Here is a 41,697-nt window from a genome sequence, read left to right on the forward strand (position 1 = left end):
AGTGAGATCGAGCATCTACTGCCGCATCAGTGGATGCCTGGCTGATCTACGCAAGGCGTATTCCCCGTACGCTTACGCTAAATCACCGCATTGGTCGATAGCACACGAAATTCAGTTCGCCACACAGGCGGATGTATTTAAAGGCGACGTTGATAAAAAAATTGAAGCCGCGAAAGGGGTCATTAAGAGTCTTTGATGAAGATGGGCTGACTCATCGCGAACGACTACCAGCCTATCTTACTTTTTGCGTTAGAGCTTTTTCTCAGCCGCAGCCACGAACAGCTTCATGGTTCCATCGTAAAGGGGGTGGTTTTTTAAACTCGTCTCGCGATTTTCACCTTTTTCCTTGATTGCTGCTAAAGCGGTTTTGAAAAGGTGGGGATGAAGATTCCCGCTGTTCGCTAGGCATGCAATCACGGCGCTAATGGCGTCAGTATTCGCCATTATCACAGCGCTTGAATCAAACTCCTGTTTCTCGCTCACATTGACCTCCAGGTCATAAACGCGCCGATATTGGCGCAACCCCAGTCCTTGGGCTTGCAGGTGAAGAACTGGGATCACTTCGAAGAGCGTTACTCTTCTTCGCCCTCCGGGAGCTCCCAGCTAATAGTCAGTTTGGTGGTGTCTTCGTCGTATTCGACGCTCAATTCGGATTCCGAAAAGCGCTCCAAAACAGCATCAGCAAATTCGGCATTGTTTTTGCCCAAAACGAATACGGTGCTCGATTGGCCTGATCTTGTCTGGTCATTGATGTCGTAGTTAATGGAGTCCATCAAATCCCGAAATTCAATGTTCTTTTTACCTTCTTCGGTGCGTCGGCGAAGCTCTTCTGCATCTGGCGGCATCATTTTTATCTCTAATATGACAGGAAAAGCCATGCACAAAGCATGGCGTCATAACGCTACTATGACTGGATCCAAAAGCGCCACTGGCATTCCATCCACGCTGGATGCCTGGCCAGGTAACGTGTGCCATTGGGCTAAAGCCAGTGCTACCATTCTGGTTCGCCGCCCAAGGACACCATGATGAAACTTGATAAAGAGATAGTGCGCGAGATCCTGCTTGCCGTCGAAGCTAACGACGATGCTCAGAGCTGGATGACTTTGAAAATTGAAGGCAGGTCAGATAAGGAACTCTCCTATCACGTGATGCTTCTTGATGAGGCTGGATTGCTTTCGGGCATCAGCCTGGGCGGCATAGGTCATTTTGAATGGCAGCCCAAGCGCCTGACGTATCGTGGCCATGAGTTTCTGGATGCGGTACGTGATGGCGAAGTGTGGAGGCGAACTAAGGAAGGTGCCGAGAAGGTTGGCGGTGCAGGCCTGGGAATGCTTGTCGAGTTGGGGAAAGCCTATGGCAAGCAAATTTTTAAAGAGCGCTTGGGCATTGAACTGCCGTAATCACCCAGACCAAAGAGGGAACGACATGAGAATTTTGATAGCTGCGGTAGCGGTGGCGGTGCTGGCGGGGTGCGCCTCCACGGCAATTTCAGTGCGCGACGCAAAGCCGGTGCCGGCGGATGAGGTTTATGCCTTCCAGTCCAAGCCATCTGGCGAAAGTGGGAAAATTACGGTTGTGCGTGACTCCGGCGCCGTCGGCTCTGGCTGCGATATCGTCGTCTATGTAGATGGGCGCAAGGCTGCGAAAATAGGTACTGGTCAGCGGGCGACCTTTTATCTTCCGCCAGGCTCGCCAAATATAGGCGCCGGCCTCGCCGGATCAGGTCTGTGCGCAGGTGCTGCAATCCGCACCATCGCAGCAACGGTGCAGCCAGGTAAGGAAAGCCTTTATCGAATCAGCGGAGATATGGCCGGCTTCTACATCGGACCCTATGTCGACTACAACTGAAAAACGAAAATCATAAAGCCGCCTCCGGGCGGTTTTTTATTGCCCGGAGAAAAAGATGCAGGCATCAGCGATCAACTACCAACCAATGACAACCATTCGACTGCACGGGCAGCTACGTCAGTTCGGGAAGTCCTTCAGGCTTGCAGTGAACTCGCCCGCCGAGGCCATTAAGGCGCTATGTGTACAAATCCCTGGCTTTGAGCGGTTTCTATCAAACGCCAAGTCACGGGGCTTAGAGTTCGCCGTATTTCGCGATAAGCGCAATATCGGCGAGAAAGAGCTGAGCTTCAGCGGAGCCGGCGACATTCGAATTGCGCCCGTGGTGGTTGGTAGCAAGCGTGGCGGCGTTCTTCAAACAATCGTAGGCGCGATCCTAATCGTGGTTGGGGTCATTTTCTCAGCCACTCCTTTCGGTACGCCGCTTATAGGTGCTGGTATAGGCCTTGTCGCCGGCGGCGTTATCCAGATGCTCAGCCCCCAGGCCGGCGGCCTAAAAACCAGTGCCGCCCCAGAGAACACCCCCGGCTATGCCTTCGGCAGCGCCAAGAACACCACTGCATCTGGTAACCCGGTACCGCTTTGCGCAGGCGAAAGGGACTGGGGAGGCGCGATCGCTAGCGCTGGGATTTACGCCGAAGACCAGATGTAAGAACCACCCGCAACACAGCAGCCGGCTATGAGCCGGTTTTTTATTGCTTGGAGAAAAGCATGGGCGCAGCACATAAGCTCGACATCTACGGCGCCAAGGGCGGCTCCGATAAGCCAAAAACGCCGACGGAAGTTCCTGACAGTCTGCGCTCGATCGCGCTCGCGAAGATGCTTATAGCTGTTGGTGAGGGTGACTTTGAGGGCATGCCTACCGCCAGTGATATTCGCGTTGACGGCACGCCCTTGCAAGATCCTCAAGGCAATATGAACTTCCCCAACGTGAAGTGGGAATGGCGGACAGGCTCAGTCGATCAGCCCTATATCCAGGGCATCCCGTCTATCGAGAATGAAATCACCATTGGCGTCGAGCTTCGTAGCACCACGCCGTGGGTTCGAGCGATCACCAATACCCAGTTATCGGCTGTGCGTGTGCGCCTTGCGTGGCCTGCACTCCAGTCAGTAGATGCCAGCGGCAACATCAACGGGTACCGGATTGAGTACAAGGTCGAGTTGGCAACGGACGGCGGCGCATATCAGCAGGTTCTGAGTGAGGCTGTCGACGGCAAGACTACGACCATATATGAGCGCACGCGTCGTATTGACCTGCCAAAGGCAAACAGCGGTTGGTTGATTCGCGTCACGCGGCTGACTATCAACCAGAACAACAATAAAATTTCCGACACCATGCAGGTCGCCGGCTTTACCGAGGTGATCGACGCGAAGATTCGATACCCGAATACCGCGCTGCTCTATATTGAGTTTTCGGCAGAGCAGTTCCGCAACATCCCGGCCGTAACGATCCGCTGTAAGGGCCGCAAATGGCAGGTGCCGAGCAACTACGACTCGGCCTCCCGCAGCTATAGCGGAATTTGGGACGGCACCTTCAAGGAAGCGTGGACCGATAACCCTGTCTGGCACACCTACGGCATCACCACGAACGATCGCTTCGGCCTTGGCCGCCGCATCAAGCCGTGGATGGTGGACAAGTGGGAGCTTTACCGGATTTCGCAGTATTGCGATCAGTTGGTTCCGGACGGTAAAGGTGGTCAGGAGCCGCGCTTCATCTGCAACCTGAACTTGCAAAGCAAGGCCGATGCCTGGTCGCTGCTTCGCGACATCTCGGCGATCTACCGGGGCATGACCTATTGGGCCCAAGGCCAAGTATTCACCCTGTCGGACATGCCGCGCGCTACCGACTTCGACTTCGCCTATACCCGGGCGAACGTGATCGACGGCAAGTTCACCTATTCGAGCGCATCGGAACGAACCCGTTACAGCCGCGCGCTGATCAGCTACGACAACCCGGTGAACAACTACGACACCGACGTCACGGCGGTGACCGACCAGAAGCTGCAGCGGCGTTATGGCGACAACCCGCTCGAGATCAGCGCAATCGGCTGCACTCGCGAATCCGAGGCCCAGCGCCGCGGGAAGTGGGCGCTGCTGACCAACTCCAAGGATCGGGCCGTGACCTTCAAGGTAGGCTTAGACGGTCGCATCCCGCTGCCTGGGTACGTGATCCCGATCGCGGACGAACTGCTGGCCGGTAGGCCGGTGGGCGGGCGTATCTCGGCGGTAAACGGTAAGGTCATCACTCTCGACCGAGACACACAGGCCAAGCCCGGTGACCGGCTGATCCTCAATCTGCCCGACGGCAAGTGTGAGGGGCGTACCGTTCAACTGGTCAGTGGACGTCAGGTCACAGTGACCGTCGCTTACTCTGTGGCACCCGAACCTGAACTGGTGTGGGCACTGGATGCCGATGACTTGGCCATCCCGCTGTATCGGGTTGTGAGCGTGGCCCGGCCTGAGCCTGGCGTGTTCGAGATCTCGGCCGTGCAGTACGACCCGAGCAAGTTTGCACACATCGACACCGGCGCGCGCCTGGAAGAAAGGCCGATCAGTGTTATCCCTATCACCGTAGTTCCGGCGCCGGCCAGTGTCACGCTGACGTCGAGCTACGCCGTGAACCAGGGCATCGCGATCAGCACCATGAACATTTCGTGGCCTGCCGTGAATGGTGCGACCGCCTATGACGTGGAGTGGCGCAAGGATAGCGGCAACTGGATCAAGGTGCAGCGCACCGGTTCGACGAGCGTGGACGTAACCGGCATCTATTCGGGCGCCTACTTGGCCCGCGTGCGTTCGGTGAGCGCCTTCGAAATCTCGTCGATCTGGAAAAGCTCTAACCTGACCAACTTGCAAGGGAAGGTCGGCCTACCGCCGGCGGTGTCGTTCCTGACCACCACCAGCCTGATCTATGGCATCGGTATTCAATGGGGCTTCCCACCAGGTGCAGAGGACACCGAGCGCACAGAAATCTGGTACAGCCAATCGGCTGACCTGACGACCGCGATCAAGCTGAGCGACTTCAGCTATCCGCAGGCGAAGCATGAGATGCATGCTCTGTTACCTGGCACGACGCTGTTCTTCTGGGCTCGCCTGGTGGACCGGACCGGCAACATTGGCCCGTTTTTCCCGGTATCTGGTGCAGTCAATGGCCAGGCCAGCACCAAGCAGAGCGACTATGAGGCCTACTACGCCGAGAAAATCGGCAAGGGCGCTCTGTACCAGAGCTTGCGTGAAGAGATCGAGCTGATCACCGGTGACGGGCCAGGCTCTGTGAACGAACGCCTCGAGGAAGCCAAGCAGGAACTGGAGGACCTGATCAAGCAGGTGAACGACGCGCTCGCCTACGACCCTTCGAAACCTTATCTGAAGGGCGACATTGTCCGGCTCGACCAGCATCTGTACCAAGCGAAGGGCCCGGTACCGGTTGGGGCGGCACCTCCCGACGCCGCTTACTGGATCGATATCGGAACCATCCTTGAGACCACGGATGCACTGGTATCTCAGGTTCAGATCATCGAAACCACGATCGAAGAGATCGACGGCAGGGTGTTGGCCACCGCCACCTCTGTGGAGGCTTTGCGTTCTGCTGCTCGAGGTGACAATGGCGCTGGCGATCTGGCCGACGCAATCAAAGGGTGGACGTCCACGGCGGATCTCGCCGTCGAGCGCAAAACGCGAGCCAGCGAAACTGAAGCGGCGGCCCAGCAACTGCTCACCCTCAGCGCGCAGGTAGGCGATAACAAGGCATCGTTGACCGTTCTGGAGCAGGTGGTGGCGAGCAACCGCGAGGCTTCAGCAGCGCAGATCAACCAACTCAAGAGCGATTTGTCTGCTGTTGACGTTAGGGCGAACGGCAATGCCCAGGCGATCACGGGCCTCAACACAAAAGTCACGAACCTCGATGGGAAGATCACCTCCCAGGCTTCGAGCAACGAGGCGTTGCGGGCGTCCGTTCGAGGTGATGAAGACTCAGGCGAATTGGCGAATGCCATCCGGTCTTGGCAGTCTGCCGCGAGCTTCAGCAATCAAGTGAAGCTCGAGGCGACACGGGAGCTTTCAACCGCCGAAAGGATTACGACTCTTCAGGCGAGTCTCAACGATGCCAAGGGGGTGATTCAGTCGCAGCAGGAGGTGACAGCGACCGCGATTGATGTGCAGGCCAAGCGGATTGATACAGTACAGACCGGGCTTGGCAACACGAATGCATCGGTTCAGAACGTCAGCAAGACGCTTGTGACTCTGGATGGGCAGGTACAGGCCCAGACCACGATGAAAGCTCAAACGATCGTGGGCGGTAGGAAGGTTGTCACCGGCTTGGCCTTTGGCTCGGATGGCGAGCAATCAGAGTTTCTGATAATGGCTCAACGGATGGCGGTCGTGAACGAAATCGACGGCAAGGTCATCCCAATGTTCGTCATTGAGAACGACCAGGCCGTGTTCAATACGGCGATCATCAGCAAGGCGATCATTCAGGAAATCATCCTTGGGATGGTGTTGCGCTCCCCAACAGTCGACTCGAAGGGCCGGCCTCTACTGGAGATCAACATCCCAGCAGGCACGTTCATCGTCCGAGGCGAGGGCGTGGGAGGCTCGACCTTACTGGATAACACCGGTATCAGCGTGTACGACGGCGCCGAGAAGAGACGAGGCAAGTTCGGGAGGCTTTCATAATGGCCGAATTTGGTCTTGGTACTTGGGACGAAAACGGGGTGCAACTGTTAGGTCCTGCATCTTTCACGATGCGGCCCGTGCTGTCGGTTCTGGTGACCTTTTCAGGTGGAGGCGGGGCATCAACGCAAACATTTGATGTTCCGGGCAGCACACCAGAAAACAGCTTCGCAGTTGTAGTTCCAGTCGCAAGTTACAGCGCGGGAAGTCAGTTGCACCAAGTGCAGTTCGAGCCTGAAATGCTTGTGGGCGCGGTCCGGGTGTGGAGAGGGCATAGGACAGCTGTTAACGGGCTATACGCATTCGGGACACAGCGCCTTATCGTTGTGAGGGTACGTTAATGATCTACGGCTTTGAGTACATAAATAACGAAGACGTGGTAACAGTTGACTCTGAGTTTTCTAGAATAGTTGTTGTTTCGAAAGGAAGGTATGCCCCAACCCAAGAGTCAGGGTTGGGGTCTACTACCTATTTTTCAAGCGTAGTGACATCCCAAGAGCCGCCGCTTGTTTTCGTGAAGCCTGATAAGGTAAATGCAGTCGCCGGACTTTGCAGGGCTTTAATCTTAGGATCGCCGGGGAATTGGACAGGGTTCTATGTAAGAGCTTACAGCTCAACAAGTGCCCAACCGAATGGCTACTATTTTGCCGCTGGGTTTCAAGTAACGCCAAGCGCGCAGTATGGGGCGCAGCTTTATGACGCATCAGACAAGCTTGTATTTGATACGGGTAGCCCTGTTGCAGTTTTTACGAAAGCTTTACAGACATGGACTTATATAACTGCTGGGACTGATGCCCAAGGCCTTCCAATGGCCTATTTTAGCGTGCCTTTTGATTTCTCATCTAATGACTATATGCTCATCAATAACTTCTCTATGGACATGGCAGGGTCTCAGACGAGAGATATTAGCTTATATTGTTGGTGGGACTTTCCTAGCAATCGTCTATGGGCGATTACTATAGGTGCAGCAGTTCAAAATAGCCTTTATTTACCTGTTGTCTTTTCCAAAATGCAAGCATGACTTTTCATAAGGTTCGCGCTCTTTGCAGCGAAATATCTAATTAGGAGTAAAATATGGCTTCTTGGTACTCAGAGGGGACTGTTACTGTTACGAACGGCAATGCTGTTGTAACTGGTAACGGTACAAAGTTTTCCAATTGCCGATCTGGCGATATGTTTGTTGGGCCGGACAACGGCATTTATCAGGTCGTCAACCCATCTAGCGACACGTCGATGTCGATCTCGCCGGCTTACCGAGGCCCGACTTTGGCGGGTGCTGCCTACGGAATCGTGCCGGTTAATGGGTACCCGAAGGCTCTGGCTGATGCAGTGAATCTGCTGGTTCAGCAGTGGGGAGCCACGCTTTCGGCTCTTGGCACTACGGGTAACTACGATATCTTGCCTGTGCAGAAAGGAGGGACAGGACGAACTGGTCCGGCGTTCGGGACGGCGGCAGACGCGACACTTACTACGTCCGCTGACGACGCCGTTATCGGGAGGGTTTTAAGGGTGGGGGATCGAGGGATCGGCGTCCCACTGAGCGCTCGAGTTGCGTCTGATCCAACCCCGAGGGTGTACTTGGGCGGCTGGGATTTTTGCGTTCTCACGGGTAACACGCCACCAGGTTCGCAAGACGGGGCAATGCTTACCATGAGTTTCGGTAACCCGGTTTATGCCAGCCAACTCTTCGCCGACTGGCGACAGAATGTCCTGAAAATGCGTAGCGTCGTGAACTCAGGCGCGTTCGGCGCATGGCAAACGTTTTATTCGACACAAAATACTACCCGCGCCGCTGACGGCACACTGAAGGCGATCTAAATGACAACTCGCGCAGCAGTAAACATCCTCGGCGCTACCGGTGCTGTCATCGACATCACGTCCCTGGGGGTGAACACCATCACCACGGAACACCCAGGCCCAGGGCAGTACCTGGTCTACGGCACACTTGGGATGGCGCCGGCCCCTGAAGGTTGGGGCTACGTCATGAACCAGATCGACGCGGCCTGCTCGGTTGCGATCAACTACCACGACGGTGTGCTCGCTGTGAGTATTGCCAAAGACGGCGAGCCTGCCGACCTGGTAAACAGCATTACCCTTCATGTTGCAGTCGAGGCTTTGCCGATTCAGGAGATGCCCGAACTGCCCCCGCCGCCGGCTGACCCGCTGGAAGTTGCCCAGGAAGAAATCACCCGCTTACGTTCCGCCGCCGACTACGCGATCGTGCCACTCCAGGATGCGGTTGATGTCGACGAAGCCACCGATGCCGGGCTGGCCGCCCTGAAGGCGTGGAAGAAGTACCGCGTGGCGCTGAGCCGAGTTCCCGACCAGCCGGATTACCCTCAAACGATTGAGTGGCCAGATCTCCCCGCGTAAACGCGGAAGTAGACCACCACCCGCCTTGTGCGGTTTTTTTCGCCTGGAGAAAGTCATGGCTATCACCGAGCAGCAGCTGCTGCAGATCCTCCCCAACGCCGGCCGCCAAGCCGGCGTTTTTGTTCCTGTGCTGAATACGGCCATGGGACTTTACGGCATTGTCGGCACTCTGCGTGTGTCTGCGTTCATCGCCCAGGTCGGGCATGAGTCTGGCCAGTTGCGTTACGTGCGCGAGATCTGGGGGCCGACGGCGCAGCAACTCGGCTATGAAGGTCGTTCTGACCTGGGCAACACCGTGAAGGGGGATGGCTACAAGTTCCGTGGCCGTGGCCTGATCCAGATCACCGGCCGGGCGAACTATGCTGCGTGCGGTGAAGCCCTGGGCCTCGACCTGATCAACCAACCTGAACTGCTCGAGCAGCCACCGCACGCCGCGATGTCTGCAGCGTGGTTCTGGTCGACGCGCGGGCTGAACACCCTGGCAGACCAGAAGGACTTCGCGAAGATCACTAAGCGAATCAATGGCGGGCTCACCGGCCAGGCCGAACGTCAGGCGCTGTACGACAGGGCGTTGAAGGTGCTGGCATGACGGCGGTGCAGAAGCTGGCCGGTCTGGTGTTGCTGGTCCTGGTGCTGATGGCCGGTACAGCCGTCGCCACCTGGGAAGTGCAGGACTGGCGCCTGGGCAAGCAACTCGCCGAGCAGCTCAGCGAGCAAGGTGCCGCGCACCAGAAAGACCTCGACGCAATCACCGGCGAGGCCTGGCGTCAGCAGCAGGCCGAGCAAGACAAGCGCTTGGCCACCGAGCATCAGCTCGCCACCCAAGACCAACAGCACACCAAGGAATTATCCGATGCCCAGCGCAACCAGGCTCGCCTGCGTGACCAGCTTGCTACTGCTGATGTCCGGCTGTCAGTCCTCGTCGAGGATTCAGCCAGTGGCTGCAACGTGCCTACCGCCCCCGGCGCCGTCGGCGTGGTTTATGCAGCCCGTCGAGCCCAACTTGACCCAGCGCATGCGCAACGAATTATCGCCATCACCGACGACGGGGATAACGCCGTGATCGCGCTGCGTGCGTGCCAGGCGTATGTCAGGGCTGTGGCCCCCTGAGTACGATCAGCTCAAGCCGCAGGCGTTGATTCTCTCGGAACAGGTGGTCGCGCTGATTGGTAACCAGGTCGATGGGGCGAAAGCTCATATTGTCCGGTGCCTCATCGCTCATGGATGAAATGCGATCGAGCGCATTCTTCAGCTCAGCCTCGGCCGTGGCCTTGCCGGTGACCAGCAGGTCGCACATCTGCACCAGCCCGGCGATGTTCCGGCGCGCCTCAGTCAGCCGCTTCTGGGTCGCGGTCAGCTCGTCCTCGAGCAGCGCGCACTGGTGCTGGTACATTTCCAGGGGCGTAGGGCATCCAAGCCACTCGCAGGTGTCTTCGTCGAGCTTCATGTTGAGTTAATCCGAATGCTGTATGTGCATACAGTAATCGAGGTATTGCTGGGGCGCGATTCGAGGCGACGAGAGGCATTTAGTCTGGCGCCATAAGAACGGCCAGGGTCAGCTTGATGAACTCTTCGTTCTCGTCGATGGTGTGCAAGGCGCCGCGCACATTCTCAGCCACGTCGGCAGAGCCGCGCTGCTCTACCCAGTTCGCTATTTCCACGATGGAAGCTTCAAGGGCCAACTGGTTTTCGTAAAGTTTGGAGAGCAGTGAAGGGAGTAGGTCGGAGTTTGGCATTGATGTTCCTCTGGTGGAGAGGGACAGCTTAGCAGCCGGTGTTTTTTTGGGGAGTTTGTATTCGTTCGGCAGGACGCCAGAGATTGGTAATGGTATTTTGCTATTGCTGTGAGGCTGACCAGTAAAAAAATATGGAAGGACGGGAAAATATGAAAGGGATTAAGGCATTTTTGGTGCTGTTAGGACTATGCGTGCTACTGATGATCGGTGTAATGATATGGAATTATTATACGACTACCTATCTGACCACAGACTGTCAAGGTCTTGAGGGGCTGGAGCTTTCTAGCTGCATGGATGAAGCGAATAAAAATGCACAAACGGGCGCTAATGCAGCAAAGAAATTGATGAGGGAGGAAGATGGTTCACGCTAGGTGTGTGTTGCGTGAGGGCGGCTACGCGTTTGCGCAAAACCTCTGCTAAAGACTACGTCTTACCGTTTTTCAAAAGCACGGATAAGACGATGTTTTGCAATCGTTATATGAATGATTAAATTTTTTAATCAATGGCTTGATTGCGTAACGCTCCCAATATGGGGTGTTAGGTATTTGCCGTCACAAGGTCCGCCCACTCCTGCATCATTTCGCGACGCTGCTCCAAATACGCGGCATGGTTGTACACGTCGCGGATAAAGCTGCTATCAGCGTGGGCTAGTTGCCGTTCGATCCAGTCGCGGTTGTAGCCGCGCCCGTTCATCTCGGTCGAGAATAGATGCCTGAAGCCGTGGGGCGACTGCTTGCCGGTAAGCCCGCAGAGGTCCATGACGTTATTGGCGTAGTTCGTGCCAATCGGCATTGTTGGATCACTGCGGTTCGTGAACACATAGCGAAGGCCGCCAGTGATGGGTAGCATGCTTTTCAGCAGCTCAACGGCCTGGTCCGGCAGCGGCACGGCATGCTCACGTCGCGCCTTCATCTTTTGCGCCGGCGTTGTCCAAGTGGCTGCGTCCAGATCGATCTCCGACCATTCTGCGTGCCTGACCTCGCCCGGGCGTGATGCGGTGTAAATCATCAGCATGATCGCCGACCGCAACTGGTGTCCTGACACGCACTGTTGAATGGTGGCGATGGTCTTGGGTAGTTCGCTGAACGGCAAGAATGGATGCGGCCGGTTCTGCGCGCCTTTCTCGGTGACGGCGTGCATCTCAGCTGTAGGGTTCGATTCAATCAGTCCGGTGGCGATCGCATAGCTGAACACCTGGCCCATCCGCTGCCGAACCTTTACCGCCGTGACTATAGAGCCGCGCTTTTCGATGCGCCGTATCAGGCCGATCACGTCGGCGCGCTTGATGGCCTCGATCTGCCGCCCGCCAAATGTTGGAAGCACATCCAGTTCCATCAAATTGCTGATGATCCGGTAGGTGCCCGGCGATATGCTGCCCTTCCTGAATGCCAGCCACTCATCGTACACGCGGCGGAATGTCCGACCGCCAGCCTCAATCAATCCTGCCTTCTTTTCCTTCCTCGATTCGCGCGGGTCTACGCCGCGCGCAATGTCTTCCCGCGCCTCATCTCTGCGAGCGCGCGCTTCCTTCAGGCCCGTTTCCGGGTATGTTCCAAAAGAAATCCTTGCCTGTTTTCCAAGCCAGGTGAACCGAAAGTGCCAGCTTTTGATTCCACTGTTCGCCACGTAAAGCGAAAGACCCAGGGAGTCGGGGAGGGTGTATGCCTTTTCCTTTGGCTTGGCCTGTCTGGCCGCTGTGTCCGTGAGTGCCACTAGTACATCCTCTCAAAACCATTTTCAATGTACTGGATGATGTACTAACTAATTGCCATTGGGAAGGTATCGTGTGGTACGCGGTGATACTCAAATGCTTTTGTTTGTTGGGTTGTACGGAGGGAATTGGGAAGGGGTGGTTTCAGGCGGGAGGCTACCGTGGAATCTTTGAAGATTTCCACAGTATTTTAAGCTCGGTCAGGTATCTGGCAGGCGGAAAGTTTAACAGCTTGACCCCTTGCCGCGCATACCGCTGGGTCAGAGAGCTTGCAGTCGCTCGGCCAGTTCGCCGTTATCGGCTAGTTGCAGAAACTCATCCCCCAGCCGCCGACTTTCGCTCATCGCGGTTTGCCAGTATTTGTTGCGGCTCGAGTCATCGCCCATAAAGCGCTTGAAGTCGCTGCGGTCCGGCAACTTGCCGTGGGGCAGGCGGGCCAGGTAGTCCCTGGAGGGCGCCAGTAGCAGCACATCCTGCAAGCCTTGCGGGTTACTGCGCCGCCACGGCAAGCCCTTGTCGAACCAGCCGGGGATCACCCGGTCGGTGAAGTGCGGGTACAGCACAATGTCGTCGCCGTGATAGGGCAGGTCGAGGTGATAGTCCAGCAGGCCACCGTCGCGGTAAGTGCCCGTGCCTGCGCCGGGCAGGTCGCGCACGCCTTGCATCACCATGGGGATGGAACCGGAGGCCAGCAGCGCCTGGCGCAGGTTGCCCAACTGCAGGTCGAGGAAGCGCGAGGGGAAGTCCGTCAGCGCATGCACCGGAGGCGCCTGGCGCGGGTCGTGGATGATCAACCGCTCAAAATGCCGCGACAGCCGCGCACGGCCACGCAGGTTGTCGGCAATCACCGACGACAGGCCCAGCCCCAGTCGCCCACGGTGGTCATCGGCGAGCAGGCCGTGGCTCTTGACCACCATGATATTCAGGCGATAGTCGGGGTTGTCCAGCACCCGCGCATCACGGCCAGCCAGCAGGTCGTCGAGCATGCGTTGGCAGCTGCGGCTGACTTCGGCCATGGTCACGCCCTTGGCGAAGCGTTGTTCGTTATACAGTCGGCCGAGGTCCAGCAAGCCTTGCACCGGTTCGGGCAGGCACGCACTGGCAAACCGCCAGGAGCCGATCGACGCGCCGATCAGTGCGCGCTCACGCGGCGCGCGTGGCAGCCAATCGCCGAACAGCGCCAGGTCCAGGCCTTGAATGCCCAACGCCTTGGGGCCACCGGCCGCACCGGGTAGGATGCCGACATCCGCCGGCACAAGGCCTTGCTCGCGAATGCGTGTGAAAGCGCGTTTGCCGGCCTTAAGGGTCAGCGCGGGAAACTTGATGTGGATGGCAGTCATACAGGTCTCGGTTGCGGCGAACAGGCAATATAAGAGAAATCCTGCAGCGGTGGGTAAGGTTACCGATTGAAAATTGCCATGGTGGCAATTCAGTTTCAGTTAAGTTGTCAGGGGTACCGTGGTGGCCCATGTCCCTCTTCGGGCCGCCCTCAAGGAACATCAGGATACGTAATGAAGGTAAATCTACGCGCAGGCAGTCAGGTGGCGCTGGTATTGCTACTGAGCAGCGCAAGCCTGTCGGCCCATGACCTTGGGCAGGATGAAGCCCTGCGCCTGCGCCAGCAGGGCGTCATCGCGCCGCTGGAAGAGTTGCTGGGGCCGGCGCTGGAGCGCTACCCCGGCGCCAGGCTGCTGGACGCCGAGCTTGAGGAACACAAGGATAGGCCGGTGCGCTATATCTATGAAATCGAGTTGTTGACCGTCGACGGCGTGGTGCGCGAAATCGAGCTGGACGCCAGTACCGGTAAGTTGCTCAAAGATAAGGAAGACGACTGATGCGCCTGCTCCTGGTAGAAGACAACGTACCCCTGGCTGACGAATTGCTGGCCGGCCTGCAGCGCCAGGGCTACGCAGTCGACTGGCTGGCCGACGGCCGCGATGCCGCGTATCAAGGTCGCAGCGAACCCTACGACCTGATCATCCTCGACCTTGGCTTGCCGGGCCTGCCGGGTCTGGAGGTGCTGGCGCAATGGCGCGCGGCGGCCTTGGCCACCCCCGTGCTGGTGCTGACCGCACGCGATTCCTGGGCTGAACGTATCGAAGGGCTCAAGGCCGGCGCCGACGATTACCTGAGCAAACCCTTTCACCCCGAAGAACTCTACCTGCGCATCCAGGCGCTGTTGCGCCGTTCCCACGGCCAGGCCAACCAGCCGACGCTGCAATCCGCCGGCCTGCACCTGGATGAAGGGCGTCAGTGTGTGTTGCGCGATGGCGACGAGATCCAACTGACCGCCGCTGAATTCCGCCTGCTGCGCTACTTCATGTTGCACCCGCAACAGATCCTGTCTAAAAGCCACTTGGCCGAGCATTTGTATGACGGCGAGACCGAACGCGACTCCAATGTGCTGGAAGTGCACGTCAACCACCTGCGCCGCAAACTGGGGCGCAGTGTGATCGAAACCCGGCGTGGCCAGGGTTACCGGTTTGGCGCCGCCCCGGCATGAGGTCGATTCAGCGGCGCCTGAGCCTGGGGTTGATCAGCGTCATGGTGGTGGTCGGCGTGGTGCTGGCGCAAACCAGCTTGTGGTTGTTCGAGGCCGGTTTGCAGCGCTACCTGGAAGCCGGGCTGCGCAACGACAGCGAGAACCTGCTGGCGGCACTGGTGCGTGGGCCCGAGGGTGTTCAGTTGGATGAGCAGCGTCTGTCACCGGCCTACCAACGGCCGTTTTCCGGGCATTATTTCCGCATTGATTTTGCCGACGTTCACTGGCGCTCCCGCTCGTTGTGGGACCAGGAGCTGCCGCGCCTGACCGAGCCGGGGCTCAAGGGCAACCTGCAACTGGGGCCGGAACGCCAGCAACTGCTGGTGTTGCGTTCGGACTACAAGCGTTTCGGGCAGTTGATTTCCATCAGCGTGGCCCAGGACTACACGCCCGTGCGCGAAAGCTTTCGCTTGATGCGCCAGATCGGCTTGATCATCGGTTTGGCGGCGCTGTTGCTGGTGCTGATCCTGCAACGGGTCACCGTGCGCCGCGCCTTGCGCCCACTGGAGACGGCACGCAACCAGATTGCCCAACTGCAACAGGGCCGGCGCTCGCAACTCGATACCCAAGTGCCGTTGGAACTGGAGCCGCTGGTGGCGCAGATCAACCATCTGCTGGCCCATACCGAAGACAGCCTCAAGCGCTCACGCAATGCCTTGGGCAACCTTGGCCATGCGCTGAAAACTCCGTTGGCGGTGCTATTGAGTGCGGCCTCCAGCGAAGCGCTCAAGGATCACCCCGAACTCGGCAAACTGCTGCGCGAGCAGCTCGATCAAGTGCAGCAACGTCTCAACCGCGAACTCAATCGGGCCCGCCTGGCCGGCGAAACCCTGCCCGGCGCGCTGTTCGACTGTGAAAAAGAACTGCCCGGCCTGCTGGCCACATTGAGCATGATCCACGGTGAACACCTGGATTTGAGCTACCACGTCGACCCCGGCCTGCAATTGCCCTGGGACCGCGAAGACCTGCTGGAGCTGCTCGGCAACCTGCTGGATAACGCCTGCAAATGGGCGGACGCCGACGTGCGTTTGACGCTCAGCGAAACCCCGCGCAGCTTTCTGCTGGGCGTCGAAGACGACGGCCCCGGCATTCCGCAGGCCCAGCGTGAGCAAGTGCTCAGCCGCGGTGCGCGCCTGGATGAGCAGATTGACGGCCATGGCCTGGGGCTGGGGATCGTGCGGGACATCGTCGAGGTGTGGGGAGGGACGCTGCAGTTGCAGGACAGCGAACTGGGCGGGCTCAAGGTGCTGATCGAATTACCCAAGCGTTGAGATCGTTCCCACGCTCTGCGTGGGAACGCCGCCTTGGACGCTCGGCGTCCCGCTGTCGACGGGTGACGCGGAGCGTCACAGGAGGCGTGCCCACGCGGAGCGTGGGAACGATCATTACACCCGAAACTGATCCATCAACCCCTGCTGCTGATTCGCCAGGCTATTCAATGCCTGGCTCACCCGTGCCGACTCATTGGCCTGCTCCGACAGCGATTCAGTCACATCCCGAATCGTCGCCACATTGCTGTTGATCTCTTCGGCCACGGCGCTTTGCTGTTCGGCGGCGCTGGCGATCTGCAGGTTCATGTCGCTGATCACCGTGACCGCCTCGCCTATCTGGCGCAGGGCGGTAACCGCCTGGCCGACCTGCTCGACACTGCCCTGGGCCTGGCGATAGCTGTTGCCCATGGAGCCGACCACGTCGGTGGTGCCGCTTTGCAGGTGCTCGATCACCCGGCGGGTTTCTTCTACCGACTCCTGGGTGCGCTGCGCCAGGTTGCGTACTTCGTCGGCGACCACCGCAAAGCCACGGCCAGCCTCACCGGCGCGGGCGGCCTCGATGGCGGCGTTGAGTGCCAGCAGGTTGGTTTGCTCGGCGATGCCACGAATCACTTCCAGCACCGAGCCGATCTTCTCGCTATTGGCCGCCAAGCCTTCGACCTGGGCCATGGCGGTGCTCATGTCCGCCGCCAGGTTGCCGATGTTGGTGGTGGTGCGGTCGATCACACTCAAGCCGTCGCGGGTGGCCTGGTCGGCATCGCGAGCAGCGTGTGCCGCCTGGGCAGCGCTGCGGGCGACGTCCTGGGCGGTAGCGCTCATTTCGTGGGAAGCGGTGGCCACTTGATCGACCTGGCGGTACTGCTGCTCCATGCCGGCGCTGGTTTGCGTGGCGATCGCGGCGGACTGGTCGGCAGTGCCACGGGCGTCCTGCACCGAGCGTTTGACTTGGGCAATGATCGGTTGCAGCTTGTCGAGGAAGCGGTTGAACCAGCCGGCCAACTCGCCCAGTTCATCCTGTTTGTCATAGGCCAGGCGGCGGGTGAGGTCGCCTTCACCACTGGCAATGTCTTCAAGCATGCGCGCCACGCCAAGGATCGGCCGGGTCACGCTGCGGGCCATCAACCACACAAGCACTAAGCCAACCACGGCCGCCAGCAGGCCCAGGCTCAACTCCAGCAGCGTGCCACGGGCGTTGTCCGCGTCCAACTGTGCCTTGAGTGTTTCGGCGGGGCCGACCAGGACTTTCTCCGGCACATCCAGCAACACGCCCCACGGCTTGCCGCCGGGAATCGGCGCGAATGGTGCCAGCACCTTGAGTTGGTGACCGGTACGCAGGCTGCTGGTCTGCGGATTACTGGCCAACACGCTGATCAATTGCGCGCCGCTGGCGCTGTCGACCTGATCCAGACGCTGGCTGAGTTTGCCGGCGTCCGGGCTGTAGCCGGCGAGCAAACCGGTGGGGCTGAGGATGCTGACCTGGGTCTGGCCGTCGTACAGCTTCTGACTGGCCTGTTGGCTCACGGCCTGCAAGCTGTTGAGGTTGATGTCCACCGATAGCGAGGCGATGACTTTGCCGTTGACCATCAGCGGGAAGACGATGCTGGTCATCAGCACCTTTTGCCCGTCGATCACATAAAAGTACGGTTCGATCACGCAGGGTTTCAGGGTGGCGCGTGGGCAGGTGAACCAGGCGTTGGCTTTTTCGCCGCTGGGGCCGACGCTGACGTCGGCCATGTCGCTTTCGGGCAGCGACATGGAGGTGAGTTTGCCCGGCGTTGGCTGCGACCAGTAGAGGGCGAAGCGGCCTTTGTTGTTGCTGCCCAGTTCTGCCTGATTGGCGAACAACTCGTCCTTGCCGTCCAGCGCATTGGCTTCAAACACCAGCGACAGGCCCAGCAGATCGGGGTTGGCCTGCAAGGCGGCCTTGACCTGGCGGGTCAGGTCTTCGCGGGTATCGAAGGCGTCGAGGAAGCGTTTTTCCGCCTGTTCACGCAAAAATAACACCTGGCGCGAAAAACCATGGCCGTACTGATAGGCGTCCATAAATTGCTGGCGAATGCCCAACGCCTGCACTTCACCTTGGGCCTCGATACGCGCCTGGGCGGACGCGTCGAGCATCTGCATGCTGGACGCTTTGACCTGCTGTGAACTCTGCTCCATGCGAAACAGCGACAAACCCACCAGCAGGGTCACGATCCCCAGCAGGCACAAGCCCGCGAGCAGGGTGATTTTCCATTGAATGGAGAGCTGTCTAAGCGACATCGGGACATCCTTACCTGAAAACACAGAGAGACCCGTTTATCGGCTGTTCCGGATATTTCTTTATTCAAACGTTCAATTTAAAGCCTGAAACGGCGTCGTTTTTTGACATGACGGCCCGCCTGCTGCAAAGTGCGCGCCCTCTAATAAGACCTCTTAAAGCCTGCACACGGACGCCACCCGATGGCCGCCCGGTCGCGGGCCTGTCTGTTTTTTATGTTTTTTGCTTGAGGTAACCATGATTAACGCAGTCATCGCCGCGGTCGGCACCATGCTGGTGCTCAGTTTGTCCCGCGTGCATGTGGTCATCGCCATCATCGTCGGCGCCCTGGTCGGTGGCTTGACTGGCGGGTTGGGCATCGAGGCCACGCTCAAGGCCTTTAACGGTGGCTTGGGCGGCGGCGCGACCGTGGCGTTGTCCTACGCCTTGCTCGGCGCGTTCGCGGTGGCGATTGCCAAGTCCGGCCTGGCTCACGCGTTGGCGGACAAGGCGCTGCTGCTGGTCGATCGCCAGGAAGCCACCGGCGGCAGCCATGTCAAATGGCTGCTGATCGGCCTGTTGTGGGTGGTAGCGATTGCTTCGCAGAATATTCTGCCGATCCATATCGCGTTTATTCCGCTGCTGGTGCCGCCACTGCTTTACGTGCTGACCAAGCTGCAACTGGATCGTCGCCTGATCGCCTGCGTAATGACCTTCGGCTTGATCACGCCGTATATGTTCCTGCCGGTGGGCTTCGGCAATATCTTCCTTAATCAGATCCTGCTGGCCAACGTGGCCAAGAGCGGCGTGGACATCAGCCAGGTCAACGTTACTCACGCGATGGGTTTGCCGGCGCTGGGCATGGTGGTCGGTCTGCTGGTGGCGGTGTTTATCAGCTACCGCAAAAAGCGCGTGTATGACCTGGAAAAAATCGAGCGCGTCGAGCAAGTGGCGGTGCAGTATAACCCGCTGACCCTGCTGGTTGCCGGCCTGGCAATTGCCTCGGCGTTTATCATTCAGCTGTGGCTGGACTCGATGATCATCGGCGCCCTGGCTGGGTTTCTGATCTTCTCGGTGTCGGGCATTGTGCGCTGGCGCGACACCGACGACCTGTTCACCGAGGGCATGAAGATGATGGCGATGATCGGCTTCATCATGATCGCCTCTTCGGGGTTTGCCGAGGTGCTCAAGGCTACCGGTGACGTGCGTTCGCTGGTGGAAGCCTCGGCGGCATTCATCGGGCATAGCCGTGGGGTGGGTGCGTTGCTGATGTTGCTGGTGGGGCTGTTGGTGACCATGGGCATTGGTTCGTCATTTTCTACGGTGCCGATTCTGGCGGCGATTTTTGTGCCGTTGTGTGTGCAACTGGGCTTCAGTCCGTTGGCGATTGTGTGCATCGTGGGGACGGCGGGTGCATTGGGCGATGCCGGTTCGCCAGCGTCGGACTCCACGCTCGGCCCGACTTCCGGCTTGAATATCGACGGCCAGCATCACCATATCTGGGACACCGTGGTGCCGACCTTTCTGCACTACAACATTCCGTTGCTGGCGTTTGGCTGGATTGCTGCGATGACCCTCTAGTATCTGCAACAGGTTCAATTGTGGCGAGCAGGCGTGCCCTGCGTTGGAGCGCGAAGCGGTCCTGAATCCAGGCACCTCGATCTGCCTGGCGTGTTACGGCTACGGCGCCTCAAAAGGGGCTGCTACGCAGCCCAGCGCAGGGCAAGCCTGCTCGCCACAACAGTCCCAGTCGCCACCAAGTTCAGGTGTCCTACAGATATTTCGCCACTGGCCGTTAACCTCTCAAGTCGCCACGAATAAGAGAGAAAAGCCATGCGTCTGAGTTTGAAGGCCAAAGTCCTGTCCCTGGCCGTTGTGCCGGTGTTGTTGTTTGCCGTGGTTATCAGCCTGACCACGGTGTGGATCCTGCAGGGCCAGGCGCGCACTGAGGTGGATGAAACCCGCCAGCGCCTGCTCAACGACGCCAAGGCCACCCTGCAAGGTTATGTGGAAGTGGCGATGACCACCATCAAGCCGCTCTACGACGCGGCCGCCCCCGGCGATACGGCGGCGCGGGCGCAGGTGGTCAAGCTGTTGTCCAACACGGCTTACGGCAAGGACGGCTACTTCTTCGGCTACGACTCCGAGACCATCCGCCTGTTCAAGGGCAACAGCCCCGACGGCGTGGGCAAGAGTTTCAAGGACAACCGCGACCCCAACGGTGTCTACGTCAACCGCGACCTGGTCAAGGTCGGCAAGGACGGTACCCACTACCTGCAATACAGCTCCACGCAACCTGGCCAGACCGAGCTGGTGCCCAAGCTTGGCTACACCGAGTACCTGCCCAAGTGGGACATGGTGATTGGTACGTCGGTGAACCTCGATGGCATCGAAGCCCAGGTGGCGGTGGTCGAGGCCAAGGTCGAAAAACGCATGGAAGGCGTGCTGCTGAGCATCCTCGGCGTGGCGGTGGTGGTGCTGTTGGTGATTGCTGCGGTCGGCATGCTGGTGGCCAATACCATCTTGCGCCCACTGAACCTGATGAAAGCCAACCTCGACGATATCGCCGCAGGCGAGGGCGACTTGACCCGCCGCCTGGCCATCACCAGTCAGGATGAGCTGGGGGAATTGGCCGGCGCGTTCAACCGCTTCGTCGACAAGATCCACGGCCTGGTGCGTCAGATCACCGAAATGACCGCGCAACTCACCGGGCTGGTCAGCCAGGTGTCCGAGCAGGCCCAGCGCTCGGAAACCGCCATGGAACGCCAGCGTCACGAGACCGATCAGGTGGCGACTGCGATCAACCAAATGTCCTCGGCGGCCCACGAAGTGGCACGCAGTGCGCAAGGCGCCGCCGTCGCCGCGCAACAGACCGACGCCGAAGGCCAGGCCGCCAAGCGGGTGGTGGACGGCAGCATCGCGCAGATCCATGCACTGGTGAATGACATTCGTAGCAGCGGCGTGTCCCTCGACAGCTTGCAGCAGGATGTGTCGTCGATTGTCAGCGTGCTTGGCGTGATCCGTTCGATTGCCGAGCAGACCAACCTGCTGGCCCTCAACGCCGCCATCGAAGCCGCACGGGCCGGGGAGGCCGGGCGTGGTTTTGCGGTGGTCGCCGACGAAGTCCGCGCGCTGGCCAGCCGCACGCAAACCAGCACGCAGGAAATCCAGGGCATGATCGACCGCCTGCAAAAAGGCACGGTTGCCGCTGTGGATGCCATGCGCCGCTCCAGCGATGCCGGTGATGGCACCTCGGCCCAGGCCAACCAAGCCGGTGCGTCGCTGGACACCATGGCGCAGTTGATCGGCACCATCAACTCGATGAACGCGCAAATCGCCAGCGCCGCCGAAGAGCAGACTGCCGTGGCCGAAGAGATCAACCGCAGCGTGCATCAGATTGCCGTGGCGGTGGACAGCGTGGCCGATGAAACCCAGTTGGGCGCGCAAACCTCGCGCAGCCTGGCGGACCTGGGCCAGCGCCTGGGGCAGTTGGTGGGGCAGTTCAGGATCTGATCAACCCTGGCTTCAGCGTATGTGTGCCTAGCGCTGATACAAATAGGCCTGTCACCGCCCCTGCGTTAGACGTCACGCATCAGCAGGCCGAAGCGCAGGTCCATGTCGCTCGGCAGTGGCACATACACCGTGTGCCCATCCCCCGGCGCCACGTCTATGGCCTCGCCCTTGGCGTTGTGCAGGTTGGCGAGGTCAAAGTGAAAGTTGCCGGCCGGTGTCATCAATTCCAGATGATTGCCCACGGCAAAGCGGTTCTTCACCTTGACCTCGGCCAGCTCGGCCCGGCGTTCGCCGGTCAATTCGCCGACAAACTGCTGGCGCTCCGACACTGAGCTGCCGTTCTGGTAGTTCTGGTATTCGTCGTGTACATGGCGACGCAGGAAACCTTCGGTGTAGCCACGTTGGGCCAGGGACTCAAGATTGGTCATCAGGTTGCGGTCAAACGCTCGGCCCGCCACCGCATCGTCAATGGCCTGGCGATACACCTGGGTGGTGCGCGCGCAGTAGAAGTGGGACTTGGTGCGGCCCTCGATCTTCAGCGAATGCACGCCCATGTGCGTCAGGCGCTCCACGTGCTGCACGGCGCGCAGGTCCTTGGCGTTCATGATGTAAGTGCCGTGTTCGTCTTCGAAGGCGGGCATCTGCTCATCCGGGCGGTTGGCTTCTTGCAGCAAAAACACCTGGTCGGTCGGCGCACCGATACCCAAGGTCGGTTCACAGTGCTGGACGATATCGCCCGTGGCGTTCTCCACCGCCGGCGTGGCCGAGTATTTCCAGCGGCACGCGTTGGTGCAGGTGCCTTGGTTGGCATCGCGCTTGTTCATATAGCCGGACAACAAGCAGCGCCCGGAATAGGCCATACACAGGGCGCCATGCACAAACACTTCCAGCTCCATGGCGGGCACCTGTTGGCGGATTTCGCCGATTTCTTCCAGTGACAACTCTCGCGACAGAATCACCCGGCCGATACCTTGCTGCTGCCAGAACTCGACGCTGGCCCAATTCACTGTATTGGCCTGCACCGACAAGTGAATTGGCATGCACGGGAAGTGACGGCGTACCAGCATGATCAAGCCCGGGTCGGACATGATCAACGCGTCCGGGCCCATGGCGATCACCGGGGCCAAATCCTTGAGGAAGGTCTTGAGCTTGGCATTGTGCGGGGCAATGTTGACCACCACGTAGAAACGCTTGCCCAGTGCATGCGCCTCCTGGATGCCGAGCGCGAGGTTGGCGTGGTCGAACTCGTTATTGCGCACCCGCAGGCTGTAGCGCGGCTGGCCGGCGTAGACCGCATCGGCGCCGTAGGCGAAGGCATAACGCATGTTTTTCAGGGTGCCGGCGGGGGCGAGCAGTTCGGGGGCAATCACGGGGGGCATGGGCTCAGGTCGCAAAAGGTCGCGAGGGTAAGGGAGCTGGACTGAGCTTTTATTGATCCAGGTCGGGCTTTTGCCGGTTTGTATCGCCGTGTATGGGTGGTGGGCTGTTCTACGTCAATATCTGCGCCACCCGCTACGAACGGCTTGGGGATGATTGGCGTGCACACGCCCGAATACGCGGGCGGTTCAGGCACTGTTGACCGAGGCCAAGGCGATTCAGTGAGGCGGTCTATGCTTGAAGGGCACTCCCAGGTTTTGCCGCGGACTAAGCAACAGGGCCGCTGAAGGCCCTCTGCTTTTCTGACATGGACCGGACATGAACCAAACCAACCTTCAATTCAAAACCCTGCTGTTATTGCTGGTCCTGGTGACCATCGCCTTTATCTGGATATTGCTGCCGTTCTACGGCGCGGTGTTCTGGGCGGTCATCCTTGGCATCATCTTCGCCCCGATGCAGCGGCGCCTGCAGCAACGCTTCAGCTGGAACCGCAACCTGACATCGCTGGCGACTCTGACGGTGTGCCTGGTGATTGCGATTCTGCCGGTGATCATCACCAGCGTGCTGCTGGTGCAAGAGGGCGCCACCCTCTACAAAAATATCGAAAGCGGTAAGTTGGACGTGGCGGGCTATATCGAACAGTTCAAGAACTTCCTGCCGCCGTACTTTCAGCACCTGCTCGACCGCTTCGGCATGGGCAACCTGGAGGGCCTGCGGGAAAAGATCGTCAAGAGCGCGATGCAGGGCAGCCAGTTCTTTGCCACCCAGGCGTTCAGCTTCGGCCAGGGCACGTTTGATTTCCTGGTGAGCTTTTTCATCATGCTTTACCTGTTGTTTTTTCTGCTGCGTGACGGCCCGGAACTGGTGCGCAAGGTACGTACGGCGGTGCCGTTGGCCGAGCCGCAAAAGCGCCGGTTGCAACTCAAGTTCAATCGGGTGGTGCGCGCCACGGTCAAGGGCAACGTGCTGGTCGCCGTGACCCAGGGCGCGCTGGGCGGTTTGATCTTCTGGTTCCTGGACATTCCCAGCGCGTTGCTCTGGGCGGTATTGATGGCGTTTCTGTCGTTGTTGCCGGCGGTCGGCGCAGGGATTGTGTGGGGGCCGGTGGCCGCCTACTTCCTGTTGAGTGGCTCGATCTGGCAGGGCGTGGTACTGGGCTTGTTCGGCGTGTTCGTGATCGGGCTGGTGGACAATGTATTGCGCCCGATCCTGGTGGGCAAGGACACCAAGATGCCGGATTACCTGATCCTGATCTCGACCTTGGGCGGCCTGTCGGTGTTTGGCTTGAATGGCTTTGTGATCGGGCCGCTGGTGGCGGCGCTGTTTATGTCCAGCTGGGCGCTTTTTGTCGAAAGCAAACCGCGGGTCAAGCTGCCATTGCCATAGATTTCAGGCGTGAAGCCTGAAGTTCGACACCTGCTGTTGCTGTCGTTGCGCAGCGGACAGTGAGGTGAGAGGGCCGCTGATGGTTTCGCCATCGCGTACCACATACCAGCAGGCCAATAACCCAAGCTCCCGGAGCGGGGCGGGGACGGCACTGCCGACAACGGACATGATTTGAACAGTGGGCATAGGGACCTCCAATGGCTATGGGGGTCACCTTACGGGCTGATGGCGCGTAGGAAAAATCACCCATCTCGATAGTCAACATTAACGCCAGGCGTCAATCGACCACTTGATCGAGCATGTTCACCACTTCCTGTTCGCTGAGCAGGCCTTTGCGCACCAGGTTTTCTGCCAGCAGCGCGAGAAATTTTGCGCTGCGGTGGCCCTCAAGGTGCTTGAGTTCGGTGAGTGCGCTGTAGACCTTGCTGGACGTGCACAGGCCAGCGGTGCGGTGCGGGTTTTGCGTGGGCATGTTCAGTCGTCCTTAATTGTTATTGGGTGGACCGCTCGATAGTGAGACCGTTGGGTGACGTAAACATGACAGCGCAAGCTCAGGTCTTGCAAGTGGACATTTGACAGTCATGATGTGGGATTGCGCATCGGGCATTGTCCTCATAGCGACCTTGGCATGATAAAACCGGGCTTTTCAGGCAAAACACAGGCAAAACACAGGCAAAACGCAGGCAAAAAAAGACCCCGCGTGTGGGCGAGGCCTGTTCATTTCCAACCTGACTGCGTATTACCAGCCGCGGCCATAATAACCGTGGGGAGGGCCGTAGTAGCCGCGCGGTGGGCCGTAATACACCGGTGCCGGGCGGTAGTAAACCCGCTGTTGCACATATACCGGCGGTGGCGGGGCGTAGTAGACCGGCGGCGGCGCGGCATACACCGGTTGCGGCTGCACATACACCGGTTGCTGCACGTAGACCGGCTGGGATTGGCTGGCAACTACGGAGCCGACAACGGCTGCGCCGATCAAACCACCCAATATGGCCGGGCCACCCCAACCACCACCGTGGGCGGAGGCTTGGCCTGCCATAGCGAGTGCGCCGATAAGCAAGGCGATTTTGGGGATTTTACGAATCATGGTCATTCCTCGGTTAGCCCCTGCGCTTGTGGTCTGCAATCAATAGACTCAAGGATTGTCGCGGGGATACTTTTAAGACAACGTATTTCTGAAAAACAGCACCGCTGCTAGGTAAAGGTTGTGTAAGGTCTGTACCGATTTGCTTACTCATAGGAGTTTTCCATGCAGATGCACCCCAACAAGGACACCCAACTGTGCATGTCATTGTCGGCGCGTCCCGGGAATTTTGGCTTGCGATTTCACAACCATTTGTACGAACAACTGGGGCTGAATTTCTACTATAAAGCCTTCAGCAGCCAGGATTTGCCCGGTGCGATCGGCGGTATTCGGGCGCTGGGTATCCGTGGTTGCGGGGTGTCCATGCCGTTCAAGGAAGCCAGCATCGCCCTGGTGGATGAGCTGGACGCTTCGGTCAAGGCCATCACCTCGCTCAACACCATCGTCAACACCGACGGCCATCTCAAGGCCTACAACACCGACTACATTGCGGTGGAACAACTGCTGAAAAAACATGCGGTACCCAAAGACTCGACCTTTGCCCTGCGTGGCAGTGGCGGTATGGGCAAGGCGGTGGCCAGTGCCCTGCGCGATGGCGGCTACGCCAACGGCGTGATTGTGGCGCGCAATGAAGCGGCGGGCCGGGCGTTGGCGCAAAGCCTGGGGTATGAGTGGCGAGCAGAACTGGGCGAGTTGCGCCCGCAGATGCTGGTCAACGTGACGCCGATCGGCATGACCGGCGGGGCAGAGGCGGACCAGTTGGCCTTTGACGCCGACGCTGTGGACGCTGCTGAGACTGTGTTCGATGTGGTGGCGATCCCCGCGGAAACGCCGTTGATCCTGCGTGGGCGTGCCCAGGGCAAACGGGTGATTACCGGGTTGGAAGTGATCGCGATCCAGGCGTTGGAGCAGTTTGTGCTGTACACCGGTGTGCGGCCGACGGACGAACAGTTCCAGGCGGCAGTGGCCTTCGCTCGAAATTAAAGCACTGCGCAGATCCAAATATGGGAGCGGGCTTGCCCGCGATGAGGGCGTGTCAGCCGCCTTATACATCACTGACCCACCGCAATCGCAGGCAAGCCAGCTCCCACATTTTAGATCGGGTTAAGCCTGTTCCAGCTGGGCCAGGCGTTCTTCCAGCGCTGCAATCCTGGCTTCAAGCTCCTCAATACGCTCCACCGAAACCCCACCGGCCGAGCGCTCCACCGGGCTCCCGCGTGCCGCGATAATCGCCTCAATATCCGCCGGATCCCCCAACGCATGGGTATAACGGTCTTCCCGTTGCCCGGCCTGGCGCGGCACCAATACTGCCAGCCCGCGTGCAATCAGGCGTTCGAGCTGGTGCACGACCTGTTCGGCGTCTTCAAAATCATGCATGCGGCCGCTACGGGTCAGCAGTTCGTTGACGGTCTGCGGCCCACGCAAAAACAGCAGCCCTATCAGGATCACCTGGGCCGGCACCAGCTCCAGCGCCTTGTCCACCCGGTGCTCCCAGCGGTCGGCGCGGCTGCCCATCACCAGGCGGGTAAAGCCCTGGCCTTCGAGCACCCGCAGGCTCTGGCCGACCTGGCCCTGGCTCAAGTTGGTCACCGGTTCCCGGCTGGTCTTCTGGTTGCAGGCCAGCACCAGCGCATTAAGCGTGAGCGGATAGGTTTCCGGGTTGGTCGCCTGTTTTTCGATCAGGCAGCCCAGGATGCGGATTTCCGTGCTGTTCAGGCGCGGCTCAGCAGTGTCGGTGTCGTGCTCGGCGGTCATCGCGCTTTCCCTATGCAGTGAAGCTCACTAGCCTAATCCTGAAAAAATAAAAGACAAGCCGCAGGCATGGCTATAATCGCCGCTGGTTCAAACCCTGCCATTACCGTGAGACTGTCATGACTATTTCCCTGTACGCCGCTTCTATCCCGGTCTTCAAGCAAATGCTCAACGCCCTGAGCGATGTACTGAACAAAGCCGAAGCCCACGCCAGCGCCAAGAACATCGAACCCAACGCCTTGCTGCAAGCGCGTCTGTTCCCGGACATGTTCCAGCTGGTGCGCCAGGTGCAGATCGCCGTCGACTTCGCTAAGGGTGTTTCCGCGCGCCTGGCCGAAATCGACGTGCCGAAGTACGAAGACAGCGAAGTGACCTTCGCCGACCTGCAAGCGCTGATCGCCAAGGTGCTGGCATTTGTCGACACCATCAAGCCTGAGCAAATCGACGGCAAGGAAGGCATCGAAATCATCACCCGCCCAGGCACGCCGAAAGAGAAGCGCTTCAGCGGCCAGTCCTACCTGCTGACCTACGGCCTGCCGCAGTTCTTCTTCCACGTCACCACTGCTTACGCTTTGCTGCGCCATAACGGTGTGGAAGTGGGCAAGCGCGATTACATGGGCGCTTTCTAAGCCTCCAGATACAAAAAAGCCCGGGGTCGTTCTTGTCGAACGCCCCGGGCTTTTTTACGCCTTATGGTTAAGCCGTTTGCTCTTCCTTGCCCAGGCAAGCGGCTGCCGTGAACAGCACATCGGTGGACGAGTTGAGCGCGGTTTCCGCCGAATCCTGCAGCACACCGATGATGAAGCCCACGGCCACCACCTGCATGGCGATCTCGCTGGGAATGCCGAACAGGCTGCACGCCAGGGGAATCAGCAGCAACGAGCCACCGGCCACACCCGACGCGCCGCAGGCGCATACCGCCGCGACCACGCTGAGCAGCACGGCGGTTGGCATGTCCACGGCAATACCGAGCGTGTGCACGGCGGCCAGGGTCAACACGGTGATGGTAATCGCCGCGCCGGCCATATTGATGGTGGCGCCCAGCGGGATCGACACCGAATAAGTATCTTCATGCAGGCCCAGGCGTTTGCTCAGCGCCAGGTTCACCGGGATATTCGCCGCCGAACTGCGCGTGAAGAACGCGGTGATGCCGCTTTCGCGCAAGCACATCAGCACCAGCGGATAAGGGTTGCGGCGCAGTTTCCAGAACACGATGGCCGGGTTGATCACCAGCGCGACGAACAGCATGCAGCCGATCAGCACCACCAGCAGGTGGGCATAACCGAGCAGGGCGCCGAAACCGGAGGTGGCCAGGGTCGAGGCCACCAGGCCGAAGATGCCCAGCGGCGCAAAGCGGATGACCACGCGCACGATCAGGGTGACGCCGTTGGACAGGTCGTCCAGCACCGTGCGAGTGGTAACACCAGCATGGCGAATCGCGATGCCCATGCCGATGGCCCAGGCCAGAATACCGATGAAGTTGGCATTCATCAGCGCGCTTACCGGGTTATCCACCACGCTCAGCAGCAGGCCTTGCAGCACCTCGCCGATGCCGCCGGGGGCGCTGACGGTGGCGTCATGGGTGGCCAGTACCAAAGTCGACGGGAACAGCATGCTGGCTACCACCGCGACGACGGCAGCGGCAAAGGTGCCGAGCAGGTACAGGAACAGGATTGGCTTGATGTGGGTTTCCTGGCCATGTTTATGGTTGGCGATCGACGCCATGACCAATACAAACACCAGAATCGGTGCAACGGCTTTCAGCGCGGTGACAAACACCTTGCCGATAAACCCGGTGGCACGCGCTGCCTCGGGCAATAACAGGGCGAGCAGGATACCGGCCAGCAGGCCGATGACAATTTGGGTGACCAGGCTGACGCGCATCAGTCGTTGCAGCAGGGAAGGGGCAGCAGTCATAAACAGTTGTCTCTAGTTTTTTTAGTAGGACGCAGCATTGCAGGCAGGTAGCGCCGTAGGAAGCAGGCCCAAAGTCTAACATGCTGTAGGAAGCGTCCCATTCGGTGCGGCATTCCGTCACCCGCACCTGTAGGGTTTGGCCAGGCCAAGACCTATTCTGTTAAGATTGCCGCCTCTCATCTTTCCTCTCTGTCAGCGAGCCCTTCGGGCTGTCGTTGATGTCGTCGTTTCTGGAGTTTTCATGTTGTTTCCTATCCTGCTGCTGTCGGCCGCCGGTTTTACCGTGCTGACCACAGAATTCATCATTGTCGGGCTGCTGCCGTCGATCGCCCGCGACCTGAACGTCAGCGTGTCCCAGGCCGGGCTGCTGGTAACGCTGTTCGCATTTACCGTGGCGGCGTTCGGACCGTTCCTGACCGCATACTTCGCTCGGTTCCAGCGCAAGCGCCTGTTTATCAGCATTCTGATCATGTTTGCGCTGGCCAATACCGTGGCGGCATTGGCGCCGAATATCTGGGTCATGGCCATGGCGCGCTTGATTCCGGCGTTGGGTTTGCCAGTGTTTTGGGCCTTGGCGAGTGAAACGGCAGTGGATATCGTCGGGCCGGAATTTGCCGGCCGGGCCATTGAAAAAATCGGTTTCGGGATTGTCTGCGCCACGGTGTTCGGCATTCCGGTGGGCACCTTGATTTCCGATATGTTCGGCTGGCGCACCGCGTTCACCATTCTCGCCGTGGTCGCGTTGGCCAAGGCCTTGCTGCTGTTTATCTACCTGCCGGTGACCACACCCAAGAACGATCAGGTGAGCCTGCGCTCGCAGTTCAAGATCCTGGGCAGCCCGTTGATGCAGGGCCATATCCTGCTGTCGATCTTGGTGTTCAGCGGCATGTTTACCGCATACACCTATCTGGCAGACATCCTCGAACGTCTGGCCGGCTTCGACGGTACGCGGGTGGGCTGGTGCCTGATGGGCTTTGGCGCGGTGGGCCTGATCGGCAACGCCCTTGGCGGGCGTGCGGTGGACCGTCATCCGCTGATTGCGTCCATGGTGTTCTGCGGGTTCATGATCGCCGGCATGGTCGCGGTGGTCCCGGCGATTCACTCCAGCATTGGCCTGGCAGCGGCGATGGCGGTGTGGGGCGTGACCCAGACGGCGATGTTTCTGGTCAGCCATGTGCGCCTGATGAAAGCCGCGCCCCACGCCCCGGCGTTTGCCGCGTCATTGAACATCGCCGGGGCCAATCTGGGGATTGGCCTGGGGGCCATGGTGGGGGGGCATGTGATTGACACCCTGGGGCTTGCCAGCCTGGGCTTTGCGGCGTCCGGGTTTATCCTGGTGTCGATCCTGCTGGCGCTGTGGTTGATGACCGCGAAACCTCTGGCTGCCCGCGCTTGATCGTTCCCACGCTCTGCGTGGGCATGCATCCTGTGACGCTCCGCGTCACCGCGTTAACAGCAGGACGCGGAGCGTCCGAGGCGGCATTCCCACGCGGAGCGTGGGAACGATCAACCTTGCCGTCAGGGCAGGGCGGTAAACAGCTCGCGCCGCGCCCCTTCGGTAATCGCCACGATGCCGGGGTGTTTGATCTTGCGCTCCACCGAGATTGCGTAGAACGACTCGGTGACCGCATCGGTCTGGCCGATCAGCGCCACGCCATATTGGCGCACCACCTCATCGGCGATCACGCTGGGGGCGATAAAAATCCCGCTGCCCGACTGCCCAAACGCCTGCATCAACGCGCTGTCGTCGAACTCACCGATGATCCTCGGCTGGATCTGCTGCTCGGCAAACCAGCGCTGCAAGCGGCTGCGCACCACCGTCTCCGCACCCGGAATCAATAACGGCGCGCCCTGCAGGCAGTGTGGGAAATCGCCGCCGTATTGGTCAGCCAAGGCCTGAGTGGCAAAAAAGCTGATGCCGCATTCCCCGAGTTTCTGGCTGTAGCCTTTGATGTCCAAATGCGTGGGCATCGGGCTGTCGGAGATCACCAGGTCCAGGCGCTGAATCGCCAGGTCGGCCAGTAAGCGTTCGAGTTTGTCTTCACGGCAGGTGATGCGCATCGGCTCGCTCAGCTCCATGGTCGGCGCGATCAGCCGGTAAACGATGGACTTGGGCACCACATCCGCCACCCCGACCCGAAACAGGATCTGCTGTTCGTCGGGTGCTGCGCGCAACATGGCTTCCAGTTCGTTACCGGTCTGGAACATCTGTTCGGCGTAGGGCAAGGCCCGTCGCCCGGCTTCGGTGAGTTCCAATTGGCGACCGACGCGTTGAAACAGCGCGATACCAAAGGTCTGCTCCAGCAGGCTGATCTGGCCGCTGATGGTCTGGGGCGTGAGGTTCAGCTGCTCACACGCGCGCACAATACTGCCGGTCTTGGCCACCACCCAGAAGTAATGCAATTGTCGATAATTGAGCATGGCGGCCTACACTTCGTAAAAATCGAAGTATATATGAGAGAAATACGAATTTTACTGAAGTGTTCAGCTGCATAGAATGCCTCGCTATCGAGGGGCCACTATTTGGACCCAATGGTTCTAACGAGGAATACATGATGAAACTCAATTCCCTGGGCGCGGCGTCCGTCCTTGCGCTTTCATTGGTGATGATCAGCGGCTGTGATCAAGTCGAAAAGAGCGCGCAGCAGGTGCTGGGCAAAGCCACCGAATCGGCCAAACAAGCCATCGATGACACCCACAAGGCCGCCGAGCAGGCATTGAGTGAAGCGACCCAAGGTTTGATCCAGCCTGAAAAAGACGCTGAGCAGGCCGAAAAAGAATCTGAAACCGAACGTAAAGAAGCTTAATTTCCCAGCACAACGTCAGGACTGACCTATGGACTACCTTTTACAACTGGCCGCCAGCCCGACCGCCTGGGTCGCACTGGCCACCTTGATCGTCATGGAGATCGTGCTGGGCATCGACAACCTGATCTTCATCTCGATCCTTACCAATAAATTGCCCGAGAAACACCGGGCCAAAGCGCGGCGTATCGGCATCAGCATGGCGTTGATCCTGCGTCTGGGCCTGTTGAGCACCATCGCGTTTATCGTGCAGTTGACGGCGCCGGTGTTCGAGATCTTCGGTCAGGCGTTCTCCTGGAAAGACATGATTCTGATTGCCGGTGGCCTGTTCCTGGTGTGGAAGGCTACCACCGAGATCCACCACAGCATGGACCCGGAGCCCGAGGACAAGGCCACCGTCAGCAACACCGTGGCCATCGGCTTTGCCGCTGCGATTGGGCAGATCCTGTTGCTCGACCTGGTGTTCTCCATCGACAGCATCATTACCGCCGTGGGCATGACCGAGCACTTGCCCATCATGATCATCGCCGTAGTCGTCTCGGTGATCGTGATGTTGGTGGCGGCTGAACCGTTGGCCAAGTTCATCAACGACAACCCGACCGTGGTGATGCTGGCCCTGGGCTTCTTGATCATGATCGGCATGACGCTGATCGCCGAAGGCTTCGGCGCCCACGTGCCAAAAGGCTACGTGTATGCGGCCATGGCGTTCTCGGCGGTGATCGAATGCCTGAACATTGCCCGGCGTAACCGCCACAAGCGTTTGCTCGCTGCCCGCCAGTAGGCGCTGAACCCAAAAGCCGGCTGCGCTCACAAGAGCCCAGCCGGCTTTTTGCTGTCTGTTAGAATCGTGCCACTTGTTACCTTGAGGTCCACCATGAACGAGCCGATTCGCCTCACCCAGTACAGCCATGGCGCGGGTTGCGGCTGCAAGATTTCGCCCCAGGTGCTGGAAGTGATCCTTGCCGGCAGCGGCGCACAGAACCTAGACCCCAACCTGTGGGTGGGCAACGCCTCGCGCGACGATGCGGCGGTGTACGCCATCGATGACGAGCGTGGCGTGGTCTCCACCACCGACTTTTTCATGCCGATTGTCGATGATCCGTTCGACTTCGGCCGTATTGCCGCCACCAACGCCATCAGTGACATTTACGCCATGGGTGGCGACCCGCTGATGGCCATTGCGATTCTGGGCTGGCCAGTGAACGTGCTGGCGCCGGAAGTCGCCCGCGAAGTGATCCGTGGCGGTCGCTCGGTGTGCGACGCCGCCGGCATTCCACTGGCGGGCGGGCACTCCATCGACGCGCCGGAGCCGATATTCGGCCTGGCCGTGACCGGCATCGTGCAAAAGCGCCATATGAAGCGCAACGACACCGCCACCGCGGGTTGCCAGCTGTACCTGACCAAACCGCTGGGCATCGGCATCCTTACCACCGCCGAGAAAAAGGGCAAATTGCGCGAGGCGGATATCGGCCTGGCCCGTGACTGGATGTGCACGCTCAACAAGCCTGGCAGCCGTTTTGGCAAGTTGGCCGGCGTCACCGCCATGACCGATGTCACCGGTTTCGGTCTATTGGGGCATTTGGTGGAAATGGCTGACGGCAGTGGTCTCACGGCCCGCATCGAATATGCCAGAGTCCCACTCCTGCCAGGGATCGAAGACTACCTGGACCAAGGCTGCATGCCCGGTGGCACCCTGCGCAATTTCGACAGCTATTCAAGCAAACTGGGGCGTCTGCAGGAGCTGCACAAGCGCGTGCTGTGCGACCCCCAGACCAGCGGCGGCCTGCTGATCGCCGTCACCCCGGAGGGCGACGCCGAATTTCGCACCGTAGCCGCAGAACTGGGCCTGAGCCTTGAGCCGATCGGCGCACTGGTTGAGCGACAGACCCACGCGGTAGAGGTGTTTTGATGGCAATTGACATCACCGACTACCGCAGCATCTTCCTCAATGACCGGCCGATGATGGATACCCGCGCGCCGATCGAGTTCACCAAGGGCGCGTTCCCCGGTGTGGTCAACCTGCCGCTGATGACCGACGACGAACGCCAGCGGGTCGGCACCTGCTACAAACAGCAAGGCCAGCAAGCGGCCATCGTGCTGGGGCATGAGTTGGTGTCCGGGGCCATCAAGGCCGAGCGCATCGAGCATTGGGCGCGGTTCGCCCAGGCCAACCCCGACGGCTATCTGTACTGCTTTCGCGGCGGGCTGCGCTCGCAAATCGTGCAGCAATGGTTAAAGACCGAGGCGGGTATCGACTATCCGCGTGTCGGCGGTGGCTATAAGGCCATGCGTACCTTTCTGCTGGAGACCCTGGAGCAGGCGACGGCCGAGTGTGATTTTGTGTTGCTCGGCGGCATGACCGGCACCGGCAAGACCGAGGTGTTGGGCCAGGTGCGCAATGCCTTGGACCTTGAAGGGCACGCCAACCATCGCGGCTCCAGCTTCGGCAAGCGCGCCACGGTGCAACCGTCCAACATCGACTTTGAAAACCGCCTGGCGGTCGACCTGCTGAAGAAACGCGCGGGTGGTATCGAACAGTTTGTGGTCGAGGACGAGAGCCGCATGATCGGCAGCTGTGCACTGCCTTTGCCGTTACACAAGGGCATGCAGACCTTCCAGATGGTATGGCTGCAAGACAGTGTTGAAGGCCGCGTCGAGCGGATTCTGCGGGATTACGTGGTTGATCTTTGCGCCGAATTTATCGCGGTGTTTGGCGAAAGCGGGCAGGCGTTGTTTGCCGAGCGCTTGACCCAGAGCCTGGCCAACATCCACAAGCGCCTGGGTGGCGAGCGCTTTCAGCGCCTGCAGGCCATATTGCAGGAAGCTTTGACGGAACAAGCGCGCAGTGGTGCCGTGGATTTACACCGGGTGTGGATCGAAGGCTTGTTGCGCGAGTACTACGACCCGATGTATGCGTTCCAGCGGGAAAGCAAAGGCGCGCGGATCGAGTTTGCCGGGGAGCAGGGCGCTGTGGTGGAGTACTTGCGTGAGCGGGTTGCCAGGCGCAATTAATGCAGTGGGTTTGAGGGCCTCTTCGCAGGCAAGCCAGCTCCCACATGTTGACCTGTGAATGCAGTCAAATGTGGGAGCTGGCTTGCCTGCGATAAGGCCCTAAGCCTCACAGCAAAGCCTATAGAATCACCGCCCCGATCAACCCACACACCACCCCCACCAGCATGGTCAGCCCAGCCACCGTCACCAGCACCCGCGCGTCGAAATCCTTGCGCAGCATCAACAGCGACGGCAGGCTCACGCTGGGCAAGGTCATCAGCAATGCCACGGCCGGGCCGGTGCCCATGCCCAATGTCATCATGGTTTGTACGATAGGAATCTCGGCTGCCGTAGGAATGACGAACAGCGTTCCGACGATGGCCAGCGGTACCAGCCACACCAGGCTGTTGGCCATAGCGCCGTCGACATGGGGAAACAGCCATACCCGCGCGGCGCCCAGTACCAGCACGGCGACGATATAGATCGGGATCGTGCTCCAGAACAGCTGCCACAGAGTCTGCAGCCACCGACTCAAAAATGGCTGCGACTCGGCCTGGCTCACCTCAGCCACGGCGTCCAATGCCGCTTCCGGCACCTGATCGGGGCGGGCAATGCGTTGTGCAACCAGCGACACGCCCACCACCAGCACTACCCCCGCAACCAGCCGCAGCGCAGTAAAGCCCCAGCCGAGTACAAAGCCCATGAACACCAAGGTTGCCGGGTTCAGTACCGGGTTGGCGATCCAGAAGGCCAGCGCCGCGCCCACCGACACCTGCTGACGGCGCATGCCCGCTGCCACCGGAGCCGCGCAGCAACTGCACATCATCCCCGGCAAGGCGAACAGCCCGCCACGCACGGTAGACCCCAGCCCGGCGCGGCCGAACAGGCGCAGCAACCAGTCACGGGGGATCAACACTTGCAGCAGCGAACCCAGAATCACCGCCAGCACGGCAGCTTTCCAGATCGCCAGGAAATACACCTGGGCATAGGCCAGTGCGGCGGCCAAGGGTGAGCTTTGCTGGTCGTTGAGAATCGAGGCGCCGATGCTGTGGTTATCTGCAGCGACAAAGGCCTTGAGGTAGTAGGGCGACCACTTCACGTAATAGAGGCCGATGCAGGCCACCAACACGAACAGCGCTGGTTTCCACCAGAACGACCAGCCCCGGTTGGGCTGGGTGGAGATGAGGTTGGGCATGGTGCAAGTCCGCAGATGATTCAATAGCGGGGCATCATACGCGCCTGCCACCGATCATTCCCACGCTCCTGCGTGGGAATGCAGGCCGAGACGCTCTGCGTCGTGATGCTGGCCCCAACACCTTGAGCGTCACGGAATGAACTCCTGCGCGGGAGCGTAGGCTCTATCTGCAGGGTTTCAGATATCCGCGCTCACTTGGGTTGCATCCGGGCATGTCTGCTGACCGTTATCCAGGCCTTGCTTGTAGTTGCGGCTCAGCAGTGAAGCCTTGCCGTTATGCCAGGTCAGCGTCAGTACATAGAGCGTGTCGTAATCGCCGCCCGACCAATCGTCGGTGATGGTGTGTTTTTCACCCGAGGCTTCACTGGCCACCCGGTTGATCAGCTCCGGCAGGTAGCCGTGGGACCAGGCGGTGTAGATGATTGAGTTGTGGTACTTGTCTTCCACCAGTTCATCGGCGAGGTCGTGGGTGTCATTGGCGGAGTACTTGATGTTCACCGGCAGGCCAAGCTTGATGGCGCTGGGGCTGATGGTCATCAGGGGGCGAATGTAGCTGTAGGAATTGTCGTGCTCCCCTTCCTCGACATTGCGCGTCGGGTCGGGCGCAAACACGTAATTGGCCTTGCCGAATTTTTCCGGCAGCACGGTGGCCAGGTTCATTGCGCGATTCAGGCCCTGGCAATTGAGCTGGCCGAGGCCGCCAACGGGTTTTTCGCCGTGACGCAGGAACACCAGGGTTTGCACACCATCCACCGGCGCGGCGCGGCTGATTCGCGACTCCAGGGTCAGGCCGATGGCGCCGCCCACCAGCGACAGCGGCAACACGATGTAGGCATAACGTTTAAGACGTTGCGCAAGGCACAGAGGCTTGATTGTCATTGTAGGTTCGAGTCTTCAGTGCAGCGATTAAGGCGGACAAGCCTGGCCCCAGCGACGCATCCGGCGTGCTGCGGTTTAACCTGTGATTGTTACGGGGTGTCTTCCTTTCACCGTCATGGCGCAGTTAAGAGTGTGAATCGGCTCTTTGGTTCGCCTGCGCGCACCATAGCGCGGCTATGTTGCGCAATGATGACCCATGCAGGACGGCGTGCAGGTGGCTATCATGGGGACTTTGAGCCTGGGGATTTCCCGATGAACGCACTCGCCGCTTTCCCGATCAACAGCAAATGGCCCGCCCAGCACCCGGAGCGCTTGCAGCTGTATTCGCTGCCCACGCCCAATGGGGTCAAGGTGTCGATCATGCTGGAGGAACTGGGGCTGCCTTATGAGGCACACAAGGTCAGTTTCGAGACCCAGGACCAGTTGTCGCCGGAGTTCATGTCCTTAAACCCCAACAACAAGATTCCCGCGATCATCGACCCCAGTGGCCCGAGCGGCCAGCCGCTGGCGTTGTTCGAGTCCGGCGCGATCCTGATTTACCTGGCGGAAAAAACCAGCCAGTTGCTCTCCGAAGACCCGGCCACCCGTTACGAAACCCTGCAGTGGCTGATGTTTCAGATGGCCGGTATCGGTCCGATGTTCGGCCAGGTCGGGTTCTTCAACAAGTTCGCCGGCAAAGCATACGAAGACAAACGTCCGCGTGACCGCTACGCCGCCGAATCTCGGCGTTTGCTCGGCGTGCTGGAAAAACACTTGCTGGGTCGCACCTGGATCATGGGTGATGAATACAGCATCGCCGACATTGCGACCTTCCCGTGGATCCGTAATTTGATCGGGTTTTACGAGTCCGGCGACTTGGTCGGCATCGCTGATTTCCCTAATGTGCTGCGTGCACTGGACGGTTTTGTCGCCCGCCCGGCGGTGATGCGTGGCCTGAGTATTCCGAGCTAAGACATGCCGACTTTCGATTTCAAGCAACTGGATGTGTTCAGCGGTGTTTCGCTCAAGGGCAACCCCCTGGCGGTCGTGCTCGGCGCCGATAGCCTTACGGACCAGCAAATGGCCGACTTCGCCAACTGGACCAACCTCAGCGAGACCACGTTTTTGCTGGCGCCGCGGGACCCACGGGCGGATTACCGGGTAAGAATTTTCACCACGCTTAAAGAGCTGCCGTTTGCCGGGCACCCGACCCTGGGCAGTTGCCATGCGTGGCTGCAGTCAGGCGGCGTGCCCAAAGGTGAGGAGATCATCCAGGAGTGCGAAATCGGCCTGGTGCGTGTCCGTCGCCAAGGCGCTGAACTGGCGTTTATTGCACCACCGTTGTTGCGTACAGGTCCGGTGGAAGCGCCCCTGCTGGAACGCGTGCGCCTGGGGTTGGGCCTGGCGCCTGAAGCCATTGTGCGCAGCCAGTGGGTGGATAACGGCGCAGGTTGGCTGGCGGTGATGCTGGGCCAGCGCGATCAAGTGTTGGCCTTGCAGCCTGACTTTTCGCAATTGCATGGCTTGGCCATTGGCGTCATCGCGCCCTGTGACCCGGCGCGTGACGAGGTGGACAGCCACTTTGAAGTGCGCGCTTTTATCGCCGGTGACGGCGTCCAGGAAGACCCGGCCACCGGCAGCTTGAATGCCGGTGTTGCCCAATGGTTGCTGGCCGAAGGCCTTGCGCCCGCGCGGTATGTGGTCAGCCAGGGCACCGTGATTGGTCGTGCCGGGCGGATTCACGTGGAACGGCAAGGTGATGAAATCTGGGTGGGCGGCGCAGTGGCGGCGTGTATCGAAGGGCGAGTCCAGCTCTAGATCAATATATTGTTACGACCCACGCAATACACTATTGGTCCCCAGGCGTTTGTGCTGCGGGGGCCATGGGGCATAAGCTTTTGCCCAAATATTCTGATGCTATCCAGGAAAGCCATGACCAGCCAGTTCCCCCAAGCCCGTCCTCGCCGCCTGCGCCGCTCCCCGGAGCTGCGTGGCCTGTTCCAGGAAACCGAATTCACCCTCAACGACCTGGTACTGCCGATTTTTGTCGAAGAAGAAATCGACGACTTTGTGCCGATCACCAGCATGCCGGGTGTGGTGCGTATTCCTGAGAAAAAACTGGCCGGTGAAATCGAGCGTTATGCCCGTGCCGGGATCAAGTCTGTGATGACTTTCGGCGTATCCCACCACCTGGACGCCAGCGGCAGCGACACCTGGAAGGAACGCGGCCTGGTCTCGCGCATGTCCTCTATTATCAAGGACGCCGTACCGGACATGATCGTGATGTCCGACACCTGCTTCTGCGAATACACCGACCACGGCCACTGCGGCGTGATGCACGGCGCCCACGTCGACAATGACGCGACCCTGGTCAACCTCGGCAAACAAGCCGTGGCCGCTGCCCGTGCCGGCGCCGATGTCATCGCACCGTCGGCCGCCATGGACGGCCAGGTCCAGGCCATCCGCCGCGCCCTGGATGACGCGGGTTTCACCCATATCCCGATCATGGCCTACTCCACCAAATTCGCCTCGGCCCTCTACGGCCCGTTCCGCGAAGCCGGCGGCAGCGCCCTCAAAGGCGACCGCAAAAGCTACCAGATGAACCCAATGAACCGCCGCGAAGCCGTGCGCGAATCCCTGCTCGACGAACAGGAAGGCGCCGATGCGCTGATGGTCAAACCGGCTGGCGCCTACCTCGACATCATCCGCGACATTCGCGAAGCCTCGCGCTTGCCGGTGGCGGCGTATCAGGTAAGTGGCGAATACGCGATGATCAAGTTTGGCGCCCAGGCAGGGGCGATTGATGAGGCGCGGGTAGTGCGCGAGACGTTGGGGTCGATCAAACGGGCTGGCGCGGATTTGATTTTTACGTATTTTGCGATGGATTTGGCGTTGGCTGGTATTTGATTTTGGGTTGTGGGCCTGTGGCGAGTGAGGGTGCTCGTCACAGGAGCAGTGCTCTGTGATGTTTTGCGATCACTCTCAGTTGAATTTTTCATAGTCTTGCGCACCCAATGATGCCAGCCATTTCTTAAAGAAATTGATCTGTTCTTTTGGGTCGTTCGTTAGATTTTCTTCCTCGTAATCAAAGATGCGGACGATATCTTCATTGGTAGCTTGCTTGCCTAAATTCATTTCGTAAGCAACGAGCCCTGCACTCATTTGAGATGCCATTCTTGAAGGCATTACATTTATTTTTGCGCCTTTACACAGAAAGGTTATATGAGGGAATTCTGCTCTAATTTTAGCCAGACAAGCATACATGTCCTTTCCTTCATAAATTTTCTGAAAGTTTTCAGCCTCTGAAAACGTCATCGTAAGTTTTTCAGGGTCATATTTTATTGTCACTTCTGCTTTTTGTTCGTTGACGATCACCTGTATTTTTTGCGTTTTCATGTTATTTCCTATTTGGGTTTGGAATTGAGTAGCCTATGTAGCTTCCATCGGCCTTTACTGGTGTGGCGCCTAGAATATCCTCTGAATTTATTATGTGGTGGATGGCAAATTCTTTTTCTTTTGGATAAGGTGTTTGCCTTCCTAGCTCTAAATTTATATCGTGGCCCTCAATGCTTTTGAGCGTGTATAAGTAACCTTTTTTAGTGCCGTAACTTGTAGCGAACATAATTCCTACCGCTCGCGAAGGTGAAGTGCTTATGAAGTTACTTGCAGGATCATTACTGTCAACCGCGTGCAAGTATAGGTCCTCACTGTCTCCTTTGCTCTTAAACCCATTTTTGAACACCTCGTCAGGTGATGCTTTATCTCCACGAAAAAGATAGTCTTCCTTTTCCTTAGGAGTGGGCGGTCCAGGCTCTATTTTCTTTATAGAGGCTTGTTCAGCGGGATCATCAATGCTTAGTGAAGGTTTGCAGCCGCTGTTTTCAGGGCACGAGTTCAAGCCTAGCGGATCCACCCACCCCGTAGGGTTCGGCACGTACCGGTACGCATTAATCCCACCCGCCAGCTTCACCGGGTCCGGCGTCAGGTAGCGACCAATATCCGGATTGTAGTAGCGATGGCGGTTGTAGTGCAGCCCGCTTTCCGCGTCGAAATATTGGCCCTGAAAGCGCAGCGGGTTGTCGATTTTTCTGACGTCGAGGCGGGCTATTTCGCCGTAGGCGCGGTAGTGCGCGGACCAGACGATTTCGCCTTTGGGGTTTGTGAGTTCCTGTGGCGTGCCGAGGTGGTCGAGTTGGTAGTGGAAGGGCTTGGTGTCTTGAGGCCCAAAACCTTCCAGCAGTGCCAGCGGCCGAAAACTGTCCGGCTCGTAGAGATAGCTGCGATGGCAGTCCGCGTGGTGTTCTGCAACCAGCTTGTCGCCTTGCCAGAAAAACTCCGTGGTTTTTCCGTTCACCGTTTTGCTGATCCGCCGCCCAAACGGGTCGTAGCGGTAGCTGGCGGTTTGCCCGTTCGGTTGTGTGATCCCAATCAA

45 protein-coding genes and 1 pseudogene are annotated in these 41,697 nt (G+C 59.2%); 28 read left to right on the plus strand and 18 right to left on the minus strand.

Annotation, left to right across the window (positions count from 1 at the left end):
- Positions 1-196: hypothetical protein (locus AOA59_RS32845; RefSeq protein ID WP_218212207.1), on the plus strand; the 196-nt coding region annotated here is incomplete at its 5' end.
- Positions 197-249: 53 nt separating this feature from the next.
- Here AOA59_RS32845 and AOA59_RS25145 read toward each other — a convergent pair.
- Both AOA59_RS25145 and AOA59_RS25150 read right to left on the minus strand, forming a co-directional pair.
- Positions 250-483, minus strand: a complete 234-nt coding sequence (locus AOA59_RS25145; RefSeq protein ID WP_143522810.1) for a hypothetical protein — start codon at positions 481-483, stop codon at positions 250-252.
- Between the two features lie 89 nt (positions 484-572).
- A complete protein-coding gene (locus AOA59_RS25150; protein ID WP_099489473.1) occupies positions 573-848 on the minus strand; it encodes a hypothetical protein in 276 nt (91 codons plus the stop codon).
- Between the two features lie 177 nt (positions 849-1,025).
- On the opposite strand from AOA59_RS25150, the gene AOA59_RS25155 reads away from it, so the two are divergent.
- The 9 genes from AOA59_RS25155 to AOA59_RS25195 all read left to right on the plus strand — a co-directional run bounded on the left by AOA59_RS25155 (position 1,026) and on the right by AOA59_RS25195 (position 9,999).
- Positions 1,026-1,400, plus strand: coding sequence for a DUF2513 domain-containing protein (locus tag AOA59_RS25155; RefSeq protein WP_099489474.1), 375 nt, complete (start codon positions 1,026-1,028; stop codon positions 1,398-1,400).
- A 25-nt stretch (positions 1,401-1,425) separates the two neighbouring features.
- Complete coding sequence (locus tag AOA59_RS25160) at positions 1,426-1,848, plus strand: hypothetical protein (protein WP_099489475.1); 423 nt, start codon at positions 1,426-1,428, stop codon at positions 1,846-1,848.
- 55 nt (positions 1,849-1,903) lie between these two features.
- Positions 1,904-2,497: a tail assembly protein gene (locus tag AOA59_RS25165; RefSeq protein ID WP_099489476.1), complete on the plus strand. Its 594-nt coding sequence runs from the start codon at positions 1,904-1,906 to the stop codon at positions 2,495-2,497.
- 59 nt (positions 2,498-2,556) lie between these two features.
- Complete coding sequence (locus tag AOA59_RS25170; protein ID WP_099489477.1) at positions 2,557-6,519, plus strand: DUF1983 domain-containing protein; 3,963 nt, start codon at positions 2,557-2,559, stop codon at positions 6,517-6,519.
- A 337-nt stretch (positions 6,520-6,856) separates the two neighbouring features.
- On the plus strand, positions 6,857-7,537 hold the full coding sequence (locus tag AOA59_RS25175; protein WP_099489478.1) for a hypothetical protein: 681 nt from the start codon (positions 6,857-6,859) through the stop codon (positions 7,535-7,537).
- A 53-nt stretch (positions 7,538-7,590) separates the two neighbouring features.
- Positions 7,591-8,334: a hypothetical protein gene (locus AOA59_RS32725; RefSeq protein ID WP_178076292.1), complete on the plus strand. Its 744-nt coding sequence runs from the start codon at positions 7,591-7,593 to the stop codon at positions 8,332-8,334.
- Entirely contained in the window at positions 8,335-8,889 is a 555-nt protein-coding gene (locus AOA59_RS25185) for a tail fiber assembly protein (RefSeq protein WP_099489479.1), read from the plus strand.
- Positions 8,890-8,944: 55 nt separating this feature from the next.
- Complete coding sequence (locus tag AOA59_RS25190) at positions 8,945-9,478, plus strand: glycoside hydrolase family 19 protein (protein WP_099489480.1); 534 nt, start codon at positions 8,945-8,947, stop codon at positions 9,476-9,478.
- Positions 9,475-9,999, plus strand: coding sequence for a lysis system i-spanin subunit Rz (locus AOA59_RS25195; RefSeq protein WP_099489481.1), 525 nt, complete (start codon positions 9,475-9,477; stop codon positions 9,997-9,999). The genes AOA59_RS25190 and AOA59_RS25195 overlap by 4 nt, the downstream gene beginning before the upstream one ends.
- Here the strand turns inward: AOA59_RS25195 and AOA59_RS25200 are convergent.
- Both AOA59_RS25200 and AOA59_RS25205 read right to left on the minus strand, forming a co-directional pair.
- Positions 9,980-10,336 (minus strand): hypothetical protein, encoded by a 357-nt coding sequence (locus AOA59_RS25200; RefSeq protein ID WP_099489482.1) that lies wholly within the window; start codon positions 10,334-10,336, stop codon positions 9,980-9,982. The genes AOA59_RS25195 and AOA59_RS25200 overlap by 20 nt on opposite strands.
- Positions 10,337-10,415: 79 nt before the next feature.
- Positions 10,416-10,625 (minus strand): hypothetical protein, encoded by a 210-nt coding sequence (locus AOA59_RS25205; RefSeq protein WP_099489483.1) that lies wholly within the window; start codon positions 10,623-10,625, stop codon positions 10,416-10,418.
- Between the two features lie 149 nt (positions 10,626-10,774).
- Between AOA59_RS25205 and AOA59_RS25210 the strand changes: the two genes are divergently transcribed.
- Positions 10,775-10,996: a hypothetical protein gene (locus AOA59_RS25210; protein WP_099489484.1), complete on the plus strand. Its 222-nt coding sequence runs from the start codon at positions 10,775-10,777 to the stop codon at positions 10,994-10,996.
- 166 nt (positions 10,997-11,162) lie between these two features.
- On the opposite strand, the gene AOA59_RS25215 is transcribed toward AOA59_RS25210, so the two are convergent.
- Both AOA59_RS25215 and AOA59_RS25220 read right to left on the minus strand, forming a co-directional pair.
- A complete protein-coding gene (locus AOA59_RS25215) occupies positions 11,163-12,338 on the minus strand; it encodes an integrase arm-type DNA-binding domain-containing protein (protein ID WP_099489485.1) in 1,176 nt (391 codons plus the stop codon).
- Positions 12,339-12,596: 258 nt separating this feature from the next.
- Complete coding sequence (locus AOA59_RS25220; protein ID WP_099489486.1) at positions 12,597-13,676, minus strand: patatin-like phospholipase family protein; 1,080 nt, start codon at positions 13,674-13,676, stop codon at positions 12,597-12,599.
- A 171-nt stretch (positions 13,677-13,847) separates the two neighbouring features.
- Here AOA59_RS25220 and AOA59_RS25225 point away from each other — a divergent pair, with 171 nt between their 5' ends.
- Genes AOA59_RS25225 through AOA59_RS25235 form a run of 3 tightly spaced genes read left to right on the plus strand, consistent with a single transcriptional unit; the run spans position 13,848 to position 16,149 of the window.
- On the plus strand, positions 13,848-14,171 hold the full coding sequence (locus AOA59_RS25225) for a PepSY domain-containing protein (protein ID WP_099489487.1): 324 nt from the start codon (positions 13,848-13,850) through the stop codon (positions 14,169-14,171).
- Positions 14,171-14,839 carry a response regulator transcription factor gene (locus AOA59_RS25230; RefSeq protein WP_065912344.1) on the plus strand — a complete coding sequence of 223 codons (669 nt, stop codon included), beginning with the start codon at positions 14,171-14,173 and terminating at the stop codon, positions 14,837-14,839. The genes AOA59_RS25225 and AOA59_RS25230 overlap by 1 nt, the downstream gene beginning before the upstream one ends.
- A complete protein-coding gene (locus AOA59_RS25235) occupies positions 14,836-16,149 on the plus strand; it encodes a sensor histidine kinase (protein WP_065912346.1) in 1,314 nt (437 codons plus the stop codon). The genes AOA59_RS25230 and AOA59_RS25235 overlap by 4 nt, the downstream gene beginning before the upstream one ends.
- A gap of 114 nt (positions 16,150-16,263) precedes the next feature.
- Here the strand turns inward: AOA59_RS25235 and AOA59_RS25240 are convergent, their stop codons facing one another.
- Positions 16,264-18,411, minus strand: a complete 2,148-nt coding sequence (locus tag AOA59_RS25240) for a methyl-accepting chemotaxis protein (protein WP_099489488.1) — start codon at positions 18,409-18,411, stop codon at positions 16,264-16,266.
- A gap of 238 nt (positions 18,412-18,649) precedes the next feature.
- Here AOA59_RS25240 and AOA59_RS25245 point away from each other — a divergent pair, with 238 nt between their 5' ends.
- The 3 genes and pseudogenes from AOA59_RS25245 to AOA59_RS33620 all read left to right on the plus strand — a co-directional run bounded on the left by AOA59_RS25245 (position 18,650) and on the right by AOA59_RS33620 (position 21,901).
- The gene (locus AOA59_RS25245; RefSeq protein ID WP_162238846.1) at positions 18,650-19,969 is read left to right on the plus strand and encodes a Na+/H+ antiporter family protein; all 1,320 of its coding nucleotides are present in this window, start codon (positions 18,650-18,652) and stop codon (positions 19,967-19,969) included.
- Between the two features lie 252 nt (positions 19,970-20,221).
- Positions 20,222-21,043 (plus strand): annotated as a pseudogene (locus AOA59_RS33615) (cache domain-containing protein); the annotation flags it as partial.
- 102 nt (positions 21,044-21,145) lie between these two features.
- A complete protein-coding gene (locus AOA59_RS33620; RefSeq protein WP_371318509.1) occupies positions 21,146-21,901 on the plus strand; it encodes a methyl-accepting chemotaxis protein in 756 nt (251 codons plus the stop codon).
- 65 nt (positions 21,902-21,966) lie between these two features.
- Here the strand turns inward: AOA59_RS33620 and yegQ are convergent, their stop codons facing one another.
- Positions 21,967-23,280, minus strand: coding sequence for a tRNA 5-hydroxyuridine modification protein YegQ (gene yegQ / locus AOA59_RS25255; protein ID WP_099489490.1), 1,314 nt, complete (start codon positions 23,278-23,280; stop codon positions 21,967-21,969).
- A gap of 316 nt (positions 23,281-23,596) precedes the next feature.
- Here yegQ and AOA59_RS25260 point away from each other — a divergent pair, with 316 nt between their 5' ends.
- Complete coding sequence (locus AOA59_RS25260; RefSeq protein ID WP_065912354.1) at positions 23,597-24,664, plus strand: AI-2E family transporter; 1,068 nt, start codon at positions 23,597-23,599, stop codon at positions 24,662-24,664.
- Between the two features lie 3 nt (positions 24,665-24,667).
- On the opposite strand, the gene AOA59_RS33235 is transcribed toward AOA59_RS25260, so the two are convergent.
- The 3 genes from AOA59_RS33235 to AOA59_RS25275 form a co-directional block, all read right to left on the minus strand.
- Positions 24,668-24,850 (minus strand): hypothetical protein, encoded by a 183-nt coding sequence (locus AOA59_RS33235; RefSeq protein WP_099489491.1) that lies wholly within the window; start codon positions 24,848-24,850, stop codon positions 24,668-24,670.
- A gap of 91 nt (positions 24,851-24,941) precedes the next feature.
- A complete protein-coding gene (locus AOA59_RS25270) occupies positions 24,942-25,136 on the minus strand; it encodes a hypothetical protein (RefSeq protein WP_010211349.1) in 195 nt (64 codons plus the stop codon).
- A 267-nt stretch (positions 25,137-25,403) separates the two neighbouring features.
- A complete protein-coding gene (locus AOA59_RS25275) occupies positions 25,404-25,757 on the minus strand; it encodes a hypothetical protein (protein WP_017135284.1) in 354 nt (117 codons plus the stop codon).
- 156 nt (positions 25,758-25,913) lie between these two features.
- Here AOA59_RS25275 and AOA59_RS25280 point away from each other — a divergent pair, with 156 nt between their 5' ends.
- Entirely contained in the window at positions 25,914-26,732 is an 819-nt protein-coding gene (locus tag AOA59_RS25280; protein ID WP_099489492.1) for a shikimate 5-dehydrogenase, read from the plus strand.
- 120 nt (positions 26,733-26,852) lie between these two features.
- On the opposite strand, the gene AOA59_RS25285 is transcribed toward AOA59_RS25280, so the two are convergent.
- Complete coding sequence (locus tag AOA59_RS25285; protein ID WP_065912357.1) at positions 26,853-27,503, minus strand: YceH family protein; 651 nt, start codon at positions 27,501-27,503, stop codon at positions 26,853-26,855.
- Between the two features lie 116 nt (positions 27,504-27,619).
- Between AOA59_RS25285 and AOA59_RS25290 the strand changes: the two genes are divergently transcribed.
- Complete coding sequence (locus tag AOA59_RS25290) at positions 27,620-28,129, plus strand: DUF1993 family protein (protein ID WP_099489493.1); 510 nt, start codon at positions 27,620-27,622, stop codon at positions 28,127-28,129.
- A gap of 67 nt (positions 28,130-28,196) precedes the next feature.
- Here the strand turns inward: AOA59_RS25290 and sstT are convergent, their stop codons facing one another.
- Positions 28,197-29,417 (minus strand): serine/threonine transporter SstT, encoded by a 1,221-nt coding sequence (gene sstT, locus AOA59_RS25295; protein WP_065912361.1) that lies wholly within the window; start codon positions 29,415-29,417, stop codon positions 28,197-28,199.
- A gap of 241 nt (positions 29,418-29,658) precedes the next feature.
- Between sstT and AOA59_RS25300 the strand changes: the two genes are divergently transcribed.
- On the plus strand, positions 29,659-30,813 hold the full coding sequence (locus AOA59_RS25300; RefSeq protein ID WP_099489494.1) for an MFS transporter: 1,155 nt from the start codon (positions 29,659-29,661) through the stop codon (positions 30,811-30,813).
- A 122-nt stretch (positions 30,814-30,935) separates the two neighbouring features.
- On the opposite strand, the gene nhaR is transcribed toward AOA59_RS25300, so the two are convergent.
- Positions 30,936-31,838 (minus strand): transcriptional activator NhaR, encoded by a 903-nt coding sequence (gene nhaR / locus AOA59_RS25305; RefSeq protein ID WP_065912365.1) that lies wholly within the window; start codon positions 31,836-31,838, stop codon positions 30,936-30,938.
- A 134-nt stretch (positions 31,839-31,972) separates the two neighbouring features.
- Here nhaR and AOA59_RS25310 point away from each other — a divergent pair, with 134 nt between their 5' ends.
- The 4 genes from AOA59_RS25310 to mnmH all read left to right on the plus strand — a co-directional run bounded on the left by AOA59_RS25310 (position 31,973) and on the right by mnmH (position 35,233).
- On the plus strand, positions 31,973-32,224 hold the full coding sequence (locus AOA59_RS25310) for a hypothetical protein (protein WP_065912366.1): 252 nt from the start codon (positions 31,973-31,975) through the stop codon (positions 32,222-32,224).
- Between the two features lie 28 nt (positions 32,225-32,252).
- Positions 32,253-33,002 (plus strand): TerC family protein, encoded by a 750-nt coding sequence (locus AOA59_RS25315; protein WP_065912367.1) that lies wholly within the window; start codon positions 32,253-32,255, stop codon positions 33,000-33,002.
- 93 nt (positions 33,003-33,095) lie between these two features.
- Positions 33,096-34,130, plus strand: coding sequence for a selenide, water dikinase SelD (gene selD / locus AOA59_RS25320; RefSeq protein WP_099489495.1), 1,035 nt, complete (start codon positions 33,096-33,098; stop codon positions 34,128-34,130).
- Entirely contained in the window at positions 34,130-35,233 is a 1,104-nt protein-coding gene (gene mnmH / locus AOA59_RS25325) for a tRNA 2-selenouridine(34) synthase MnmH (protein ID WP_099489496.1), read from the plus strand. The genes selD and mnmH overlap by 1 nt, the downstream gene beginning before the upstream one ends.
- A gap of 118 nt (positions 35,234-35,351) precedes the next feature.
- On the opposite strand, the gene AOA59_RS25330 is transcribed toward mnmH, so the two are convergent.
- Together AOA59_RS25330 and AOA59_RS25335 are read right to left on the minus strand one after the other, a co-directional pair.
- Positions 35,352-36,407: a permease gene (locus AOA59_RS25330; RefSeq protein WP_099489497.1), complete on the minus strand. Its 1,056-nt coding sequence runs from the start codon at positions 36,405-36,407 to the stop codon at positions 35,352-35,354.
- Between the two features lie 177 nt (positions 36,408-36,584).
- Positions 36,585-37,286 (minus strand): histidine phosphatase family protein, encoded by a 702-nt coding sequence (locus AOA59_RS25335; protein ID WP_099489498.1) that lies wholly within the window; start codon positions 37,284-37,286, stop codon positions 36,585-36,587.
- A 252-nt stretch (positions 37,287-37,538) separates the two neighbouring features.
- On the opposite strand from AOA59_RS25335, the gene AOA59_RS25340 reads away from it, so the two are divergent.
- From AOA59_RS25340 to hemB, 3 genes are all read left to right on the plus strand, one after another.
- Entirely contained in the window at positions 37,539-38,237 is a 699-nt protein-coding gene (locus tag AOA59_RS25340) for a glutathione S-transferase N-terminal domain-containing protein (RefSeq protein ID WP_099489499.1), read from the plus strand.
- A gap of 3 nt (positions 38,238-38,240) precedes the next feature.
- The gene (locus AOA59_RS25345; protein ID WP_099489500.1) at positions 38,241-39,083 is read left to right on the plus strand and encodes a PhzF family phenazine biosynthesis protein; all 843 of its coding nucleotides are present in this window, start codon (positions 38,241-38,243) and stop codon (positions 39,081-39,083) included.
- A 114-nt stretch (positions 39,084-39,197) separates the two neighbouring features.
- Positions 39,198-40,172: a porphobilinogen synthase gene (gene hemB, locus AOA59_RS25350; protein ID WP_056858748.1), complete on the plus strand. Its 975-nt coding sequence runs from the start codon at positions 39,198-39,200 to the stop codon at positions 40,170-40,172.
- A gap of 75 nt (positions 40,173-40,247) precedes the next feature.
- Here the strand turns inward: hemB and AOA59_RS25355 are convergent, their stop codons facing one another.
- Together AOA59_RS25355 and AOA59_RS25360 are read right to left on the minus strand one after the other, a co-directional pair.
- Positions 40,248-40,661 (minus strand): hypothetical protein, encoded by a 414-nt coding sequence (locus tag AOA59_RS25355; protein ID WP_099489501.1) that lies wholly within the window; start codon positions 40,659-40,661, stop codon positions 40,248-40,250.
- A gap of 1 nt (position 40,662) precedes the next feature.
- Positions 40,663-41,697: RHS repeat-associated core domain-containing protein (locus AOA59_RS25360; RefSeq protein WP_178076293.1), on the minus strand; the 1,035-nt coding region annotated here is incomplete at its 5' end.

The sequence above is a fragment of the Pseudomonas sp. 2822-15 genome (genome assembly GCF_002742515.1).
Lineage (GTDB): Bacteria > Pseudomonadota > Gammaproteobacteria > Pseudomonadales > Pseudomonadaceae > Aquipseudomonas > Aquipseudomonas salomonii.

Bases quoted from the DNA above. Each gene is read 5' to 3' on its own strand.
- AOA59_RS25335 (WP_099489498.1), bottom strand. From the start codon at position 37,286: ATGACAATCAAGCCTCTGTGCCTTGCGCAACGTCTTAAACGTTATGCC.
- AOA59_RS32725 (WP_178076292.1), top strand. From the start codon at position 7,591: ATGGCTTCTTGGTACTCAGAGGGGACTGTTACTGTTACGAACGGCAAT.
- AOA59_RS25220 (WP_099489486.1), bottom strand. From the start codon at position 13,676: ATGACTGCCATCCACATCAAGTTTCCCGCGCTGACCCTTAAGGCCGGC.
- AOA59_RS25340 (WP_099489499.1), top strand. From the start codon at position 37,539: ATGAACGCACTCGCCGCTTTCCCGATCAACAGCAAATGGCCCGCCCAG.
- AOA59_RS25270 (WP_010211349.1), bottom strand. From the start codon at position 25,136: ATGCCCACGCAAAACCCGCACCGCACCGCTGGCCTGTGCACGTCCAGC.
- AOA59_RS25240 (WP_099489488.1), bottom strand. From the start codon at position 18,411: ATGTCGCTTAGACAGCTCTCCATTCAATGGAAAATCACCCTGCTCGCG.
- AOA59_RS25190 (WP_099489480.1), top strand. From the start codon at position 8,945: ATGGCTATCACCGAGCAGCAGCTGCTGCAGATCCTCCCCAACGCCGGC.
- AOA59_RS25195 (WP_099489481.1), top strand. From the start codon at position 9,475: ATGACGGCGGTGCAGAAGCTGGCCGGTCTGGTGTTGCTGGTCCTGGTG.
- AOA59_RS25300 (WP_099489494.1), top strand. From the start codon at position 29,659: ATGTTGTTTCCTATCCTGCTGCTGTCGGCCGCCGGTTTTACCGTGCTG.
- mnmH (WP_099489496.1), top strand. From the start codon at position 34,130: ATGGCAATTGACATCACCGACTACCGCAGCATCTTCCTCAATGACCGG.
- AOA59_RS25150 (WP_099489473.1), bottom strand. From the start codon at position 848: ATGATGCCGCCAGATGCAGAAGAGCTTCGCCGACGCACCGAAGAAGGT.
- AOA59_RS25285 (WP_065912357.1), bottom strand. From the start codon at position 27,503: ATGACCGCCGAGCACGACACCGACACTGCTGAGCCGCGCCTGAACAGC.
- AOA59_RS25290 (WP_099489493.1), top strand. From the start codon at position 27,620: ATGACTATTTCCCTGTACGCCGCTTCTATCCCGGTCTTCAAGCAAATG.
- AOA59_RS25280 (WP_099489492.1), top strand. From the start codon at position 25,914: ATGCAGATGCACCCCAACAAGGACACCCAACTGTGCATGTCATTGTCG.
- hemB (WP_056858748.1), top strand. From the start codon at position 39,198: ATGACCAGCCAGTTCCCCCAAGCCCGTCCTCGCCGCCTGCGCCGCTCC.
- AOA59_RS25345 (WP_099489500.1), top strand. From the start codon at position 38,241: ATGCCGACTTTCGATTTCAAGCAACTGGATGTGTTCAGCGGTGTTTCG.
- sstT (WP_065912361.1), bottom strand. From the start codon at position 29,417: ATGACTGCTGCCCCTTCCCTGCTGCAACGACTGATGCGCGTCAGCCTG.
- AOA59_RS25210 (WP_099489484.1), top strand. From the start codon at position 10,775: ATGAAAGGGATTAAGGCATTTTTGGTGCTGTTAGGACTATGCGTGCTA.
- AOA59_RS25315 (WP_065912367.1), top strand. From the start codon at position 32,253: ATGGACTACCTTTTACAACTGGCCGCCAGCCCGACCGCCTGGGTCGCA.
- AOA59_RS25200 (WP_099489482.1), bottom strand. From the start codon at position 10,336: ATGAAGCTCGACGAAGACACCTGCGAGTGGCTTGGATGCCCTACGCCC.
- AOA59_RS25170 (WP_099489477.1), top strand. From the start codon at position 2,557: ATGGGCGCAGCACATAAGCTCGACATCTACGGCGCCAAGGGCGGCTCC.
- AOA59_RS25160 (WP_099489475.1), top strand. From the start codon at position 1,426: ATGAGAATTTTGATAGCTGCGGTAGCGGTGGCGGTGCTGGCGGGGTGC.
- AOA59_RS25230 (WP_065912344.1), top strand. From the start codon at position 14,171: ATGCGCCTGCTCCTGGTAGAAGACAACGTACCCCTGGCTGACGAATTG.
- AOA59_RS25235 (WP_065912346.1), top strand. From the start codon at position 14,836: ATGAGGTCGATTCAGCGGCGCCTGAGCCTGGGGTTGATCAGCGTCATG.
- AOA59_RS25185 (WP_099489479.1), top strand. From the start codon at position 8,335: ATGACAACTCGCGCAGCAGTAAACATCCTCGGCGCTACCGGTGCTGTC.
- AOA59_RS25275 (WP_017135284.1), bottom strand. From the start codon at position 25,757: ATGACCATGATTCGTAAAATCCCCAAAATCGCCTTGCTTATCGGCGCA.
- AOA59_RS25225 (WP_099489487.1), top strand. From the start codon at position 13,848: ATGAAGGTAAATCTACGCGCAGGCAGTCAGGTGGCGCTGGTATTGCTA.
- AOA59_RS25330 (WP_099489497.1), bottom strand. From the start codon at position 36,407: ATGCCCAACCTCATCTCCACCCAGCCCAACCGGGGCTGGTCGTTCTGG.
- AOA59_RS25310 (WP_065912366.1), top strand. From the start codon at position 31,973: ATGAAACTCAATTCCCTGGGCGCGGCGTCCGTCCTTGCGCTTTCATTG.
- AOA59_RS25175 (WP_099489478.1), top strand. From the start codon at position 6,857: ATGATCTACGGCTTTGAGTACATAAATAACGAAGACGTGGTAACAGTT.
- AOA59_RS25260 (WP_065912354.1), top strand. From the start codon at position 23,597: ATGAACCAAACCAACCTTCAATTCAAAACCCTGCTGTTATTGCTGGTC.
- nhaR (WP_065912365.1), bottom strand. From the start codon at position 31,838: ATGCTCAATTATCGACAATTGCATTACTTCTGGGTGGTGGCCAAGACC.
- yegQ (WP_099489490.1), bottom strand. From the start codon at position 23,280: ATGCCCCCCGTGATTGCCCCCGAACTGCTCGCCCCCGCCGGCACCCTG.
- AOA59_RS25155 (WP_099489474.1), top strand. From the start codon at position 1,026: ATGAAACTTGATAAAGAGATAGTGCGCGAGATCCTGCTTGCCGTCGAA.
- selD (WP_099489495.1), top strand. From the start codon at position 33,096: ATGAACGAGCCGATTCGCCTCACCCAGTACAGCCATGGCGCGGGTTGC.
- AOA59_RS33235 (WP_099489491.1), bottom strand. From the start codon at position 24,850: ATGCCCACTGTTCAAATCATGTCCGTTGTCGGCAGTGCCGTCCCCGCC.
- AOA59_RS25205 (WP_099489483.1), bottom strand. From the start codon at position 10,625: ATGCCAAACTCCGACCTACTCCCTTCACTGCTCTCCAAACTTTACGAA.
- AOA59_RS25165 (WP_099489476.1), top strand. From the start codon at position 1,904: ATGCAGGCATCAGCGATCAACTACCAACCAATGACAACCATTCGACTG.
- AOA59_RS25355 (WP_099489501.1), bottom strand. From the start codon at position 40,661: ATGAAAACGCAAAAAATACAGGTGATCGTCAACGAACAAAAAGCAGAA.
- AOA59_RS33620 (WP_371318509.1), top strand. From the start codon at position 21,146: ATGGAACGCCAGCGTCACGAGACCGATCAGGTGGCGACTGCGATCAAC.